Annotated in this window: 43 protein-coding genes and 1 other RNA gene (1 of these 44 running past the window's edge); 17 read left to right on the top strand and 27 right to left on the bottom strand. The window is 55.3% G+C overall.

Going from position 1 to position 46,428, the window contains the following annotated elements; genetic code table 11:
• Positions 1–99 precede the first annotated feature (99 nt).
• Positions 100–225, top strand: a non-coding RNA gene (locus LZP96_RS17635) — RtT sRNA.
• A gap of 32 nt (positions 226–257) precedes the next feature.
• Here LZP96_RS17635 and LZP96_RS17630 read toward each other — a convergent pair.
• From LZP96_RS17630 to xapA, 3 genes are all read right to left on the bottom strand, one after another.
• Positions 258–1,148 carry a LysR family transcriptional regulator gene (locus LZP96_RS17630; protein ID WP_258926202.1) on the bottom strand — a complete coding sequence of 297 codons (891 nt, stop codon included), beginning with the start codon at positions 1,146–1,148 and terminating at the stop codon, positions 258–260.
• A 67-nt stretch (positions 1,149–1,215) separates the two neighbouring features.
• Positions 1,216–2,472, bottom strand: a complete 1,257-nt coding sequence (locus LZP96_RS17625) for a nucleoside permease (RefSeq protein ID WP_258926201.1) — start codon at positions 2,470–2,472, stop codon at positions 1,216–1,218.
• 50 nt (positions 2,473–2,522) lie between these two features.
• Positions 2,523–3,347 carry a xanthosine phosphorylase gene (gene xapA, locus LZP96_RS17620; RefSeq protein WP_258926200.1) on the bottom strand — a complete coding sequence of 275 codons (825 nt, stop codon included), beginning with the start codon at positions 3,345–3,347 and terminating at the stop codon, positions 2,523–2,525.
• Between the two features lie 203 nt (positions 3,348–3,550).
• On the opposite strand from xapA, the gene LZP96_RS17615 reads away from it, so the two are divergent.
• Complete coding sequence (locus LZP96_RS17615) at positions 3,551–3,889, top strand: FlxA-like family protein (RefSeq protein WP_064326911.1); 339 nt, start codon at positions 3,551–3,553, stop codon at positions 3,887–3,889.
• On the opposite strand, the gene LZP96_RS17610 is transcribed toward LZP96_RS17615, so the two are convergent.
• Positions 3,886–4,821 carry a LysR family transcriptional regulator gene (locus tag LZP96_RS17610; RefSeq protein ID WP_258926199.1) on the bottom strand — a complete coding sequence of 312 codons (936 nt, stop codon included), beginning with the start codon at positions 4,819–4,821 and terminating at the stop codon, positions 3,886–3,888. The two genes, LZP96_RS17615 and LZP96_RS17610, sit on opposite strands and share 4 nt — an antisense overlap.
• 89 nt (positions 4,822–4,910) lie before the next feature.
• Between LZP96_RS17610 and LZP96_RS17605 the strand changes: the two genes are divergently transcribed.
• Positions 4,911–5,906 (top strand): bile acid:sodium symporter family protein, encoded by a 996-nt coding sequence (locus tag LZP96_RS17605; protein ID WP_064326913.1) that lies wholly within the window; start codon positions 4,911–4,913, stop codon positions 5,904–5,906.
• Here the strand turns inward: LZP96_RS17605 and LZP96_RS17600 are convergent.
• The 3 genes from LZP96_RS17600 to zipA form a co-directional block, all read right to left on the bottom strand.
• Positions 5,903–6,118, bottom strand: a complete 216-nt coding sequence (locus tag LZP96_RS17600; protein ID WP_064326914.1) for a DUF3820 family protein — start codon at positions 6,116–6,118, stop codon at positions 5,903–5,905. The two genes, LZP96_RS17605 and LZP96_RS17600, sit on opposite strands and share 4 nt — an antisense overlap.
• Position 6,119: 1 nt before the next feature.
• On the bottom strand, positions 6,120–8,135 hold the full coding sequence (gene ligA / locus LZP96_RS17595; protein ID WP_258926198.1) for an NAD-dependent DNA ligase LigA: 2,016 nt from the start codon (positions 8,133–8,135) through the stop codon (positions 6,120–6,122).
• A gap of 68 nt (positions 8,136–8,203) precedes the next feature.
• Positions 8,204–9,223: a cell division protein ZipA gene (gene zipA, locus LZP96_RS17590; RefSeq protein ID WP_258926197.1), complete on the bottom strand. Its 1,020-nt coding sequence runs from the start codon at positions 9,221–9,223 to the stop codon at positions 8,204–8,206.
• Positions 9,224–9,453: 230 nt separating this feature from the next.
• Here zipA and cysZ point away from each other — a divergent pair, with 230 nt between their 5' ends.
• The 5 genes from cysZ (at position 9,454) to crr (ending at position 14,247) form a co-directional block, all read left to right on the top strand.
• Positions 9,454–10,215: a sulfate transporter CysZ gene (gene cysZ / locus LZP96_RS17585; protein WP_064326917.1), complete on the top strand. Its 762-nt coding sequence runs from the start codon at positions 9,454–9,456 to the stop codon at positions 10,213–10,215.
• Between the two features lie 163 nt (positions 10,216–10,378).
• Positions 10,379–11,350 (top strand): cysteine synthase A, encoded by a 972-nt coding sequence (gene cysK, locus LZP96_RS17580; RefSeq protein ID WP_064326918.1) that lies wholly within the window; start codon positions 10,379–10,381, stop codon positions 11,348–11,350.
• 318 nt (positions 11,351–11,668) lie between these two features.
• Positions 11,669–11,926, top strand: a complete 258-nt coding sequence (gene ptsH / locus LZP96_RS17575) for a phosphocarrier protein Hpr (RefSeq protein ID WP_002913505.1) — start codon at positions 11,669–11,671, stop codon at positions 11,924–11,926.
• A 43-nt stretch (positions 11,927–11,969) separates the two neighbouring features.
• A complete protein-coding gene (gene ptsI / locus LZP96_RS17570; RefSeq protein WP_064326919.1) occupies positions 11,970–13,697 on the top strand; it encodes a phosphoenolpyruvate-protein phosphotransferase PtsI in 1,728 nt (575 codons plus the stop codon).
• A 40-nt stretch (positions 13,698–13,737) separates the two neighbouring features.
• Positions 13,738–14,247, top strand: a complete 510-nt coding sequence (gene crr, locus LZP96_RS17565) for a PTS glucose transporter subunit IIA (protein ID WP_049841435.1) — start codon at positions 13,738–13,740, stop codon at positions 14,245–14,247.
• Between the two features lie 44 nt (positions 14,248–14,291).
• Here crr and pdxK read toward each other — a convergent pair whose 3' ends face one another.
• From pdxK to LZP96_RS17515, 10 genes are all read right to left on the bottom strand, one after another.
• Positions 14,292–15,128: a pyridoxine/pyridoxal/pyridoxamine kinase gene (pdxK, locus tag LZP96_RS17560; RefSeq protein WP_258926196.1), complete on the bottom strand. Its 837-nt coding sequence runs from the start codon at positions 15,126–15,128 to the stop codon at positions 14,292–14,294.
• A gap of 4 nt (positions 15,129–15,132) precedes the next feature.
• Positions 15,133–16,044: a cysteine synthase CysM gene (gene cysM, locus LZP96_RS17555; protein ID WP_258926195.1), complete on the bottom strand. Its 912-nt coding sequence runs from the start codon at positions 16,042–16,044 to the stop codon at positions 15,133–15,135.
• Between the two features lie 118 nt (positions 16,045–16,162).
• Positions 16,163–17,257: a sulfate/thiosulfate ABC transporter ATP-binding protein CysA gene (gene cysA / locus LZP96_RS17550; RefSeq protein ID WP_258926194.1), complete on the bottom strand. Its 1,095-nt coding sequence runs from the start codon at positions 17,255–17,257 to the stop codon at positions 16,163–16,165.
• Entirely contained in the window at positions 17,247–18,122 is an 876-nt protein-coding gene (gene cysW, locus LZP96_RS17545) for a sulfate/thiosulfate ABC transporter permease CysW (protein WP_064326923.1), read from the bottom strand. Before cysW ends, cysA begins: the two co-directional genes overlap by 11 nt.
• Positions 18,122–18,955: a sulfate/thiosulfate ABC transporter permease CysT gene (gene cysT / locus LZP96_RS17540; protein WP_064326924.1), complete on the bottom strand. Its 834-nt coding sequence runs from the start codon at positions 18,953–18,955 to the stop codon at positions 18,122–18,124. The genes cysW and cysT overlap by 1 nt, the downstream gene beginning before the upstream one ends.
• A complete protein-coding gene (locus LZP96_RS17535) occupies positions 18,955–19,968 on the bottom strand; it encodes a sulfate ABC transporter substrate-binding protein (protein WP_064326925.1) in 1,014 nt (337 codons plus the stop codon). The genes cysT and LZP96_RS17535 overlap by 1 nt, the downstream gene beginning before the upstream one ends.
• A gap of 171 nt (positions 19,969–20,139) precedes the next feature.
• A complete protein-coding gene (locus LZP96_RS17530) occupies positions 20,140–21,039 on the bottom strand; it encodes a Dyp-type peroxidase (RefSeq protein ID WP_258926193.1) in 900 nt (299 codons plus the stop codon).
• A gap of 92 nt (positions 21,040–21,131) precedes the next feature.
• Positions 21,132–21,716, bottom strand: coding sequence for an RpoE-regulated lipoprotein (locus LZP96_RS17525; protein WP_064326927.1), 585 nt, complete (start codon positions 21,714–21,716; stop codon positions 21,132–21,134).
• Between the two features lie 60 nt (positions 21,717–21,776).
• Positions 21,777–22,226 carry a DUF2919 domain-containing protein gene (locus LZP96_RS17520; RefSeq protein ID WP_258926192.1) on the bottom strand — a complete coding sequence of 150 codons (450 nt, stop codon included), beginning with the start codon at positions 22,224–22,226 and terminating at the stop codon, positions 21,777–21,779.
• Positions 22,213–22,638 carry a GNAT family acetyltransferase gene (locus LZP96_RS17515; protein WP_064326929.1) on the bottom strand — a complete coding sequence of 142 codons (426 nt, stop codon included), beginning with the start codon at positions 22,636–22,638 and terminating at the stop codon, positions 22,213–22,215. The genes LZP96_RS17520 and LZP96_RS17515 overlap by 14 nt, the downstream gene beginning before the upstream one ends.
• 212 nt (positions 22,639–22,850) lie before the next feature.
• Here LZP96_RS17515 and amiA point away from each other — a divergent pair, with 212 nt between their 5' ends.
• Both amiA and hemF read left to right on the top strand, forming a co-directional pair.
• Positions 22,851–23,726, top strand: coding sequence for an N-acetylmuramoyl-L-alanine amidase AmiA (amiA, locus tag LZP96_RS17510; protein WP_258926191.1), 876 nt, complete (start codon positions 22,851–22,853; stop codon positions 23,724–23,726).
• Positions 23,723–24,622 (top strand): oxygen-dependent coproporphyrinogen oxidase, encoded by a 900-nt coding sequence (gene hemF, locus LZP96_RS17505; protein WP_064326931.1) that lies wholly within the window; start codon positions 23,723–23,725, stop codon positions 24,620–24,622. Before amiA ends, hemF begins: the two co-directional genes overlap by 4 nt.
• Positions 24,623–24,701: 79 nt before the next feature.
• On the opposite strand, the gene maeB is transcribed toward hemF, so the two are convergent.
• Complete coding sequence (gene maeB / locus LZP96_RS17500) at positions 24,702–26,981, bottom strand: NADP-dependent oxaloacetate-decarboxylating malate dehydrogenase (RefSeq protein WP_064326932.1); 2,280 nt, start codon at positions 26,979–26,981, stop codon at positions 24,702–24,704.
• Between the two features lie 291 nt (positions 26,982–27,272).
• On the opposite strand from maeB, the gene tal reads away from it, so the two are divergent.
• The gene (tal, locus tag LZP96_RS17495; RefSeq protein ID WP_064326933.1) at positions 27,273–28,223 is read left to right on the top strand and encodes a transaldolase; all 951 of its coding nucleotides are present in this window, start codon (positions 27,273–27,275) and stop codon (positions 28,221–28,223) included.
• 19 nt (positions 28,224–28,242) lie between these two features.
• Positions 28,243–30,231: a transketolase gene (tkt, locus tag LZP96_RS17490; RefSeq protein WP_258926189.1), complete on the top strand. Its 1,989-nt coding sequence runs from the start codon at positions 28,243–28,245 to the stop codon at positions 30,229–30,231.
• Here the strand turns inward: tkt and LZP96_RS17485 are convergent.
• The 3 genes from LZP96_RS17485 to aegA all read right to left on the bottom strand — a co-directional run bounded on the left by LZP96_RS17485 (position 30,228) and on the right by aegA (position 34,027).
• Complete coding sequence (locus LZP96_RS17485) at positions 30,228–31,271, bottom strand: DUF1176 domain-containing protein (RefSeq protein WP_064326935.1); 1,044 nt, start codon at positions 31,269–31,271, stop codon at positions 30,228–30,230. The two genes, tkt and LZP96_RS17485, sit on opposite strands and share 4 nt — an antisense overlap.
• A gap of 132 nt (positions 31,272–31,403) precedes the next feature.
• Positions 31,404–31,979, bottom strand: coding sequence for a GDP-mannose pyrophosphatase NudK (gene nudK / locus LZP96_RS17480; protein WP_064326936.1), 576 nt, complete (start codon positions 31,977–31,979; stop codon positions 31,404–31,406).
• A gap of 65 nt (positions 31,980–32,044) precedes the next feature.
• Complete coding sequence (aegA, locus tag LZP96_RS17475) at positions 32,045–34,027, bottom strand: formate-dependent uric acid utilization protein AegA (protein WP_064326937.1); 1,983 nt, start codon at positions 34,025–34,027, stop codon at positions 32,045–32,047.
• Positions 34,028–34,210: 183 nt separating this feature from the next.
• Here aegA and narQ point away from each other — a divergent pair, with 183 nt between their 5' ends.
• Together narQ and acrD are read left to right on the top strand one after the other, a co-directional pair.
• Positions 34,211–35,905 carry a nitrate/nitrite two-component system sensor histidine kinase NarQ gene (gene narQ, locus LZP96_RS17470; protein ID WP_064326938.1) on the top strand — a complete coding sequence of 565 codons (1,695 nt, stop codon included), beginning with the start codon at positions 34,211–34,213 and terminating at the stop codon, positions 35,903–35,905.
• A gap of 188 nt (positions 35,906–36,093) precedes the next feature.
• Positions 36,094–39,207, top strand: coding sequence for a multidrug efflux RND transporter permease AcrD (acrD, locus tag LZP96_RS17465; RefSeq protein ID WP_258926188.1), 3,114 nt, complete (start codon positions 36,094–36,096; stop codon positions 39,205–39,207).
• A gap of 107 nt (positions 39,208–39,314) precedes the next feature.
• Here the strand turns inward: acrD and ypfM are convergent, their stop codons facing one another.
• Positions 39,315–39,374 (bottom strand): protein YpfM, encoded by a 60-nt coding sequence (ypfM, locus tag LZP96_RS17460; protein ID WP_087867655.1) that lies wholly within the window; start codon positions 39,372–39,374, stop codon positions 39,315–39,317.
• A 388-nt stretch (positions 39,375–39,762) separates the two neighbouring features.
• Between ypfM and LZP96_RS17455 the strand changes: the two genes are divergently transcribed.
• Genes LZP96_RS17455 through LZP96_RS17445 form a run of 3 tightly spaced genes read left to right on the top strand, consistent with a single transcriptional unit; the run spans position 39,763 to position 41,471 of the window.
• Positions 39,763–40,110, top strand: a complete 348-nt coding sequence (locus tag LZP96_RS17455) for an ArsC family reductase (protein ID WP_064326940.1) — start codon at positions 39,763–39,765, stop codon at positions 40,108–40,110.
• Positions 40,111–40,120: 10 nt separating this feature from the next.
• Complete coding sequence (gene dapE / locus LZP96_RS17450; RefSeq protein WP_064326941.1) at positions 40,121–41,248, top strand: succinyl-diaminopimelate desuccinylase; 1,128 nt, start codon at positions 40,121–40,123, stop codon at positions 41,246–41,248.
• Positions 41,249–41,273: 25 nt separating this feature from the next.
• Complete coding sequence (locus tag LZP96_RS17445; protein WP_064326942.1) at positions 41,274–41,471, top strand: YpfN family protein; 198 nt, start codon at positions 41,274–41,276, stop codon at positions 41,469–41,471.
• Between the two features lie 48 nt (positions 41,472–41,519).
• Here LZP96_RS17445 and ypfH read toward each other — a convergent pair whose 3' ends face one another.
• From ypfH to bamC, 5 genes are all read right to left on the bottom strand, one after another.
• Positions 41,520–42,215 carry an esterase gene (gene ypfH, locus LZP96_RS17440; RefSeq protein ID WP_064326943.1) on the bottom strand — a complete coding sequence of 232 codons (696 nt, stop codon included), beginning with the start codon at positions 42,213–42,215 and terminating at the stop codon, positions 41,520–41,522.
• 73 nt (positions 42,216–42,288) lie between these two features.
• Positions 42,289–44,292, bottom strand: coding sequence for a tRNA(Met) cytidine acetyltransferase TmcA (locus LZP96_RS17435; protein WP_064326944.1), 2,004 nt, complete (start codon positions 44,290–44,292; stop codon positions 42,289–42,291).
• A 23-nt stretch (positions 44,293–44,315) separates the two neighbouring features.
• On the bottom strand, positions 44,316–45,179 hold the full coding sequence (gene ypfJ / locus LZP96_RS17430) for a KPN_02809 family neutral zinc metallopeptidase (protein ID WP_064326945.1): 864 nt from the start codon (positions 45,177–45,179) through the stop codon (positions 44,316–44,318).
• 121 nt (positions 45,180–45,300) lie between these two features.
• Positions 45,301–46,014 carry a phosphoribosylaminoimidazolesuccinocarboxamide synthase gene (gene purC / locus LZP96_RS17425; protein WP_064326946.1) on the bottom strand — a complete coding sequence of 238 codons (714 nt, stop codon included), beginning with the start codon at positions 46,012–46,014 and terminating at the stop codon, positions 45,301–45,303.
• A 109-nt stretch (positions 46,015–46,123) separates the two neighbouring features.
• On the bottom strand, positions 46,124–46,428 hold the end of the coding sequence (gene bamC, locus LZP96_RS17420; protein ID WP_064326947.1) for an outer membrane protein assembly factor BamC. It continues 730 nt past the right edge of the window; 305 of the gene's 1,035 nt are visible here — the last part of the coding sequence; its start codon lies off the right edge, out of view — the gene reads right to left on this strand; the stop codon is at positions 46,124–46,126.

The raw sequence follows: 46,428 nt of genomic DNA, 5'->3' as shown, positions 1-46,428 counted from the left end.
GAGGCACCGGAGCCGCCTGCGGCGACGGCCCGAAGGGCGAGCGAAGCGAGTCATCCTGCACGACCCACCAATGTAAAAAAGCGCCCTAAAGGCGCTTTTTTGCTATCTGCGATTTGAACGATTCGAACCTGCAGCAGGTTCGAGCCGAACGCAGTGAGGCACCGGAGCCGCCTGCGGCGACGGCCCGAAGGGCGAGCGAAGCGAGTCATCCTGCACGACCCACCAATGTAAAAAAGCGCCCTAAAGGCGCCTTTTTGCTATCTGCGATTTGCCAGTGCCTTAATCAACTGCGTCACCGCAGGGGTCGCCTGCTTCTCGTCATACACTACGTATAAATCTGCCGGAATACGTTCCTGTAGCGGGCGAAATACCACGCCGGGCCACTGCATTTGGGCATAGCTGTCCGCAGCCAGGGTTATCCCCATCCCCATGCTGATCATTGCCAGAACCGTTTGAAGCTCAACAGCTTCGCGCACAATCATGGGCGTGAAGCCTGCCTGCTGGCAGACGCGGTGCAAAAATGCCCAGTCTGAATGAGCAGAGGGCATCGTGACGAAATATTCATTTTGCAGATCGGAAAGCGCGATGGCGGGCTGGCTGACAAAAGGGTGATCCTCCGGCATAGCCACCAGAAACGACGCGTTCCCTAAGCAAAGACCGGTAAAACCGGCCGTCGGGTCGGTGGCCATACGCCAGATCCCCACGTCCAGCTCACGCCGCTCCAGCAGGGCCATCTGCATGACCGGCGATTTTTCGCGGAAAACAACGTCAACATTCGGGTAATCTTTTAAGAACGTACGCATCACCGAACGCACCTCACTCCACATGGCCGTGCCCACAATGCCCATCTCAATGCGCCCTGCTTCCCCCCGCCCAATCTTTTCGACCCGGGCAAGGGCCTGGCTGGCGCTGGCAAGCAGACGCCGCGACTCTTCCATCAGCACTTTGCCTGCATGCGTCAGGGCAACGCTGCGTGAATGACGAATAAAAAGCAGCGTCCCCAGTTGGCTCTCAAGCTCTTTAATATGCAGACTCAAAGGGGGTTGCGACATATTGAGACGGGCCGCAGCCCGCCCAAAATGCAGCTCTTCTGCCACGGCAAGAAAATAGCGCAACAGTTTAAGATCGGTACGGTAAACGCGTTCCATCACACTCCATCCCGGCGAAAACACTCAACACCCCACCTTAGATCGTTTCGCCGTTTACGGGCAGATTTTAATGTGTAACTGTGCTCAACCCGCTGTTTTTAGGCGAGTGGCGGTAGTTGAAACAGAAGTAAAAGACGACCGTCAGAACCAGTGCATAGGCAGCAAAAACGAGCCAGATGGTCTGCCAGTCCTTCACGCCCTCTACGGAGAAGTAATCCACCGCCATCCCGCTAAGAATCGCCCCTACGTAAGCGCCAACACCGTTGACCATCGTCATAAATAAGCCCTGCGCACTGGCACGAATATCGGCACTCACCTCCTGTTCGACAAAAACGGAGCCGGAGATATTAAAGAAATCAAAAGCGCATCCATAGACAATCATTGACATCATCAACAGGACAACCCCCGTCGCCGACGGATCGCCGAAGGCAAACAGACCAAATCGCAACATCCAGGCCAGCATGCTCATCAGCATGACCGTTTTGATGCCGAAGCGTTGCAGGAAATAGGGGATGGTCAAAATGAAAAACACCTCAGACATCTGCGATACGGAGAGCAGGATGGAGGGGTAATTAACGATAAAACTGTTGGCGTACGCTGGGTTGCGGGCAAAGTCATGCAGGAAGGGGCTTCCAAAGGTATTGGTTATTTGCAGCACCGCCCCCAAAAGCATGGCAAACAGAAAAAATACTGCCATGCGCGGTTGGCGGAATAAGACAAAGGCATTCAGGCCCAGCTTGCTGGCAAGGGTCTGAGAGGCTTTTTTCCTGGCGACAGGAATGGAAGGCAGCGTCAGTGCATAGAGCGCTAATGCCAGTGAAGACCCGGCGGCGATATACAGCTGGATATTGCTCAGCTCTAAGCCCATCAGGCTAATGGTCCACATGGCGATGATAAACCCCAGGGTGCCATAAACGCGCACAGGGGGAAAATGGGTCACCGTATCCAGCCCCGCCTGTTCAAGGCAGGAATAGGAGATGGTGTTCGATAACGCGATAGTGGGCATAAATGCCATTGCATTGACCAGCATTACCCAGAACATCAGGCCAGGCTCATTGACCTGGGCGGCATAGCATAACGCTGCGGCGCAAATAAGATGACAGAGCAGATAGGCTCTTTCTGCGCGCAGCCATTTATCGGCAATAATGCCCACCAGCGAAGGCATGATTATCGCCGCCAGCCCCTTAGAACTGTAAACCATGCCCACGTCGGAACCGGTAAAATGAAGGGTGTTAATCATCCAGGAACCCAGGGTCACCAGCCAGCTTCCCCAGATAAAATATTGCATAAAGGACATCATCTTTAAACGCGTCGTGATGTTCATAACCGTTCCTTTTGCACGCTGTGGCCCCGGTGGGCCACAGGTGAGTTGACTCAGGCCAGTTTGCGCAGAAAACCGCAGATGAGATTGATGAACTTTTGCCGGGACAGTTCTGCCGCAGCCAGCGTCTGTGCGTGCGAAAGGGTTATCTCGCCCAGCCCTTCCGCCAGGTTAGTGATGGCGGACACCGCAACCACTTTTAGTCCGCAGTGGCGCGCGGAAATCACCTCTGGCACCACGGACATCCCCACCACGTCACCGCCCATGATTTGCATCATGCGAATCTCTGCCGCCGTTTCAAAGTTGGGGCCGGGATACGAGACGAAGACCCCTTCCTTGAGCGGAAAGCCCTCTTCTTTTGCCACAGCCTGTAAAACGCTGCGATAGTCCGCGTCATAGGCATTGGCCAGTGAGAAGAAACGCTCGCCAAAGCGATCGTCGTTCAGGCCGACCATGGGGGTGCCTGGCAGGGTATTAATATGATCGGTAAGCGCGACAAGGCTGCCCGGCTTGACCTCCGGGCGCAGCGACCCTGCGGCATTGGTGCTGAACAGCAGCTCGCAGCCCAGCAACTTAAAGGTACGAATCGCATCGGTCATGACGCTCATTCCGCGACCTTCATAAAAATGCCCGCGTCCTTTCATACAGGCGACGGGCACGCCGGCAAGATGGCCCAGCACCAGTTCTCCCGCATGACCGTGGACGGTGCTCACCGGGAAGCCCGGTAACGCCTCGTAGGGTATCGCCACGGCATCATCGATCCGATCGGCAAGCGCGCCCAGGCCTGAACCCAGGATAAAAGCAACGCGTGGAGTGAAAGTCGGTTTCGCGGCCCGAATGATATCGGCGCAATGCCAGGGCGTATTCGAGTGGGTCATAGCAGCTCCTTCAGGGTAAAAAGCGATAGTGGCTATCGCATGACACCTGACTTATAGCCGGAGCAGCTGGGTTATCACCAATACACTTTCCGCTTCCCATTGATAGGATTTCAGTATCAATGCGCGACCTGCCAGAGATGGCAGGGGGACTCAAGCTCGTCCCCGCGGTGCCGATACTTCTTTTTTAGGCACAAGGAGAGCATATGACCACGATCCAGGCATCAACGTCCCCCATTAAAACCAGCGGCAGCGGCAGCGGTTCAACTGACAACAGCATCGCGGCTCAAATTAGCCGAATTACCGCGAAAATCACTAAACTGACGCAGCAGTTAAAGGAGCTTGCTTTTGGGAGCGGGAGTACGGAAGAAAAGAAAAAACAGCAGGAGCTGATTCAGCAGCAGCTTGAAATGCTGCAAACCCAGCTGGAGCAGCTCATGCGTCGGCAGGCTGAAGAGGCGCAGCAAAAACAGGAGCAAAAGCAGTCGACGGCGAAAGGGGTTGTCATCCCGTCAAACGACCATCAGGTGGATATCTACATCTAATCCTCCCCGGCGTGAAACAAAGGATCGCGCGTGCGGGTCTCGATCAACCGTTGAGCCTGCATGCGCACCACCTCCCAACAGGCCTGCGCCGCGCCGGAAAGCGAACGATTCTTGCGACGAGCCAGCATCAGTTGTCGCTCAATACAGGGGGTAAAGCGACGCACCGTTAATTGACTTCCCTGGGGTAACGGTAAGGCCAGCGCCGGTAAAACGCTTATCCCGATCCCCGCTTCTACCATCGGAAACAGCGTGGCCGGGTGCCCGATCTCCTGCACGATAGTCGCCTCTACCTGCTGCTGCGCCAGCGCTGCATCAATCAGTGGTCGACTGCCCGAGGCGTAATCCTGTAAGACCAGATTGGCCCCCTGGAGCGCCTGCCACGAAACCTGCGGCAGTGACGCCAGCGGATCGTCGGCGCGGCATAGCAGCAAAAAGGGTTCGGATAACACCCTTTCGCACGCCAGGTCCGTTACCGGCCCCGGATCGATGACGATGCCAAAATCCACGTCGCCCTGGCGAATGCTCTCCAGTACCCACTGTTGCGGTCGGTCGTGAAGGACAAAATTGATGTCGGGATAGCGGTGATTACTTTCGGCAATGCACTGGGGGATCAGATGTGCGGAGATAGTCTGGCTCGCCGCAACGCGGACCGTGCCGGAAAGTTGCTGCCCCACCCGCCCGACATCCCGCATCGTACTGTTCAGTTCATCCAGTACCCTTTCCAGACGCGCTGCCAGCTGCTGTCCCGCCTCGGTGAGCACGACTTCGCGCGTGGTGCGGTCGAGCAAACGCACGCCGGTTTGCTGCTCCAGCTCTTTCACGCTATGGCTCACGGCCGACTGACTCAACCCGATGATTTCTCCGGCGCGACTAAAGCTTCTGGCCTGAGCCACGGTGACAAACACGCGAAGTTGACGTAAGGAGTAATTCATTTATTTAATTCATCAATGGATGCAATAAATCAATTTTATTTCTCAAACGGATAAAAGCACAATAGCGCAATCTGCTTTCAGGAGTGTTTATGAAACTATTTCGCATTCTCGACCCCTTTACCCTTACGCTGATCGTGACGGTTCTGCTGGCTTCCTTTTTCCCGGCGCGTGGCGAATTTGTCCCCTTCGTCGAAGGCCTGACCACCGCCGCGATTGCCCTGCTGTTTTTCATGCACGGCGCCAAACTCTCGCGTGAGGCAATCATAGCGGGCGGTAGCCACTGGCGGCTGCATCTGTGGGTGATGTGCAGTACCTTTATCCTTTTCCCGGTCCTCGGCGTGCTGTTTGCCTGGTGGGCACCGGTAAACGTCGATCCTGCGCTGTACACCGGTTTTCTCTATTTGTGCATACTGCCTGCGACCGTACAGTCGGCGATTGCGTTCACCTCGCTTGCAGGGGGCAACGTTGCCGCCGCCGTGTGCTCTGCTTCCGCATCCAGCCTGCTGGGGATTTTTGTCTCCCCGCTTCTGGTCGGCCTCTTGATGAACATGCACGGTGCGGAAGGTAACCTTGAGCAAGTGGGCAAAATCTGTCTTCAACTGCTGCTGCCATTTGTGCTGGGGCATCTCTCCCGTCCGTGGACAGGTGATTTTGTCGCGAGAAATAAAAAGTGGATCGGTAAGACCGACCAGCTCTCTATTTTGTTAGTGGTTTATTCCGCGTTCGGCGAGGCCGTCGTTAATGGCATCTGGCATAAAGTGGGCATTGGGTCATTGCTGTTTATCGCCCTCGTGAGCTGTGTTTTGCTGGCGATTGTTATTGCGGTAAACATCTTTGTTGCCCGTAAATGTGGGTTTAACAAAGCTGATGAAATTACCATTGTGTTCTGCGGCTCGAAAAAGAGTCTGGCCAATGGGATCCCGATGGCAAACATCCTGTTCCCGACGGCGATGATTGGAATGATGGTGCTGCCGCTGATGATTTTCCATCAAATCCAGCTGATGGTCTGCGCTGTGCTGGCGCGTCGCTATAAGCGTCAGGCAGAAAAGCGGGCGCAGGAAGAGACCCGCGCCGCGAAGGCTTAAGGTTTTTTCAGGGGCTGAACCAGATGGCTCAGCCCCTCAGTTTTAATGAGTAAGGTAATGGCCATCAGTTCGCCGAGCCGGCCTGCCGGGAATTCGTCCTTACGGGCAAACCACAGCAAATACTCCTCCGGGACGTCGATCAGTCGACGTCCTTTGTATTTCCCGAACGGCATCTCGGTATTCGCGATGTCGAAAAGCTGCTCTTTTTCCACGTCACTCTCCTAACAGGCGGAGCATTTCGGCTTCGTCGATAACGTCGATTCCCAGCTCCTGCGCTTTCGCCAGTTTTGAGCCTGCGGCCTCGCCTGCAATCACCAGATCGGTTTTCTTCGACACGCTGCCTGCCACTTTCGCCCCCAGGGCGACCAGCCGCGCCTTAGCATCATCACGAGAAAGCTGGCTCAGGCTACCGGTTAATACCACGGTTTTTCCGGCAAACGGGCTGTCGATCTCTTCCGCATTAACGACAATCGGCGCTGGCCAGTGGATCCCCTCGGCGAGTAGCTGACCAATCACGTCGCGGTTACTCTCTTCGGCAAAGAAATTGAAGACATGCGTAGCGACGACAATACCAACATCCTGCACTTTTTGTAGATCGTCGATAGTCGCACTCTCCAGCGCATCGAGGCTCCCAAAGTGGGCCGCTAATCCCGCCGCCGTTGCCTCGCCGACTTCGCGGATGCCCAGCGCATACAGGAAGCGTGCGAAGGTCGTCTCTTTGGATTTTTCGAGTGCATTCACCACGTTCTGTGCAGACTTTGGTCCCATTCGATCCAGCCCGGTCAGCTTCCCGGCGGTCAGACGGAAGAGATCGGCAGGGGTATGGACATACTCTTTTTCGACAAGCTGGTCGATAATTTTGTCGCCCATCCCGTCAACGTCCAGCGCCCGACGCGACACGAAATGCTTAAGCGCCTCTTTACGCTGCGCGCCGCAGATTAAGCCGCCCGTACAGCGTGTCACCACTTCCCCTTCAACGCGTTCCACATCCGAGCCGCACACGGGACAATGCGTCGGGAAGACGATTGCGCGGGTCTCTTCGGGGCGTTCTGAATCCACTACGTTCACCACCTGCGGGATCACGTCTCCCGCACGGCGAATGACGACCTTATCGCCAATGCGCAAGCCCAGGCGGGCAATCTCATCCGCGTTATGCAGCGTGGCATTACTGACCAGTACACCCGCGACCTGCACAGGCTCCAGGCGGGCAACGGGCGTAATGGCACCGGTACGGCCTACCTGGAACTCGACATCACGGACGAACGTCATCTGCTCCTGGGCCGGGAATTTAAAGGCCACCGCCCAGCGCGGCGCACGGGCAACGAAGCCTAACTGCTCCTGAAGTGCCAGCGAGTTAACCTTAATCACCACGCCGTCGATATCAAATCCGAGCGTGGGCCGATCTTCTTCAACCTTGTGATAAAACGCCAGAACCGCTTCCGGCGAGTCACAAAGCTGCACGCGGTTGCTTACCGGCAAGCCCCATTCTTTAAACTGCAGCAGGCGACCCAGATGGGTGTCAGGCAGCTCACCCCCTTCAAGGATGCCGACGCCATAACAGAAAAAGTTCAGCGGGCGTTTTGCCGTAATGCGCGGATCGAGCTGACGCAAGGAACCGGCCGCCGCATTACGCGGGTTAGCAAACACCTTGCCCCCGGTGCGACGCGCTTCGTCGTTAATTTTTTCAAAGCCGGCCTGCGGTAAAAAGACTTCGCCGCGCACTTCAAGGCGTGCAGGAATGTTATCGCCACGCAGCGTAAGCGGGATGGCGCGGATGGTACGCACGTTGGTGGTGATATCTTCACCGGTGGTGCCATCACCACGCGTGGCGGCGCGGGTCAGAACGCCGTTTTCGTACAAAATGCTCACTGCCAGACCGTCGAGTTTAAGCTCGCAGCACCAGGTCAGGGAATCTGTGCTTTTAAGACGGTCCTGGACGCGCTTGTTGAAGGCCAGAAAGCTCTCTTCATCAAACACGTTATCCAGAGAAAGCATCGGCACTTCGTGACGTACCTGGCTAAAGGACGCCAGCGGAGACGCCCCCACGCGTTGGGTAGGCGAATCTGGGGTAATAAGTTCCGGATGCTGTGATTCAAGCTCGCGCAGTTCACGCATCAGGCGGTCATATTCCGCGTCCGGGACTTCCGGGGCATCCATCACGTGATACAGGTATTCATGATGGCGAAGCGTGGTTCGCAGCTGCGTTAATTGTTGTTCGATAGAGTCCATATCACACCATCAATGAGAAAAACCCCCGACAGGCGGGGGTTGAGGAGGAGTTGAGGTTATCGCCTGAGTTAAGCGTTAGCGTCCTTCACTTCACGGATGCGGTCCTGATACTCACGCATTTTTTGCGGGGTCATCATACGACGCTGATCGTCGAGAACCACACCACCCACTTCGTCAGCGATGTGCTGAGCAGACTGAAGCATCAGCTTAAAGTTTTGCAATTCATCGCCGTAGGACGGAACCTGCATAAAGATAGTGATACCTGGCGTGGTGAAATCACCCGTCATTTCCGGATCAAAGGTGCCCGGGTTAACCATGTTGGCCAGGCTGAACAGCGAAGGTCCGCTTCCGTCCGGGCTTAAGTGACGATGGAAGATATTCATATCGCCAAACTTGAAACCGGCCTGCTGGATGCTGTTAAGCAGCACGTCACCGTTAAGCTGAGAACCATGATGGGCCGCCACGTTCATGATGATGACCGTCTCTTTACGCTGCGGCTTTTCGGCCACAGGCGCAGGGGCCTCTTCGACAAGAGGTTCAGGCTCAAACTGCGGCGCTGGCGCAGGCTGTTCGACCGCTGCCGGGGCCGGCTGAACCGGCGCGTGCTGAGGAGCGGCAGGTTGCTGCATCGGTTGAGGCTGTTGAACCGGCTGCGGCTGGTGTACAGGTTGAGGCTGGTGAACAGGCTGCGGTTGTGCAACGGGCTGCTGCACGGGCTGCGTTGGCTGTCGCACCGGCTCTTCAACAGGAGCAGGCTGCGGCGCAGGCTGGCGCGGCTGAGCGGAAGCATACGGCGGCTGATACTGATGCTGCGAAGGCTGACGAGGCGCTTCATGCTCCCCCTGGCCGGCGCCAGGCGCAGGAGTATTGACGCGATGCACGCGGACTTCACCCACGCCTTCATCGTCGTTTTCTTCAAAGCCGTCATCGCCATCATCATCATGACGACTGGACTTCATACGCTTGAGTGGGCGATCGCGAAACATCGAGGAGCGCTCTTTACGGCTGGTCCAGAAACCATGTACCAGTAAAGCGAATATGGCGATCGCGCCAACAATGATTAATATCAGACGCAAATCCTGCATCATTATATTCTCTGTTGTTCTAACACCTTGCCACCACGGCAAACATTTACTCACTAAGAGTATTTGGCGAACTCGTCAAGTGCAAGTGTGTGCAGAGCATTCGCTGCATAAAGATGGACTAAATCGTGCTTTTTGCTGTTTTTTCGAACATTTCCGAACTGGTCATTCATCCATAACGGGATAATATAGGCGGGCAATTCCACTGGTTGTGTAAAAAGGAGTACAGCCTGTTTATGGTTTCATCAACTTCATCGCCTCTGCGTAGCGGCATCGGGTATTTTATCCAGGGGTGGAAACTGGTCTCCCTGCCGGGGATCCGTCGCTTTGTCATCCTTCCCCTCTTAATTAACATTTTGCTGATGGGCGGTGCGTTCTGGTGGCTTTTTACCAAACTTGAAACCTGGGTCCCGGCCTTAATGAGCTATGTTCCTGATTGGTTACAGTGGCTGAGCTATCTTCTGTGGCCGGTCATGGTGATCTCGGTGCTGCTGGTGTTTGGTTACTTCTTCTCGACGGTTGCCAACTGGATAGCCGCCCCGTTCAATGGGCTGCTGGCAGAACAGCTTGAGGCGAGACTCACCGGCGCCACGCCGCCGGATACCGGGGTCCTGGGCATCATGAAAGATTTGCCGCGGATTATGAAACGCGAGTGGCAAAAATTTGCCTGGTACCTGCCCCGGGCGGTCATCCTGCTGATCCTCTATTTTATTCCTGGTATCGGGCAGACCGTCGCGCCGGTTCTATGGTTCCTCTTTAGCGCGTGGATGCTGGCTATTCAGTATTGCGACTATCCCTTCGACAACCATAAAGTGCCGTTTAAAGAGATGCGCACGGCGCTACGTTCACAAAAAGTCATCAACATGCAGTTTGGGGCGTTAACCAGCCTGTTTACCCTCGTCCCGTTCCTGAATCTGTTCATTATGCCCGTTGCCGTATGCGGTGCGACGGCAATGTGGGTGGATTGCTACCGTGCTAAGCACGCGTTATGGAAGTAATGCAAAAATGTGTAAATTGGGGGTAGCTTATGCTATCCCTTATTCCATACTGATCCCCATTATTTCTCAGTAGCATATAGATATGCGAATTCCTTACTTCCCCATACTTTTCCAACAGGTATGCTGGAACGGTATCCCCATTTCATACAGTTAAGGACAGGCCATGAGTAAGATTTATGAAGACAACTCGCTGACTATCGGTCATACGCCCCTGGTTCGACTGAACCGCATCGGTAATGGACGCATCCTTGCGAAGGTAGAATCTCGTAACCCAAGCTTCAGCGTCAAATGCCGTATCGGTGCCAACATGATTTGGGATGCGGAAAAACGCGGCGTGCTGAAACCGGGTATCGAGTTAGTCGAGCCAACCAGCGGGAACACCGGCATCGCGCTGGCTTACGTGGCGGCCGCACGGGGTTACAAACTGACGCTTACGATGCCTGAAACCATGAGCGTTGAACGCCGCAAACTGCTGAAAGCGCTGGGCGCAAACCTGGTGCTGACCGAAGGTGCGAAAGGCATGAAAGGGGCCATTCAGAAAGCCGAAGAGATCGTTGCCAGCAATCCGGAAAAATTCCTGCTCCTTCAGCAGTTCAGTAACCCGGCCAACCCTGAGATTCACGAAAAAACCACCGGCCCGGAAATCTGGGAAGATACCGACGGCCAGGTCGATGTCTTTATTTCTGGCGTTGGCACCGGCGGAACCTTAACGGGCGTGGCGCGTTATATTAAAGGCACAAAAGGCAAAAAAGAGCTGATTACCGTGGCCGTGGAGCCAACCGACTCGCCGGTTATCGCTCAGGCGCTGGCAGGTGAAGAGCTTAAACCGGGTCCACACAAAATTCAGGGCATCGGCGCCGGTTTCATTCCGGGCAACCTTGACCTTAAGCTGATTGACAAGGTTGTGGCGATCACCAATGAAGAAGCGATCTCCACCGCCCGTCGTCTGATGGAAGAGGAAGGTATTCTTGCCGGTATCTCTTCTGGCGCCGCGGTGGCCGCTGCGTTAAAATTGCAGGAAGACGAAGCCTTTACCAACAAGAATATTGTGGTTATCCTTCCGTCCTCGGGTGAGCGTTACTTGAGCACTGCGTTGTTCGCCGATCTCTTCACTGAGAAAGAGCTGCAACAGTAGGGCCAGCATGTTAAAAACGCGTAAAAAAGCACCTTTTTAGGTGCTTTTTTGTGGCCTGCATCAAACTTTTACCCCCTCTGGCATTGATTCACCCCGTCGGGTCTGGTATTTAACCTGACAATTATTTTGAAGCGCGAAATTAATCATTCTGAGAAATTCCGACTGCTGAATCGATTTTATGATTTGGTTCAAGTCTTGCTTTCACTGCATAATGTTTAATGACGATCGAAACGTCAGCGCTAACTATACAGGCTAAAGTTGAGCCGCCAGGCTAGACTTTAGTTCCACAACACAAAACCTATAAGTTGGGGAAATACAATGTTCCAGCAAGAAGTTACCATTACCGCTCCAAACGGTCTGCATACCCGCCCTGCTGCTCAGTTTGTTAAAGAAGCGAAAGGCTTCACTTCTGAGATCACTGTGACTTCCAACGGCAAAAGCGCTAGCGCAAAAAGCCTGTTTAAACTGCAAACTCTGGGCCTGACTCAGGGTACCGTTGTGACCCTGTCCGCGGAAGGCGAAGACGAGCAGAAAGCAGTTGAGCATCTGGTAAAACTGATGGCTGAGCTCGAGTAAGTAACGGGTTCTTTTTAATATCAGTCACAAGTAAGGTAGGGTTATGATTTCAGGCATTTTAGCATCCCCGGGTATCGCTTTCGGCAAGGCACTTCTGCTGAAAGAAGACGAGATCGTCATCGACCGGAAAAAAATTTCTGCCGATAAGGTCAATCAGGAAGTTGAGCGTTTTCTGAGCGGTCGTGCCAAGGCATCAGCGCAACTGGAAGCGATCAAAACTAAAGCTGGCGAAACTTTCGGTGAAGAAAAAGAAGCCATCTTCGAAGGGCACATCATGCTGCTCGAAGATGAGGAGCTGGAGCAGGAAATCATAGCCCTGATTAAAGATAAAGGCATGACGGCCGATGCGGCTGCGCATGAAGTTATCGAAGGCCAGGCGACTGCCCTGGAAGAGCTGGATGATGAATACCTGAAAGAACGTGCGGCTGACGTACGCGACATCGGTAAGCGCCTGCTGCGCAACATCCTGGGTCTGGCAATCATCGACCTGAGCTCCATTCAGGACGAAGTGATTCTGGTTGCTGCTGACCTCACCCCGTCTGAAACCGCACAGCTGAACCTGAACAAGGTGCTGGGTTTCATCACCGATGCCGGTGGACGTACCTCCCACACCTCAATCATGGCGCGTTCGCTTGAACTGCCTGCCATCGTGGGTACCGGTAGCGTGACCGCTCAGGTGAAAAACGACGATTATCTGATTCTGGATGCCGTAAACAACGTGGTTTACGTCAACCCAACGAACGAAGAGATCGAGCAACTCCGCGCCGTACAGGAGCAGGTTGCCACCGAGAAAGCAGAACTCGCGAAACTGAAAGACCTGCCAGCAATTACGCTGGACGGCCATCAGGTTGAAGTGTGCGCTAACATCGGTACCGTACGTGACGTTGATGGCGCTGAGCGCAACGGCGCGGAAGGCGTAGGTCTGTATCGTACTGAATTCCTGTTCATGGACCGCGACGCGCTGCCTACTGAAGAAGAGCAGTTTGCGGCATACAAAGCTGTCGCTGAAGCCTGTGGCTCTCAGGCAGTGATCGTGCGTACCATGGATATCGGCGGCGACAAAGAGCTGCCGTACATGAACTTCCCGAAAGAAGAGAACCCGTTCCTGGGCTGGCGTGCCGTGCGTATCGCCATGGATCGTAAAGAGATCCTGCGTGACCAGGTTCGCGCCATTCTGCGTGCCTCTGCGTTCGGTAAATTGCGCATCATGTTCCCGATGATCATCTCTGTTGAAGAAGTGCGTGCACTGAAAAAAGAGATCGAAATCTACAAACAGGAACTGCGTGACGAAGGCAAAGCCTTTGACGAGTCAATCGAAGTGGGCGTGATGGTGGAAACACCTGCCGCCGCAACCATTGCGCGTCATCTGGCCAAAGAAGTTGACTTCTTTAGTATCGGAACCAATGATTTAACACAGTACACTCTGGCAGTTGACCGTGGTAATGATATGATCTCGCATCTCTACCAGCCAATGTCACCGTCCGTGCTGACGCTTATTAAGCAAGTTATTGATGCTTCTCATGCGGAAGGTAAATGGACTGGCATGTGTGGTGAGCTTGCAGGCGACGAACGTGCTACACTTCTGTTGCTGGGTATGGGTCTGGACGAGTTCTCTATGAGTGCCATTTCCATCCCGCGCATTAAGAAGATTATCCGTAACACGAACTTCGAAGATGCGAAGGTGTTAGCAGAGCAGGCTCTTGCTCAACCGACAACGGACGAGTTAATGACGCTGGTTAACAAGTTCATTGAAGAAAAAACAATCTGCTAATCCACGAGATGCGGCCCAAATTACTGCTTAGGAGAAGATCATGGGTTTGTTCGATAAACTGAAATCTCTGGTTTCTGATGATAAGAAAGACACCGGAACTATTGAGATTATTGCTCCGCTGTCTGGCGAAATCGTTAATATCGAAGACGTGCCGGATGTAGTATTTGCCGAAAAAATCGTTGGCGATGGTATTGCTATCAAACCAACGGGCAACAAAATGGTTGCTCCAGTTGATGGCACCATCGGTAAAATTTTTGAAACCAACCATGCGTTCTCTATCGAATCTGATAGCGGTATCGAACTGTTTGTTCACTTCGGTATCGACACCGTTGAACTGAAAGGCGAAGGCTTTAAGCGTATCGCTGAAGAAGGTCAGCGCGTGAAAGTTGGCGATCCGGTTATTGAATTCGACCTCGCCCTGCTGGAAGAGAAAGCCAAGTCTACCCTGACGCCGGTTGTTATCTCCAACATGGACGAAATCAAAGAACTGATCAAACTGTCTGGCAGTGTGACCGTGGGTGAAACCCCGGTGATTCGCATCAAGAAGTAATTCTTGCCGCACAGAAAAATGGCGCCTTCGGGTGCCATTGTTATTTATGCCGGCAGGATGAGCTCGTCATAGCCTTTAGATAACGTATACGCCATAATCTCCGTCACCCGGTCTCCCGCACGACGAATCGCCTCTGTCACCTTCTCGCCCTGCACCATTGCGCTGACCAGTTCTGAACAGAACAGATCGCCTGTGCCTTTTAAATCCGTTGCCACGCGCGGATGCGCCGTGATTGTCACCCCATTTTCGCTCACCAGTACCACATGAATCGTGTCTGGCTCTGCCTTGACGGGTGCGCTGGTGATAGCAACCCATTTCAGGGTGTCCGACAACAGACCTTGTGCGGCCTCAACGGCGCTTTCCGGGGTGCGGCAAGGGTGACCGCTCAGGACTTCCAGCTCGAAAACGTTGGGGGTAATCCCCTGCGCCAGCGGCAGTAAATGCTGGCGGTATGCCTCCGGGATTTCGGGATTCACATAGATTCCGCTATCGATATCGCCCATCACCGGATCGACCAGGACCAGTAGCTCAGGATGCTGCGCTTTAATTTTCTTAAGCCATTCGGCCAGCAGCCCGATCTGGCTGGCGCTTCCCATATACCCTGTGGTAACCGCTTTTAGCTCGCGTAAAATATCACGCTCTTCCAGCGCTTTCAGATAGCCGCTGAACCACTCATCCGGGATCACACCGCCGTAGAAGCTGTCGTAATGCGGCGTGTTGCTAAACAGCACCGTCGGCACAGCAGTCACGTTTAAATGATGCTGACGGATATTCGGCACTGCAATACTGTTGCCTACGCTGCCATAGACGACCTGTGACTGCACGGCCACAATATCCGTTTGCTGTGCCCGTGTTTTATCGCGAAATAAGATCATCTCCATGATGTTAGATCCCTGCCCCCTGCGAGTAACTCTCTTCACCAAAAACGCCGGTGGAGAGATAACGATCGCCGCGATCGCAAATAATCGCCACCACCACGGCCCCCGGGTGCGACTGCGCCACGCGAATTGCGCCCGCTACCGCGCCCCCTGAACTGACGCCGCAGAATATGCCTTCGCGTACCGCCAGCTCTCGCATGGTATTTTCTGCCTCGCGCTGATGAATATCCAGCACCTGGTCTACAAGCTGGGCATTAAAGATGCCGGGCATATACTCCGCTGGCCAGCGACGGATCCCGGGGATACTGCTCCCCTCTTCCGGCTGCAGACCCACAATCGTCACCTGTTTTTCCTGCTCGCGCAGAAAACGCGAAACGCCGGTAATGGTGCCCGTAGTGCCCATGCTGGAGACGAAATGGGTGATTTTCCCCTGCGTTTGCTGCCAGATTTCCGGGCCGGTGGTGGTGTAGTGAGCGTAGGGGTTATCGGGATTATTAAACTGATCGAGCAGGGTTCCTTCGCCGCGCTCCGCCATCGCAAGTGCCAAATCGCGCGCGCCTTCCATTCCCTGCTCTTTCGTCACCAGAATCAGCTCAGCACCGTAGGCGCGCATCGCCGCCCTGCGCTCCTGGCTCATGTTGTCAGGCATCAGCAGTTTCATGCGGTAGCCTTTCAGCGCAGCAATCATGGCCAGTGCAATTCCGGTATTACCGCTCGTCGCCTCGATCAATACATCGCCGGGCTTAATCTCACCGCGTTTCTCTGCCTGGACAATCATAGAGAGCGCCGCTCTGTCCTTAACGGATCCGGCCGGATTATTGCCTTCCAGTTTGACCCAGATTTCACTGCCATTGTCTGGCCCCAGACGCTGGAGCTTAACCAGAGGAGTATTGCCGATGGTGTGTTCGAGTGTATTCACGATTGTTACTCAATAAAAAAGCCGGGGGCGCGCAGCGATCCCGGCCTGCATGACACAGTGATAACGGTAGGCCCGATAAGCAGTGCGTCAACGGGCGATAAACAGTCTCAATAAAGTATCAGGCTGACTCCGCCAGAGCAATATTCTCACGCGTCTCAATGCGCTCGGTGCCGTGATAGATGCGGGCGTGCTGTAGCCCGACATACAGACGTTCACCGCGGTACGGCGGGGCATCATCGCGCATCACCACGGTTAAAGGTTCGGTGTACCAGCCCAACGGCTGTACTACCAGGTGGGTGTAGTGCCCCTTCGGACTCGCTTCCAGCACCTGTACCGGCAGCGGTGAATCGAGGCTGGTTCGGCGGCTCACGTCAACTTCCCAGGGGCGCAGGAACAGATCGACCTCTCCCTGATGGGCTGGGGTGTAGCCGAGCGGCCAGCGGTGTGCGCCCACATGGAACTGTCCACCGCGCAGGGTGCCCTTCAGACGATTCACTTCGCCCATAAACTCCAGCACAAAGCGGGTTGCCGGTTCACGCCAGAGCTGCTCGGGTTCATCCACCTGTTCAATATTTCCCTGACTCATCACCACCACGCGATCGGCGACCTCCATTGCCTCTTCCTGATCGTGGGTCACAAACACGCTGGTGAATTTCAGCTCTTCATGCAGCTGACGCAGCCAGCGCCGCAGCTCTTTACGCACCTGGGCATCCAGCGCGCCAAAGGGTTCATCCAGCAGCAGGATTTGCGGCTCAACGGCCAGGGCGCGCGCCAGGGCGACACGCTGCTTTTGTCCACCTGAAAGCTGGGCCGGGAAACGGTCGGCCAGGTGCGCAAGCTGCACCATCTCCAGCAGTCTGGTTACTTTCGCTTTGATCGTCGCTGCATTCGGGCGTTCGCGGCGCGGCAGCACGGTCAGGCCAAACGCGATGTTATCGAACACGTTCATGTGGCGGAACAGCGCGTAGTGCTGGAACACGAAGCCGACTTTGCGGTCGCGGGCGTGCAGGCGGCTGACATCGGTGCCGTGGAAACGGATATGCCCGCTGGTCTGATGCTCAAGCCCGGCGATGATGCGCAGCAGTGTCGTTTTACCGGAACCTGACGGCCCCAGCAGCGCCACCATCTGTCCGGAAGGGATATCCAGTGAGATATCATTCAGCACCTGGGTGCGACCAAAAGACTTCTTAATATTGGCAATCTCAATGCTCATGATTTCCCTCCTGCTGCAGACGTTTTTCCTGATTCTCTAAACGCCACTGCACCATGCTCTTCAAAAACAGGGTCAAAATAGCCATCAGCGTTAATAACGCTGCGGCAGTAAAGGAACCGACGGTGTTGTAGTCCTGTTCCAGTAATTCAATCTGTAACGGCAGCGACAGCGTCTCGCCGCGAATCGAGCCGGAGACGACCGACACCGCGCCAAACTCACCGATCGCACGGGCGTTGGTCAGCACCACGCCGTAGAGCAGCGCCCAGCGAATGTTGGGTAGCGTTACCCGGCGGAACATCTGCCAGCCAGATGCCCCCAGTAAAATCGCCGCTTCGTCCTCATGACTGCCCTGGCTTAACATCACAGGCACCAGTTCGCGCACCACAAACGGACAGGTCACGAAAATGGTCACCAGCACCATGCCGGGCCAGGCGAACATAATTTGCAGGTTGTGCTCGTCCAGCCAGCCGCCCAGCGGACCGTTCGATCCGTAAAACAGCAGATAGACTAAACCTGCCACAACCGGAGAGACGGCAAACGGGATATCCAGCAGCGTCAGCAGCAGCTGGCGGCCTGGAAAGTTAAATCGCGTCACCAGCCAGGCCAGCAAAATGCCGAAGACCAGATTTATCGGTACGGTAATAAGGGCAATCATCACCGTCAGCCAGATGGCGTGCAGCATGTCCGGGTCGGCCAGGTTTTGCAGCGCAGGCATTATTCCTTTGCTGAACGCCTGCACGAAGATGTAGATCATCGGCACAACCAGAATAAAGGCGGAGACCAGCACGCCCGTTCCGATCAGAAACCATTTACCCCAGTTCACGCGGGGCGCGTCATAGCGCTTCAATTGGGTAACTTCCGCCATCAGTGACCTACCACGCGTCGACCAAAGCGACTTTGCAGAGTGTTAATCGAAAACAGCAGCAGCAGCGACGCCGCCAGGATCACCGAGGCGATTGCGCTCGCCGCGGGATAATCAAACTCCTGTAAGCGAACAAAAATCATCAGCGAGGTCACTTCGGTTTTCCACGCGATGTTCCCGGCAATGAAGATCACCGCACCAAACTCACCCAGACTGCGGGTAAAGGAGAGCGCCACGCCAGCAAGCAGCGCCGGGGAAAGCTCCGGCAGCACCACTTTGCGAAAGCTTTGGATACGCGTTGCACCGAGCGTCTCTGCGGCCTCTTCGTATTCCGGCCCAAGCTCTTCCAGCACCGGCTGCACGGTACGCACCACGAAAGGGATGCTGGTAAAAGCCATCGCCACCGCGATACCCAGCCAGGTATAGGTCACCTTGATATCGAACTTCGCCAGCCATTCGCCATAAAAGCCATTCACCGAGAACAGCGAGGCCAGGGTTAAGCCCGCAACCGCTGTCGGCAGGGCAAACGGCAGATCCATTAACGCGTCGAGCAGCGTACGTCCCGGGAAGCGATAGCGCGTTAAGATCCACGCCATCAGCAGCCCAAAGACGCCATTGAAAATAGAGGCAACAAACGCCGAAAGCAGCGTGACCTTATAAGCGGCGACCACCTGTGGATTGGTGATGACTTCCCAGTATTGCGCCCAGCTCATCTGCGCCAGCTGCATCACCAGCGCACTTAACGGCAACAATAAAATCAGGCAGACGAACAGCAGGCTGGTCCCAAGGCTTAACGTAAAGCCCGGCAGCACGCGTCTGGATGAAACGGCAAACATTACTTACGCCCCGCCGCCAGCAATTTGTCTAACTCACCGCCGGTGGTGAAGTGCGTTTTCATCACTTCAGGCCATGAACCAAACTGGTCTTCCACGCGGAACAAGTCGGTCTGCGGGAACTTATCGTTGAGCTTGTTCATCACCTCAGGATTGTTCACGCGATAGTAATAGTTCGTAATAATGGTCTGCGCCTGCGGGCTATAGAGATAGTTCAGATACGCTTTCGCCGCCTTCTCGGTACCGTTCGCTTTCACGTTTTTATCGACCCAGGCGACCGGAAACTCAGCCAGAATATTCGTCTTAGGGATAACGACCTCAAAGCCCTGCGCTTCATACTGTTTGCGGATGTTATTCACTTCCGACTCAAAGCTAATCAACACATCGCCCAGGCCACGTTCTGCAAAGGTCGTGGTCGCCCCGCGACCGCCGGTATCAAACACTTCGACGTTTTTCAGGAACTGGGTCATAAACTGCTCGGTTTTCGCTTTATCGCCCCCGTCCGCTTTATCCGCCGCGCCCCATGCCGCCAGATAGGTATAGCGGGCATTACCCGAGGTTTTCGGGTTAGGGAAAATCAGCTTGACGTCGGAACGCACCAGATCGTTCCAGTCGTGAATATTTTTGGGGTTGCCCTTACGGACCAGGAAACCCATGGTGGAGTAGAACGGTGAGCTGTTATTCGGCAAACGGCTCTGCCAGTCCGCCGGAATCAACTTGCCTTTGTCATGCAGGATTTGCACATCGGTAATCTGGTTGTAGGTCACCACATCCGCTTTCAGGCCCTGCAAAATCGCCAGCGCCTGCTTGGACGACCCGGCATGCGACTGCTTAATGGTGAGCTTGTCGCCGTTATTGTCTTTGGCCCACTGCTGTTCAAACGGGGGATTGAGGGCGGCAAACAGTTCGCGTGAGACGTCATAGGAGCTGTTCAGTAACTCGGTTGCCTGCGCCTGTGCCATCAGCAGTAATCCCGCCAGCGTCAGAGTGCCTTTTTTCAGTACGGTAACGACCATTGCGCGCCCTTATTAATTTGATGACTATCTTATGGTCATAATATTTATAACGCGTACGAAAGGAGTAACGGTTTTATATACCGTTTGGTGATTTAGAAGCAGAAAAGAGAATAAGGGTGCGGCCTGATGGCCTCACCCTGCCCCTCTCGTGGGGGAGAGGGTGGAGAGCCGTTACAGCGCCAGCAGACGCTCAACAGACGGGGCGAAGTAATAACCGCCTGTCACCGGTCTGGTGAAGCGCAGCATGGCGTCGCGTTTGCCGTCGGTGTCACCGAACATGCTCAGCAGCTGCTGCTCAATGTTGTACAGACGTGCACAGTAGGCGCAAAAATAGAGGCCATGCGTACCGCTTGCCGTGCCGTACGGCAGGCTTTGACGAACAATCTTCAGCCCTTTGCCCTCTTCTTTGAGGTCCACGCGGCTGAGATGAGAGGTGACCGGACGCTCGTCGCCATCGATCTCTTCATTGGCCTCTTTGGTCCGTCCAATCATCATCTCCTGATCGGGCACGCTCATGCGGTTCAGCTGCTTGAGGTTATGCTCCCAGCGCTGGACGAAGACATAGCTGCCGCCCGCGTCGACGCCATCTTTGATGACCGCCACCTCGCGACGCGTCTCTTCTCCCGCCGGGTTTTCGGTCCCGTCGACAAAGCCGCTCAGATCCCTCTCTTCCACCCAGCGGAAACCGTGAACTTCTTCCTGCACGTCGATGCTGTCGCCAAAGGCCTCCATCGCCGCCTGCGCAACGGAAAAGTTCAGGTCATGACGCAGGGAAAGAATATGGATCAGCAGGTCGTACTGGGTCGCTGGCGCCAGGCCTTTGCCATAGGGGATGAAATCTTTCAGCTCTTCAGCCCCTTCGCCGCCGCTCAGCTGGCGCCAGACCGTATTGCCAAACCCGACAACCGCTCCGAGATGCGCCTCCGGGAATTTAGCCTGAAAGGTGGCCAGTTTATCGATAAATACTTTGCTGCCCGCACGCAGGGCATCCGCATCCCCTTTCACATTGGCTTCAATCCAAATCGCCGCGCGGCAATGTTCTGGCAAAATGCCACTCTGAACCTGAGACATCGCTCCTCCTGAAAAAAAGATGCCACGAAGTCGTGGCATTGATGGCGGCATTATACCTGGATTTTCAGCGAGGCGGTTTGTTCAGGCGCAAATTACTGCTTCCAGATAATTTTGCTCACCGTCCAGTTTTTCAGCGTATCGTCCGACGGCATTAAGCCTTCCGGGCCGCTCCACTCACCTGTAAAGAGGTAGCTAATGTGCTGGCTGCCTTCTGCCTTACACGCCACGGCGACGTTGTCATCGGACGGCGCACTGGTACAGTTGCCGTAGGCCTTTTGATAAAGCTCGCTAAACGGCGTGCCGACTTTAACGCCGCTGGCCGTCGGGATCGCTTTATCCATGACCGAAATATGATTCACGGTGCCTTTATCGCCATTGATCACCAGCGCCAGTTGGTCATCTTTCAGCGCTTCAAAATAGCGCACGATAGTACCATTTTCCGTTTTCATCCCGCTACGCAGCCGATAATCACTGCCTAACGCCGACTCAATCGCCTCTTGATTAAGGGCAGTCGAGGCCGTGATCTGACCCACACCCTGCTCGGTGACCTCAAGTGACGATCCAAACCAGTTCCAGGGATAAGCTGCCGACCAGTTAATTGACGAAACAGACGACAACGTTGAACAGCCGGTTAATACCAGCGGCAGAGCGCATAAAAGCAGACGCAGCGATTTCATTGAAAGTCCTTTCTTGTTAATTCAACGCTTGTTGGAGTGCAGCATCGTAAAAAAGTGCCGTTATTCTTTCTCATAGGCAAATGCCGCACGCAGGCGCGGGTTGGTCAACAGCCAGGTCAGGGCCATAACATCAGCAATCACCAGCGCAATCCCGACGCCGCTCAACGGCTCACCGTTCAGCCAGAGAAGCGGCTGCCAGCACAATAAAACGCCCTGAGCCAGAACCAGCAGCCAGCGAAAGCTTCGCCACAGGCGCGGGACATGCTGGCGACGTCCGCTCAGCAAAAAAGCGAGCGCGGCGGGGAGACCGGGTAATAACCCGAGCCAGAAGCTATCGTGATCGGGATAGAATAAATTGAGCAGGGTGATACCCTGGTCGCGGGACGCCCCTGCGGCCACAAACAGCACCCAGGTGCGGGCCTGAAGCAGCAGCACGCACCAGAATAAAAAGGGTAATCTGACGCGCCCGTGATCGTCATAATCACCGGGATGGAACTCAATACTCTTCATCTTCTATCAGGCGCTTACCGAGGTTCATGACATCCGCATGTTCATATCCCAGGCGTTCATACATGCCCAGTACGACGTCGTTATCTTCCCGAACCATGATCTGAATTTTTGGGCAGCCGCGGGCAATAAGTTTCTTTTCCAGACGATTCAGCAGCGCATTGGCAATACCGCGACCACGGTATTCAGGGTGTACGCCCAGATAATAGGCTGACCCGCGATGTCCGTCGTAGCCGCCCATCACCGTGCCCACCACTTCACCGTTCACTTCTGCCACCAGAAAAAGACTGACGTCGTGATTCACCTTACGCTCAATGTCCATTTCCGGATCGTTCCACGGACGCAGCAGATCGCAGCGCTCCCAAAGGGTGATCACCTCTTCGAAATCTTCCTGACGAAAAACGCGTATCTCCATGGTCTTAACCGCCTTTTTGGATTGAAAACAGTGATTATGGCGTCAAAGAGGCGTTAAGCCAATAAGCGGGGAAAATCTCGCCTGAATTTGGCATAATGGCACTTTGTCACGTATTGAAATGAAAAGTAAAACAATTCTCATCAAGGACTGTCGTAACGGGAAACGCGATACGATATAACACCCGGACCCATTTTTTTGACAATTCAGGCCGCATGAGCACATTCAAACCCTTAAAAACACTCACATCGCGTCGTCAGGTTCTCAAAGCGGGGCTGGCGGCCTTAACGTTAACAGGCATCGCTCAGGCGCAGGCTAAAGAAGAGAGCACGCTTAAAACCAGCAATGGCCACAGCAAACCAAAGACCAAAAAAGCGGGTGCGAAACGCCTCGTCATGCTCGATCCCGGTCACGGCGGGATTGATACGGGCGCAATTGGTCATAACGGCTCTAAAGAAAAACACGTGGTGCTGGCGATTGCAAAAAATGTGCGGGCGATTTTACGCAGCAACGGTATTGACGCACGCCTGACCCGCACTGGCGATACCTTTATCCCGCTGTACGATCGCGTGGAGATCGCCCACAAGCACGGCGCGGATCTCTTCATGTCCATTCATGCTGACGGCTTCACCAATCCCAGCGCGGCAGGCGCGTCGGTCTTTGCGTTATCCAACCGGGGCGCGAGTAGCGCCATGGCGAAATACCTCTCCGATCGTGAAAACCGGGCGGATGAAGTGGCGGGTAAAAAAGCCACCGATAAAGATCATCTTCTTCAGCAGGTGTTGTTCGATCTGGTGCAGACGGACACCATTAAAAACAGCCTGACGCTCGGCTCGCATATTCTCAAGCGAATTAAACCCGTGCATCGCCTGCACAGCAGAAGCACCGAGCAGGCCGCCTTTGTGGTGTTAAAATCGCCTTCCATTCCGTCAGTGCTGGTTGAGACGTCGTTTATCACCAACCCGGAAGAAGAGCGCCTGCTGGGAACCACCGCCTTTCGCCAGAAGATCGCCAACGCGATCGCGTCCGGCATCATCAGTTACTTTAACTGGTTTGATAATCAAAAAGCTCATTCGACGAGACGTAAATGAAACCCAACGCTGAGCGTGTAAAAGCGTTTCTGCTTCAGCTGCAGGACGCTATTTGTCAGAAACTGACGGCCATTGATGGTGGCGACTTTAACGAAGATAACTGGCAGCGTGAAGCCGGCGGCGGCGGACGCAGTCGCGTCCTGCGTAATGGCGGTATCTTTGAACAGGCGGGGGTGAATTTTTCCCATGTTCAGGGCGACGCTATGCCGGCATCCGCGACGGCGCACCGTCCTGAACTGGCCGGACGCAGCTTTGAAGCGATGGGCGTTTCGCTTGTCGTGCATCCCCACAACCCGTTTGTCCCCACCAGCCACGCGAACGTGCGCTTTTTCATCGCTGAAAAACCCGGCGCTGACCCGGTCTGGTGGTTTGGCGGTGGTTTTGACCTAACGCCCTACTACGGGTTTGAAGAGGATGCCGTTCACTGGCACACCACCGCGCGCGACCTCTGCTTGCCGTTTGGCGAAGACATATATCCAAAATATAAAAAGTGGTGCGATGACTACTTCTGTCTTAAGCATCGTGACGAGCAGCGCGGCATTGGCGGGCTCTTCTTTGACGATCTCAATACGCCTGATTTTGATACCGCGTTCAGCTTTATGCAGGCCGTCGGCGAAGGCTATACCGAGGCGTATCTGCCGATTGTTGAGCGACGCAAACATACCGACTACGGCGTACGTGAACGCGAGTTCCAGCTCTATCGCCGCGGACGCTATGTGGAGTTCAACCTGGTCTGGGATCGCGGCACGCTGTTTGGTTTGCAAACCGGCGGGCGTACGGAGTCGATTCTGATGTCGATGCCGCCCCTGGTGCGCTGGGAGTATAACTACGTGCCAAAAGAAGGCAGCCCGGAGGCTGCCTTGAAGGAATTTATCCAGGTTCGGGACTGGGTGTAGCCCTTATCCCTTACCCCGCCCCTCTCCTACAGAGAGAGGGAGTCGACATCCCCCTTCTCTGTGTGAGAGGGGGGTAAAACTACAGCGGCTGCGTCTGCGCTTCTACCACTGCCAGCGCCACCATGTTGACGATACGACGCACGGAGGCAATCGGCGTCAATACATGCACCGGTTTCGCCACGCCCATCAGCACCGGCCCCACGGTCACCCCTTCAGAGCTTGAGACACGCAGCAGGTTGTAGCTGATACGCGCCGCCTCGACGTTTGGCATAATCAGCACGTTGGCAGACCCTTTCAGCGGGCTGTCCGGCATACGTTCGTTACGAATGCTTTCCACCAGCGCCGCATCGCCGTGCATCTCGCCATCTATCATCAGCTCCGGCGCACGTTGACGCACCAGCTCCAGCGTTTCACGCATTTTGTAGGCTGCCGGTGATTTGGACGAACCGAAATTAGAGTGCGACAGCAGCGCCACTTTTGGCTCAATGCCGAAACGGCGTACGGTTTCCGCCGCCATCACGGTGATCTCCGCTAACTGCTCTGGCGTCGGATCGTCATTCACATAGGTATCGGCGATAAAGGTGTTACCGCTTGGCAGCAACAGGGCGTTCATTGCGCCCGCCGCATGGACCCCTTCACGATAGCCAAAGATCTCCTGCACCACGCTGAAATGCTCGTGGTAGTCGCCAATGGTGCCGCAGATCAGCGCGTCGGCTTCGCCACGATGAACCATGATCGCCCCAATCACGGTGGTATTGCTAATAACCGCTCGCTGCGCCTGTTCCTGAGTGATCCCGCGACGTTTCATGATCGCGTAGTATTCGTTCCAGTACTCTTTGAAACGCGGATCCGATTCATTGTTGACGATCTCAAAGTCCACGCCCGGTTTGATCTGTAAACCGAGTTTCTGAATACGCATCTCAATCACGCTCGGACGACCAATCAGAATAGGCTTCGCCAGACCCAGGCTAATCAACTCCTGCGTCGCGTGCAGCACTCTCGCCTCTTCCCCTTCCGCCAGCACCACGCGTTTTGCATCCGCGCGGGCCTGAGAGAAGATCGGCTTCATAAACAGGTTAGTTTTATAGACGAATTCGGTGAGCTTATCGATATACGCATCGAAATCTTCAATCGGACGCGTCGCCACGCCGGAGTCCATCGCCGCTTTCGCCACGGCAGGGGCGATCTTCACGATCAGACGCGGGTCGAAGGGTTTAGGAATAATGTAATCCGGGCCGAAGCTCAAATCCTGATCGCCGTATGCGGAGGCCACCACTTCACTCTGTTCGGCATGGGCCAGCTCGGCGATGGCGTGCACGGCGGCAAGCTTCATCTCTTCGTTGATTGCCGTCGCGCCAACGTCCAGCGCCCCGCGGAAGATGAACGGGAAGCAGAGTACGTTATTCACCTGGTTCGGATAGTCTGAACGTCCGGTACAGATAATCGCATCTTCGCGCACCGCTTTTGCCAGCGGCGGCAGAATTTCCGGCTCCGGGTTAGCCAGGGCCAGAATCATCGGCGCACGCGCCATTTTCTGCACCATCTCAGGGGTGAGCACTTTCGGGCCGGAGCAGCCAAGGAAGATATCCGCTCCCTCAATGACATCATCCAGCGTGCGTTTGCCGTCGTCATCCACCGCGTACGCCGCTTTGGTTTCCGCCATATTCGGTTCACGATCCTTGTAGATCACGCCCTTCGAGTCACAGACCACGATGTTGTGTTTCTGCATCCCCAGCGCCACCAGCAGGTTCATACAGGCGATGGCGGCAGCACCCGCGCCGGACACGACCATGCGTACGTCGGAGAGATTTTTCTCCACCACGCGCAGGCCGTTCAGAATGGCGGCGGTACTGATAATCGCCGTGCCGTGCTGATCGTCATGGAACACGGGAATGTTCATACGCTCGCGCAGCTTCTGCTCGATATAAAAACATTCCGGCGCTTTAATGTCTTCCAGGTTGATGCCGCCAAAGGTTGGCTCCAGCGCAGCCACCACGTTGATAAATTTGTCCGGATCGAGCTCATCCACTTCGATATCAAACACGTCGATACCGGCAAACTTCTTAAACAGAACGCCCTTCCCTTCCATGACGGGTTTACCCGCCAGCGCACCAATGTTGCCCAGACCCAGTACTGCCGTGCCGTTCGACACAACGGCCACCAGGTTACCGCGCGCGGTGTATTTATAGGCGGCTAGCGGATCTTTTTCGATTTCCAGACACGGGGCGGCAACGCCTGGCGAGTAAGCCAACGCCAGATCGCGCTGCGTCGCCAGCGGCTTGGTAGGGGAAACCTGGATTTTGCCCGGTACAGGGAATTGATGAAAATCGAGGGCACTCTGTTTTAACTGATCATCCATCTTATTGTTCCTTTCACGTATCGATCAAAAAGGGCGGCGTTTTACGTTCCTGATGCTCGCCCTGGAATGGCGGATAGTATCGCCCCGGAAGCCAGCATAAACTTTGAAGGCTGCCAAACTCTCACTATCGCAAATCAAAAATTGTTATCAATTTATAGCAACCATGTTACCCACTGCCAAAACCAATGCCTCCCCGTCTGCTATGCTTTTTTGTTAAGTACGTCATGTATTTCGCAGAAGTGTGAACAAACGCACTCCACACATTCTTTTATTTCGAAGGAGTCATTGTTTATGAATCAGTTAGACGGCATCAAGCAATTCACCACCGTAGTGGCCGACAGCGGCGATATCGAATCCATACGCCATTACCAGCCGGAAGATGCAACCACTAACCCTTCACTGCTACTGAAAGCAGCGGGTCTGGCGCATTTCAGTCATTTGATTGATGACGCGATCGCCTACGGCAAACAGCGCGGAAAAACGCAGGAACAGCAGGTCGCTGAGGCCAGCGACAAACTGGCCGTTAATATTGGTGCGGAAATTCTGAAAAGCATCCCGGGCCGCGTCTCGACAGAGGTGGACGCCCGCCTGTCCTTTGACAAAGAGAAAAGCATCGCCAAAGCGCGTCGACTGGTCGAACTTTACCAGGAGCAGGACATTGATAAATCACGGATCCTGATCAAGCTTGCCTCCACCTGGGAGGGGATACAGGCCGCGGAAGTGCTGGAGAAAGAGGGCATCAACTGTAACCTGACGCTCCTGTTCTCCTTTGCCCAGGCCCGCGCCTGCGCCGAAGCGGGGGTGTTTTTGATCTCCCCGTTTGTGGGGCGTATTTACGACTGGTATCAGGCGAAACAGAAGATGGACCCGTACGTGGTCGAACAGGATCCGGGCGTGAAATCAGTGCGTAATATTTACGACTATTTCAAACAGCATCGCTATAACACCATCGTGATGGGGGCGAGCTTCCGCCGCACGGAACAGATTCTGGCGCTGGCAGGCTGCGACCGCCTGACCATCTCCCCTGACCTGCTTAAACAGCTGCAGGAAAGTGAAGAAACCGTCATGCGCAAGCTGATCCCAACCTCCACCGTTCTGCCAAAACCGAAACCGCTGACCGAAGCGGAGTTCCGCTGGGAACATAATCAGGACCCAATGGCCGTGGAAAAGCTGGCGGATGGCATTCGCCAGTTCGCCGTTGACCAGCGCAAGCTGGAAGACCTTCTCGCCGCCAAACTTTAATTTCGCCATGGAGTGAACTATGTCCCGTAAAGAACTCGCCAATGCCATTCGCGCCCTCAGTATGGATGCCGTGCAAAAAGCTAACTCCGGCCACCCGGGCGCACCCATGGGCATGGCCGATATTGCCGAAGTGTTATGGAATGATTTTCTGAAACACAACCCTAACGACCCAACGTGGTATGACCGCGACCGCTTTATTCTCTCTAACGGTCATGCGTCAATGCTGCTCTATAGCCTGCTGCATCTGTCCGGCTACGATCTGCCGCTGTCAGAAATCAAAAACTTCCGTCAGCTTCACTCCAAAACGCCCGGTCACCCGGAGCTTGGCTATACGCCCGGGGTGGAAACGACCACCGGCCCGCTGGGCCAGGGCCTGGCTAACGCAGTCGGCCTGGCGATTGCCGAGCGCACGCTGGCAGCCCAGTTTAACCAGCCTGACCATGAGATCGTCGATCACTTCACCTATGTTTTCATGGGTGATGGCTGTCTGATGGAGGGGATTTCGCATGAGGTTTGCTCGCTGGCGGGCACCTTAGGGCTGGGCAAGCTGATTGGGTTCTACGATCACAACGGTATCTCCATCGATGGTGAAACCACGGGCTGGTTTACCGACGACACGGCAAAACGCTTCGAGGCCTATCACTGGCACGTGGTCCATGAAATTGACGGGCACGATCCGCAGGCCGTCAAACAGGCCATTGAAGAAGCACAGCGTGTGACCGATAAACCGTCGCTGATCATCTGCCGCACAACCATCGGGTTTGGTTCACCGAACAAAGCGGGCAAAGAAGAGTCTCACGGCGCGGCGCTGGGCGAAGAGGAAGTGGCGTTAACCCGTCAGAAACTGGGCTGGAAATACCCGGCGTTCGAGATCCCCAAAGAGATTTACCACGCCTGTGATGCTCGCGAAGCGGGTGAAAAAGCCCAGCACGACTGGAATGCAAAATTTGCCGCCTACAAAGAGGCACATCCGGAACTCGCCGCTGAATTTTCCCGCCGCATGAGCGGAGAACTGCCCGCCGACTGGGAAGCGAAAACGCAGGAACTGATTGAAAACCTGCAGGCTAATCCGGCTAAAATCGCCACCCGTAAGGCCTCGCAAAATACCCTGAACGTCATCGGTCCTCTTCTGCCCGAACTGCTGGGCGGTTCCGCGGATTTGGCCCCCAGTAACCTCACCATCTGGTCGGGCTCGACGTCGCTGAAAGAAGATATTGCCGGCAACTATATTCACTACGGCGTACGCGAATTTGGCATGACCGCGATTGCCAACGGCATCGCCCACCACGGCGGATTTGTCCCTTATACCGCCACTTTCCTGATGTTTGTCGAATATGCCCGTAACGCGGCGCGTATGGCGGCGCTGATGAAAGCACGTCAAATTATGGTTTACACCCACGACTCCATCGGTCTGGGGGAAGATGGGCCAACGCACCAGGCGGTGGAACAACTCGCCAGCTTACGTCTGACGCCGAACTTCAGCACCTGGAGACCATGCGATCAGGTGGAAGCCGCGGTAGGCTGGAAACTGGCCGTTGAACGGCACAACGGCCCTACGGCGCTGATCTTGTCCCGACAAAACTTGCTGCAAATTGAGCGTAGCCCGGAGCAGGTGAAAAACATCGCCCGTGGGGGATACATTCTTAAAGACAGCGGCGGTAAGCCGGATGTGATTTTAATCGCCACAGGGTCTGAAATCGAAATTACGGTAAAAGCGGCAGAAAAACTTACCGCTGAAGGGCATGCCGTGCGCGTCGTCTCGCTGCCTTCCACCGATATTTTTGATGCCCAGGATGAGGCGTACCGCGAATCGGTTCTGCCTTCCAGCGTCGCCGCTCGCGTGGCGGTGGAAGCCGGGATCGCCGACTACTGGTACAAATACGTTGGGCTGAAAGGCGCCATCGTGGGGATGACCGGCTACGGCGAATCCGCCCCGGCCGATAAATTGTTCCCGTACTTTGGCTTTACCGTGGAAAACGTGGTTGAAAAAGCGCTAAGCGTCATTTAGCGCGTGATCCACAGAGTGGGCCAGGCATCTGGCCCATGCCAGTTATCGCAGGTAGGTTCTTCTGCATAACGCACCAGACGAAAGCGCTGGCCGTCAAAACGCCAGCGTGTCTGGATACCGCAATCGCCCAGTCCTCGTCCTAATGCCAGCGTGGTCAATTCACGATTTTTTTCATCGAAACCGGCATTCATTAACTCCATTTCTCCTCCCTCGCTCGAGGGGGTAAACGGCAGACGCAAGCGTACTGGACGGGCAGCGAACGGTTTTTTACGCGATACCAGCCAGGCCAGATCGACGGTGTTATAGGCACCCGCTTCACAGCTAATGATTAATAGCGCTTTGTCATCGGTTAAGGCCGTCACGCGCACTTCGCGCCGATTCGGGTCGAGGGAGCACTGGCTGTTGTTCATGCGCCAGGTGCCATAATCCAGAAGATCGTTAAGCTCATCATGCATCAGCGGCGTAGGCGTGGGATTGACGACGGCCACCTTTTTTAATGCCGGTGCCGGGGGCACGCTGAGCGGCGGATCGTCTCCTTTTTTTATCCACGCGGTTTCGCTGCCGACACGCTTTTGCTGAGCATCGATAAAGAGCATCGCCGCCTTCAGACCATCCAGGGACGCGCGCTGCGTCCCGCCGCTCAGGGCGAGCGTCTGGCCTTCCTGAATCGTTTTCAGAAAAGCGTTGATCGTGGCCGTATCGTCGGTCGCCAGACGCCACGGCGTCAGCTGCCAGTGAGCTGCTTTGAGGGTGAGAGGGGCATTATCCAGGCGCAGGCGTGGCGCAATCGGCGGCTCAGTGGGTGCGGGGCTCGCTAACCCTCCCAGCTCAATGCGTAAGGTCGCATCCGTTTTTGCTCCCGCACTGCGGCTCAGCGTCATGACCAGCCCTCCCTGCTCAGCGGTATTTCGCGCGATGCAGAAATTCTGGTTATTGCAGGTGACCTGCCAGTCAGTAAAGGATTGCTGTGCAGGCGCCGCCTGAACCGCAGAGGCGGAAAGTACGCTGAGCAACAGAGTAAGGAGAACGCAGTGGCGCATGGAAGAGACTATCCCGGGAACAGAAGCTGACAAACTGGCTGTATCTTCATGTTCTGTTCCGGGGAGAACAATCAGAATCGTCGGATAGATTCATCTGAAATGCAATTTATTGACATAGCGTCGTGATGGCACTCAGTTCATCAGCCCTGAGGTCTGGAGATACTGCAGTAAAATTACCGTCTTTCCGTCCTGTATTTCTCCCGTTTTCACCATCGCCAGTGCCTGGGTAAAGGGGATTTCCAGAACCTCAATATCCTCGTCTTCCACGCCGCCGCCTGCCTGCGTGCGCTGGGCATCGGTATATTCACCAATGTAGAAGTGAATAAGTTCCGTCACGCCACCCGGCGACATATACAGCTCAAAGACCTTTTTCACCTCACCGACGACAAAACCAGTCTCTTCGATGGCTTCTTTGCGCGCGCAGACTTCTGGCTCATCGGCATCCAGCAAGCCGGCGCAGGTTTCGATAAGCCGACCATCCGGGTTACCGTTTACCCAGGTCGCCATACGGAACTGACGGACCAACACCACCGTTTGTTTTACCGGGCTGTAAAGCAAAATAGTCGCGCCATTGCCTCTGTCGTACACTTCGCGTTTATGGCGGATCACTTCGCCATTGTTTCGCACCAGATCGTAGGTGATATTGCGCAAAATAAAGTAATTGTCAGAAAGAATTTTGTCTTTGATAACGTCGATTTTCAGGGTCATACCGGCTCCGCAGCGTAATAAGCTGACTATATTACGCCGCGAAAACCGCTTTGTCGCCCGCGAGGCTAATGCATTTTTAGCCCACTGCTGATGCCCAGCCAATCCAGCATACCCTGTGCCGCATGGCGCCCTTCCGCCATCGCGGTCACGACCAGATCCGCGCCCCGCACCACGTCGCCACCGGCAAATATTTGCGGATTGCTGGTCTGATACCGGTAGCGGCTTTCCACACTGGCCACAATGCGCCCCCATTCGTCCACCGCCACGCCCTGGGCCTGCAGCCAGGGCATGGCGTGAGGATGGAAGCCGAACGCCATGATGACCGCATCAGCAGGCATGATAAATTCACTCCCCTCTATGGGCACAGGCCGACGACGACCCTGCGCATCGGGCTCACCCAGCTGAGTACGCCGCAGGCGAATACCGTTTACCCGGCCTGCGTCATTGCGCATGAGTTCCACGGGCTGCACGTTAAACTCAAAGCGAGCCCCCTCTTCCCGGGCATTTTTCACCTCTTTTATCGAACCGGGCATGTTGGCTTCGTCACGACGATAAGCACAGGTGACCTCCGTTGCCCCCTGGCGCAGAGCGGTGCGCACGCAGTCCATGGCCGTATCCCCGCCGCCCAGCACCACAACCTTTACTCCTTCCGTACTGATATACGGCTCTTCGGCGGATGCCGCGATGCCCATCAGCTGGCGGGTATTCGCCGCCAGGAACGGCAGGGCGTCGTAAACGCCCGGCGCATCCTCGTTCGGAATCCCTGCTTTCATGGAGCGGTAGGTGCCCACGCCAACAAACACCGCATCGTAGTCGTGGAGAAGCTGCGACAGCGGTATGTCCTTGCCAATGTCACAGTTCAGTTCAAAGCGGATACCCATCGCGGAAAATATTTCCCGACGCCGGGCCAGCAGCGATTTATCAAGCTTAAAGGCCGGAATACCGAAGGTCAGCAAACCGCCGATTTCCGGGTGCCGGTCAAAGACGGTCACGTTCACGCCGTGACGAATAAGACGATCGGCACAAGCAAGGCCGGCCGGACCCGCGCCAATGACGGCAATGCGCTTATTGACCGGGACCACGGCCGACATATCCGGTCGCCAGCCTTGTGCCAGCGCCCGATCGGAAATGTAGCGTTCAATCTGGCCGATGGTCACTGAACCGGCGGTATCGCGTACCGTACACGCGCCTTCGCACAGGCGGTCCTGCGGGCAGACGCGACCGGTGATTTCCGGCAGGCAGTTCGTCTGATGCGAAAGCGCTACCGCCGAGTGGATATCACCCGCGTTGACCCGCTCAATCCACTGAGGAATCGTGTTATGCAGCGGGCAGTTCCATTCACAAATCGAATGCTCGCCGCATTTCAGGCACCGCGCGGCTTCTCGCTTCGCCTGCGCTGTGCGAAACGGCAGATAGAGTTCGTTGAAGTTGCCTGCGCGTTCGGCCGGACTGAGCTTGTCCGGCTCCCCACGGGGAATAAGGGTGCGCATGCGCTGATGAAGCGTGCCTGGCGCTTTTTCACGGTCCGCCGCGCCGGTGTGCCATGGCTCTGCCTCCTGGCGGGCAGTGCGTTCGCGGCGTGTTTTCGCCAGACGATTCAGCAGGGCGGGAGTGGCCAGGGTCAGGGCTTTTGCAGGACAGCTTTCTACACAGGCCGGTCCTTGTGGCCTGTCGCGGCAGAGGTCGCATTTATGCGCTGTGGTATGGGTTCGCCCGTCCGCGAGCGGGACGACGACCATATCCATGGTGCCAAACGGGCACGCCACCATGCAGGCCTTACAGCCAATGCATCGCTGCGCGTTAACCTGCACGCTATGCTCGTCTTTTGTTATGGCCCTGTTTGGGCAACTTTGCGCGCAGGGCGCATTTTCACAGTGGTGACAGGTCACTGCGCCATGACGCTCCCCCCGTTTAAGCACCGTGATGCGTGGTATAAACTGGCGTTGAGTCAGAACATGCTGCTCGTTATTATGCCCCATCACGCACGCCACTTCACAAGCGTGACAGCCAATACAGCGTTCATTGTCAGCCATAATAAAACGATTCATAAAAGCACCCGTTCTGTTAGCATTAACCCTTATTTTTATAAGAATATTGTATTTACCGATCCAGCGGCGTTGAGGCAATGTTCAATTGCCCAAAATCTGGCGTTATTGACAACTATCCTGTAGTAGATCAATTAATTTCACCTTCCGTGAAATTGTGTTTCATTTTGTTCGGGAAGCGATAAAGTGATTGTTAAACGTCCTGTCTCAGGAAGCCTGGCCCGGGCTTTTCTGTCGATTATTTTGCTCTCCATCCTCACCAGCGGTATTGCACTCATGACGCTTGCCAGCAGCCTGCGGGATGCTGAAGCCATTAATATTGCCGGCTCACTTCGCATGCAGAGCTACCGCCTGGGCTACGATCTTGAGCGCAACAACGTGAGCATTGCTGAACATCGTCTTCACTGGCAGAAGACCCTCAACACGCCGGTCCTTCAGGAGCTGGATCGCTGGTATGTACCGGAATCGGTCAAACAGGGCTATCAGCAACTGCAGGTCGCCTGGCAGGAGATGGACAGCCACCTCGAGGCGAAGGATAAAGCCTGGTATCAGGCGCACATTCAGCAGTATGTCCAACGCATTGACGCGTTTGTGCTGGCGCTCCAGCACTATGCCGAGCATAAAATGCAGCTGGTGGTAGCCCTTTCACTGGCCGGTGGGCTGGGTATTTTACTGTTAGCGGTGATCACCCTGCGTCAGATCCGACGTCAGGTGGTGGCCCCGCTGAATCATCTGGTTGCCGCAAGCCTGCAAATGGAACAGGGTGATTTCAATATTCATGCGCCCGGCGCGAGCCTGCCTAATGAAATCGGCCTGCTGTCCCGCACGTTTAACCATATGTCGTCCGAACTGGATAAGCACTATCGCTTACTGGAAACCACGGTCGAAGAAAAAACGCACCATCTGAACGAAGCCCATCAGCAGCTTGAACTGCTGTTCACCTGCTCTCAGGCGCTGAATACCAGTCAGATCGATACGCACTGTTTCCGTCATATCCTGCAAATCGTGCAGGCTTACACCGGTATGAACTATCTGGAATTACAATCGAGTGACAACTGGAGGCTTTGCGAAGGCGTAAAGCAAGCCGACCGCGAGCTTATCGCCCTGCCCGTCATCATGCAGGATACCCGGTTTGGCGAGCTACGCTGGCAGCATGAAAATGTCGATGTTTCTTTACCTCTGATGAAAAGCGTCGCCACCATGCTGGGGCGCGGTCTGTATTTCAATCAGGCGCAGAAGCATTATCAGCAGCTGTTATTGATGGAAGAACGCGCCACGATTGCGCGTGAGTTACACGATTCGCTGGCGCAAGTGTTGTCCTATTTGCGCATTCAGCTGGCGCTGCTCAAGCGCGCTGTGCCGCAGGATAACGTACCGGCGCAGGCCATCATTGCTGATTTCTCGCGAGAGCTGAACAACGCCTGGCGTCAGCTGCGGGAACTTCTGACGACCTTCCGTCTGACACTCAATCACTCCAACCTTCCGGCGGCCTTGCAGGAGGCGCTGGATGGACTGCAAAGCCAGACGAGCGCCGCGCTTCATCTCGACTGCCGTCTCTCCTCTCTGGCGCTGGATGCACAAAAACAGGTGCATCTGCTGCAGATCGTGCGCGAAGCGGTGCTCAACGCCATTAAACATGCGCAGGCGACTGAGATCATCGTCAGTTGCGTTACCGCGCCCGACGGCGAGCACACGGTTTCTGTTCGGGATAATGGCGTGGGTATCGGGGATGCCAGCGAGCCGCCGGGCCATTACGGTCTGAATATCATGCGCGAACGCGCGGGACGCCTGGGCGGAACGTTGACCTTTTCTCAGCCGCAAAACGGCGGTACTCAGGTCTCCGTTCGCTTCCGTTCTTCGACGTCAAGTGACGGTAAATAAGGGTAAATTAAAGAAGCGTGCTCTTTGTTCACTGCCTAATCGGGCCATACTCCCGGGTACAGCGTGAAGGAAACGAATGATAATTTACATTATCTTCTTAATTTCTCCACGTTTGGCATCCGCCTAACCGCTAGAGTGTTGCGGGCAATGTACAATAACGATGCGCAGCAAAACGAGGTCCATTTTTCATGGCGAATTTCTTCATCGATCGCCCCATTTTTGCCTGGGTGTTGGCAATTATTTTATGTCTGACAGGCACACTTGCCATTTTGTCACTTCCCGTTGAGCAATATCCCGATCTGGCCCCGCCGAATGTGCGGATCACCGCCAACTACCCTGGCGCGTCGGCTCAGACGCTTGAGAACACCGTCACCCAGGTTATTGAGCAGAATATGACCGGGCTCGATAACCTGATGTACATGTCGTCACAGAGCAGCGCAACCGGACAGGCGACCGTAACCTTGAGCTTTAGTGCCGGTGCCGACCCGGACGAGGCGGTGCAACAGGTGCAAAATCAGCTGCAATCGGCCATGCGTAAATTGCCGCAAGCGGTACAGAATCAGGGCGTGACCGTCCGTAAAACGGGCGACTCCAATATCCTTACCATCGCCTTCGTCTCTACCGACGGCTCGATGGATAAGCAGGATATTGCGGACTACGTCGCCAGTAATATTCAGGACCCCCTGAGCCGAATTAACGGCGTCGGTGATATTGACGCCTATGGTTCGCAATATTCGATGCGTATCTGGCTCGACCCGGCAAAACTTAACAGCGTGCAGATGACCGCAACGGACGTCACGGATGCCATTAAATCCCAGAATGCGCAAATTGCCGTGGGTCAGCTGGGCGGTACCCCTTCCGTGGATAAGCAGGCGCTGAACGCCACGATCAACTCGCAGTCGCTGTTACAGACCCCGCAGCAGTTCCGCGATATCACCCTGCGCGTCAATCAGGATGGTTCCGAAGTGCGTCTGGGCGATGTGGCGACCGTGGAGATGGGGGCCGAGAAATATGACTATCTCAGCCGCTTTAACGGGAAACAGGCTTCCGGACTGGGGGTAAAGCTTGCTTCGGGCGCAAACGAAATGGCGACGGCGAAGCTGGTCCTCGATCGACTGGATGAGCTGTCGCACTATTTTCCGCACGGGCTGGAATATAAAGTCGCTTATGAAACCACCTCCTTTGTGAAGGCTTCGATTGAGGATGTGGTTAAAACTCTGCTCGAAGCGATCGCGCTGGTGTTCCTGGTGATGTACCTCTTCCTGCAAAATTTCCGGGCGACACTTATCCCGACAATCGCGGTTCCGGTGGTTTTGCTGGGGACCTTTGCCGTGCTGTATGCCTTTGGCTACAGCATCAACACCCTTACCATGTTTGCCATGGTGCTGGCGATTGGTCTGCTGGTGGACGATGCCATTGTGGTGGTGGAAAACGTCGAGCGCATCATGACCGAGGAGGGTCTCTCGCCGCGAGAGGCCACCCGTAAGTCGATGGGCCAGATTCAGGGTGCTCTGGTCGGTATCGCGATGGTGCTGTCGGCGGTCTTTGTCCCTATGGCGTTCTTCGGCGGTACCACCGGAGCCATCTACCGCCAGTTCTCCATCACCATCGTGTCGGCAATGGTGTTGTCCGTACTGGTGGCGATGATTCTGACGCCTGCACTGTGCTCGACGCTACTCAAACCGCTGCACAAAGGTGAACAGCACGGGCAGACAGGCTTCTTTGGCTGGTTTAACCGGATGTTCAACCGAAATGCCGCACGCTACGAGGCAGGCGTGGCGAAGATTTTACACCGTAGCCTGCGCTGGATAGTTATCTACATCCTGCTGCTCGGGGGCATGGTCTTTTTATTCCTGCGTCTGCCCACCTCCTTCCTGCCGCTGGAAGACCGGGGTATGTTCATCACGTCCGTTCAGCTTCCGAGTGGAGCAACCCAGCAGCAGACCCTGAAAGTGGTCGAAAAGGTTGAGTCGTACTATTTCAACCAGGAAAAAGACAACATTGTGTCGGTGTTTTCCACGGTAGGCTCCGGGCCTGGCGGCAACGGGCAGAACGTAGCGCGAATGTTTGTTCGCCTGAAAGACTGGAAAGACAGGGACAGCACGGCAGGCTCCTCGTTTGCCATTATTGAACGGGCCACCAAAGCCTTCAGCCGCATTAAGGAAGCACGCGTCTTTGCCAGCAGTCCGGCCGCCATCAGCGGGCTTGGCAGCTCCGCAGGTTTCGATATGGAACTGCAGGATCACGCCGGGGCCGGTCACGATGCGCTGATGGCGGCCCGCGATCGGCTGCTTGAACTGGCGGGCAAAGATCCGTCCCTGACCCGCGTCCGACACAATGGTCTTGATGACAGCCCACAGCTACAGATTGATATCGATCAGCGAAAAGCGCAGGCGCTCGGGGTTTCTATTGATGACATAAATGACACCCTGCAAACCGCCTGGGGCTCAAGCTACGTGAATGACTTTATGGACCGGGGCCGCGTGAAGAAGGTCTATGTTCAGGCTGCCGCCCCTTATCGCATGCTGCCTGACGATATTAACCTGTGGTATGTGCGGAATAATGCCGGGGGCATGGTGCCGTTTTCCGCCTTTGCCACGTCGCACTGGGAGAGCGGTTCTCCGCGCCTCGAACGCTATAACGGCTACTCCGCGCTGGAAATCGTCGGGGAAGCCGCGCCTGGCGTCAGTACCGGTACGGCCATGGACGTCATGGAGAAACTGGTACAGCAGCTGCCGACGGGCTTTGGTCTGGAATGGACGGCGATGTCCTATCAGGAAAGGTTATCCGGGGCACAGGCCCCTGCCCTCTATGCGCTCTCGCTGCTGGTTGTCTTCCTGTGTCTGGCCGCGCTGTATGAAAGCTGGTCCGTACCGTTCTCGGTGATGCTGGTGGTTCCGCTTGGGGTCATTGGCGCGCTGTTAGCCACCTGGATGCGCGGGCTGGAGAATGACGTCTATTTCCAGGTCGGGCTGTTAACGGTGATTGGCCTGTCGGCGAAAAACGCCATTTTGATTGTCGAATTTGCCAATGAGATGAACGCGAAAGGCCATGATTTGTTGTCTTCCACGCTGCATGCGTGCCGTCAGCGGTTGCGACCTATTTTGATGACGTCGCTGGCGTTTGTGTTTGGCGTCCTGCCGATGGCAACCAGTTCCGGCGCGGGTTCAAGCAGTCAGCATGCGGTCGGTACGGGCGTAATGGGCGGGATGATTTCAGCCACCGTTTTGGCTATCTATTTTGTGCCGTTATTCTTTGTGCTGGTACGCCGCCGCTTCCCGCTGAAGGAGCGGCCTGAGTAACGGGCAGAAATAAAAAAGGCGGCTGTGAGGGCCGCCTTTTACTGCGTGATTATATTCACGCTATCGTTTTTTTGCTTAATACGTGCTCTTGCAATTCTTCCAGAATGTCATTTACGAAGCATATCTTCGATAAAGTCTTTCCAGTTCCCCAGTTCATGTTCAATCATAACAACCTCGTTTCTTATTATGCGTATTCTACGAAAATCTGACTTCTTTGTGAAGAACGTTTAATCAATTGCTGCGATTGTTTACCCCGCCCTGTTTGTATTTACGCTAAATATGAACGTATCACCGTAAACTTTATGTGACCAATAGCAATATTTTGAAATAACCATTCATTCGGGTGAGAGCGGCTCTTACCCACTGTTTCTGGCGGAATATATCTCAACTGGACAACTATGCGAAAAAGATGAAAGAATATTCGGCGTACACATGTAGCGCGAATAAAGCCTTATATTAAAAATAACTGATAATGCGAATGTGTTATATTTCCCAACATTACACAACATCTAAAATATTGAACATTTACTGCAAATTAAAACAAAAGGATTCACCATGATTGTGATGTACGGCATTAAAAATTGTGACACCATCAAAAAAGCGCGCCGTTATCTGGAGGCGAACAACGTTGACTACCGTTTTCATGATTACCGCGTCGATGGCCTTGATGCCGATTTTTTGCATAGCGCAATCGCCGAACTCGGATGGGAAGCCCTGCTGAATACCCGTGGCACCACCTGGCGTAAACTGGACGAAAATGTACGCAATAGCATCAAGGACGCCGACAGCGCCGCAAAATTAATGCTTGAAATGCCTGCGATAATCAAACGCCCATTGCTCTGCGCGCCCGGGCAGCCTATGCTGCTTGGCTTTAGTGAATCCAGTTACCAGACTTATATTTGAGGTGCAGTCTATGTCTTGCCCGGTCATTGAGCTGACTCAGCAGCTTATTCGCCGTCCTTCCCTTAGCCCGGATGACGCAGGTTGTCAGGCGTTAATGATTGAACGCCTGCGTGCGATAGGTTTTACCATCGAGCGTATGGACAGTGGCGACACCCAGAATTTCTGGGCCTGGCGCGGTCAGGGCGAAACGCTGGCATTTGCCGGGCATACCGATGTGGTTCCGGCCGGCGACGCAGACCGCTGGATCAACCCGCCGTTTGAACCCACTATCCGTGACGGCATGCTTTTTGGGCGCGGCGCGGCCGACATGAAAGGTTCGCTGGCGGCGATGGTTGTGGCGGCGGAACGCTTTGTGGCCCAGCACCCTCAGCATAAAAACCGTCTTGCGTTTTTGATCACCTCTGATGAAGAAGCCAGTGCTAAAAACGGCACCGTGAAGGTTGTCGAAGCGCTGATGGCGCGTCAGGAACGCCTGGATTATTGCCTTGTCGGGGAACCGTCCAGTACCGAAGTGGTGGGTGATGTCGTGAAAAACGGTCGTCGCGGGTCACTGACCTGCAATCTGACGATTCACGGCGTGCAGGGGCATGTTGCCTATCCGCATCTGGCGGATAATCCGGTTCATCGTGCCGCACCCATGCTCAACGAGCTGGTGGGAATCGAGTGGGACCAGGGGAATGAATTCTTCCCGCCAACCAGTATGCAAATTGCTAACGTGCAGGCCGGAACGGGCAGCAATAACGTCATTCCAGGCGATCTGTTTGTGCAGTTCAATTTCCGTTTCAGTACGGAACTGACTGATGAAATGATCAAAGCCCGGGTTCACGCCCTGCTGGAAAAACACGCTCTGCGTTACACCGTCGACTGGTGGCTCTCCGGTCAGCCATTCCTGACGCAGCGCGGTAAGCTGGTCGATGCGGTGGTAAATGCCATCGCGCACTATAATGAAATAAAGCCACAACTGCTGACGACCGGGGGGACATCTGACGGGCGCTTTATTGCTCGTATGGGTGCACAGGTTGTCGAACTGGGACCAGTAAACGCCACCATTCATAAAATTAACGAATGCGTGAACGCGGCTGATTTACAGCTACTGGCAAGAATGTATCAACGTATCATGGAGCAGCTCGTCGCCTGACGACTGCTCTGAGAAGGAATAGCGAATGGACTGGCTGGCAAAATACTGGTGGATTTTGGTGTTGGTGTTCCTGGTCGGCGTGCTGCTGAACGTGATCAAAGATCTCAAGCGTGTCGATCACAAGAAGTTCCTCGCCAACAAACCTGAGCTCCCGCCTCATCGTGACTTTAACGATAAGTGGGACGACGACGACAAGTGGCCGGATAAAGACCAGAAGAAGTAAACCGTTCTGCGTTGACCGCCCTCTCCTGCCGGGAAGGGCGGTTAAGTCTTACATAAACTCAACGATATCATCATCGTTTGGTTTACCGCCGCTCAGCGCCTCGTCAAAGTAGTGCTTCGGCACGGTATAACGCAGATGATCCAGCGCAAACTGCATGCTGCGATCGTCAATGGCATGTCCCAGCTCATCGACGATATCCAGCGTCACATCTCCCCCAGCCCGGATCAAGGCTTCCTGCGCTGCAACCGCATGAGAAAGCTCAATAACCCTGTCCTCACCGCCGTGGATCAAATGGATCGTCGTTAAGGTCGATGAGGTTTCCGGCAAGGTCGCAAAACGTCCGTTGAAAGCAATCACGCGTGAGGCAAGCCCCGGTTGCGCCTTCACGCTTTCAAGGGACATGATAGCCCCCTGGGAGAAGCCAATCAGTGCCGTAGCCGCAGCGTTGACGCCGCTTTGCTGCTGCCAGTGGCGTACCGTTTCGATAAACGTCGGCATAATGGCATCGATGCGTGCCTGGCGATTCTCTTCGCTGACATCCTGCACGGAAAACCACTGACGTCCGTCAGGGCCGCAGGCTTCCACACCGCCAATGCTGATAATCAGAGCATCAGGAAAAACGGGCGCAAACCAGCTTCCGATTTGTCCCATATTGACCGGATTATCCCCGACCCCATGGAACAAAAGTAATAATTGCTGCGCGGGTTTATCGGGGCTTTGAACAATAAAATGGTCATGTTTCATGGCAGTCTCCTGAATCGATAAGCGGGATTCTACGCCTTTGCGGGGTGATGACCATGCCACTTTACTGAAGAAGTCAGTGAAAAAATTGCCATTGCATAATGGCCGTTTTCAGCTGCTCGCAGCGGGTGGGATCCAGTGCTGACAACGCCTGCGCCGTCTCAGCGCGCTGTGCGACGAGCAGCGCTTTGCGCCCCGGAAGTGCAAGGGTTGACCCCAGTGCGGCATCGTCCAGACCCCGCTCAATTTTGCCCCGCAATGCCTGAAGAGGCCGTTCGCTTTCCATCAGCAGCCGCGTCAGCGCAGCCACTGAGGCAGAGAAAGGCCGGTGGGCAAAGGCAAAGCCGGCCAGCTCCAGCCAGTCGTCACTGTTAAGGGTAGACGCCCAGCCATCGACGACAGGGATCTTTTCGCCATTCCAGCGTTCAATGACGCGCGCATCGCGACAAAGCCTGCGGTGCTCCCCTTCGCATAACGCCCTGCCCGCTTCCGTAAGCGGCAAGAGCGCCATCGCGGTGTAACACCCGCTACTGGCCTCCCGATGGCTCCCCATGCGCACCAGCACAAAGCCGCAACGCTGCCAGAAGCGCCACAGTTCGTCGGTATAGCCGAAGCTGACGGAAAGGTAGTCCAGGTTTTCCGCCCGGCTGACGGCGTGAATCAGCGCCTGCCCCGTGCCCGCTCGCTGACGAGCAGGATGCACCGCGACGCGAGAGATGCGCCGCCCCGTCAAGGTCGCGGCTAGTGGCGCACCGCCGTGTGCGGCCAGCGACTGCGCCACCAGATTACCACGTGGCCGACGGTAGCCCGCCCAGACGGCCTGACTTAGCGCCGGGCTTAACCCGCCCTCATCCACCAGCCACAGCGCGCCGGTGAGCGTGTCTGCCACCTGCGCCACGGCAAAATGCTGCCCCGGCGCATCCATCATGCGTCTCAGGTCGAGGGGCGAAGTACGGTAATGCGCCGAGCACAGCAGCGCATAGATACGGGCAGCAAGCTCAGGCTGATGTTCCCAGACCTGCGGCTCCACGGGGGTAATGAACGTTTCTCCCGTCAGGGGCGCGGGGCCGGGTTCATCATCAAACAGCAATGCACTGGCAATGACCCGCTCAAGGGGACAGCCTGGCGCCCAGCGGACGGGCTCTGAAAGTGAATAATGATGCAGATGGCTGAAGCGGGCGCAGAATTTCAGTAAAAATCCCCGGCCCGTTCCTTCATAGCCTTGCACGGTGGTGGTCAGCAGGACGCGTGAAAAGCGAGAGACCAGCTTCCCGAGCAGAGGGCCGGGAATGGCGGCCGCTTCATCAACCACCAGCCAGTCCGCGTCTTCCGTGCAGGCTAACAACGCATCTGGTGCCATAAAGTGGTATTTGTCACCGGCAAACTGCGCAATAACCTCGGTTGCCCCTTTAGCCGGGGCCGTCACAAGCGCGCGACCCTTTATCCGCTGCAACAGCATGCCAGCAAGCGCCGACTTCCCGCGTCCACGGGGGGCGGTCACCACGGCAACGCCGGATGCCATTGATTCCAGCGCGGTCAAAATCTTCGCCTGTTCGTTCAGCGGTTCCCCGCTGGCAGGAAGCCACTCCGGCGCGAAAGGCAGGGGGGCGACAGGTAGCGGGTCATGCTGCTGCCAGACAATGACCGCCGGGTCCTGAGTGATAACCCGACAAAAATGGCGAACAAAACGAGGAGTGGATACAGGATTGGGACTGTCGCTCCAGCGCACGGAGTCCTGGTCGACCTGCTCTGGCCAGCGGGTGAGCGCTGGCAGCAACAAGACCAGCAGGCTGCCGGCACGCAGCGTGCCGCTGAGTGCCGCAAAAGCGGAAACATCGAACCCGCAGCGGGCATCGAAGATAGCATGGGTGAACTCGCGCCCCAGCAGCCTGCTGAGCGCCTTGGGCGCACAGCCTGGCTCAACGGACGCGTCATCCCCTACCCATAGCCAGTCTCCGGGAAGTTGCTCACGTAATGCCTGCGAGCGGGCCTGTGTCCAGCTTACATCGCCGCTCAGCACAACCAGGCGGCGGTGCCCTTCTCGCGCTAACTGCGCCACGATTGACGCGAAAGGCGCCACCGTTTCCTCCCTGACGAGCAAAACTACAGCTCTTTACCGAAGGTATTGCACTGCGCCGGGTCGCCGCTGGTGAAGCCCCGTTTGAACCAGCTGTAACGCTGTTCAGAGGTCCCGTGCGTGAAGCTGTCTGGCACGACGCGCCCCTGGCTTTGCTGCTGAAGCCGATCGTCGCCTATGGCCTGAGCGGCATTCAGCGCCTCTTCAAGATCGCCCGTCTCCAGCACGCCCTGCTGCTGCATACTGTTGCCCCAGACGCCTGCAAAGCAGTCTGCCTGCAGCTCCATACGCACCGACAGACGATTCACTTCCGCCTGGCTGGCATTTTGCTGAAGCTGACGTACTTTGGGTTCGATACCGAGTAATTTTTGCACATGATGACCGACCTCATGCGCGATAACGTAGCCCTGGGCGAAATCGCCGTCGGCACCTAGCTTGCGCTTCATGTCGTCATAGAAAGAGAGGTCAATATATACCGTGCCGTCGGCTGGGCAGTAGAACGGCCCCATCACCGATTGACCGGTCCCGCAGCCGGTGCGCGTTGCACCGCGATACATCACCAGCTTAGGTTGCTGGTAGGTACGGCCCATTTTTTCGAACTGCTGGCTCCAGGAGTCTTCGGTGGTAGCCAGAATGACCGAGGTGAATTTCGCGGCCTCATCTTCATCGGGGCTGATGGAACGCTGGGAGGTTTGCTGTTGTTGAATCGGCTCGCCCGTCATTAAACCGGTGAGATCGACCCCGTAATACCCTGCCACCAGAACAATGACCAGAAGAACGATACCGCCTTTCCCGGTGGGTAAGCGAAAACCGCCCCCGCCCATTGACGGCCCGCCACTACTGCGTCTGTCTTCTACATTGTCACTTTCACGACGCCCTTGCCAGCGCATAAACACCTCGAATCAATCCCAACAGTCATAGAGTGATCGTAGGCGGTTAGTGGCAGGATTACCATAGTAAACAAGCGTAAGAGGCCAAAGGATGCGCACATCCTTTGGCAACGGAGGAAAATCAGTCGAGTTTAACGCCCAGACGATGCGCGACGGCTTCATAGGCTTCAATCAGGCCACCCAGGCTCTGACGGAAACGGTCTTTATCCATTTTATCGAGGGTTTCTTTATCCCACAGGCGGCTGCCGTCCGGCGAGAACTCATCACCCAGCACGACTTCGCCTTTGTAGAGCCCGAACTCCAGCTTGAAGTCGACAAGGATCAGACCCGCATCGTCAAACAGCTTTTTCAGCACGTCGTTCGCTTTATAGGTCAGTTCCTGCATCCGTGCCAGGTTCTCTTTACTCACCCAGCCAAAGGTTTCGCAGTAGGATTCGTTGACCATCGGGTCGTGCATTTCATCGTTTTTGAGGAACAGATCAAACAGCGGCGGGTTAAGCTCGATGCCCTCTTCGATACCCAGGCGCTTCACCAGTGAGCCTGCGGCGCGGTTACGAATGACACACTCAACCGGCACCATATCCAGTTTTTTAACCAGACATTCCGTGTCGGACAGCAACGCTTCCATCTGGGTAGGAATACCCGCTTCAGCCAGCTTGCTCATAATGAAATGGTTGAACTTGTTGTTCACCATGCCCTTACGATCGAACTGCTCAATGCGTGCGCCATCCCCTGCTGACGTATCATTGCGGAACTCGAGCACCAACAGATCCGGGTTTTCGGTGCTGTATACGGTCTTCGCTTTGCCACGATACAACTCAGCTTGCTTCTGCATCTTCATTACTCCTGGTGTGATGATATGTATTCAAAACTGGGAATATTATGCCACGCACACGTTTGCGTAGCACGAAAATAAAAAGGGCTGGATTAACCAGCCCTCAATTTTACTTGCTGAATGCGGCCTGGAAGACGGCCACCAGCGCATCGTTCTGCGACTGGGTCAGCGTGTGACCTTTCGGGTCGATAAACTGCAAGCTGCTGCGGTTATCAAGGTCGCCGACCTGGATTTTGTAATCGCCCGACGCCAGTTCTGGATCGCGTGCACCCAGCTCCTGCCATGCGCTGTCCGACAACGGCTTGTAGGTTGCCGTGATGCTGCCCGTTGAACGGGTGCTGTCGGTCACTTTCATGCCCACTTTTTCAAGCGTGGCAGGCAGACGTTGCCAGGTCTGGTTAAACGGCGCACGAA

This window comes from Huaxiibacter chinensis (assembly GCF_022171985.1).
Lineage (GTDB): Bacteria > Pseudomonadota > Gammaproteobacteria > Enterobacterales > Enterobacteriaceae > Enterobacter > Enterobacter chinensis_A.
Note: the sequence above shows the minus strand (reverse complement) of the source record. Positions and strands in the feature narration are given on the sequence as shown.

Bases quoted from the DNA above. Each gene is read 5' to 3' on its own strand.
- LZP96_RS17630 (WP_258926202.1), bottom strand. From the start codon at position 1,148: ATGGAACGCGTTTACCGTACCGATCTTAAACTGTTGCGCTATTTTCTT.
- LZP96_RS17625 (WP_258926201.1), bottom strand. From the start codon at position 2,472: ATGAACATCACGACGCGTTTAAAGATGATGTCCTTTATGCAATATTTT.
- xapA (WP_258926200.1), bottom strand. From the start codon at position 3,347: ATGACCCACTCGAATACGCCCTGGCATTGCGCCGATATCATTCGGGCC.
- LZP96_RS17615 (WP_064326911.1), top strand. From the start codon at position 3,551: ATGACCACGATCCAGGCATCAACGTCCCCCATTAAAACCAGCGGCAGC.
- LZP96_RS17610 (WP_258926199.1), bottom strand. From the start codon at position 4,821: ATGAATTACTCCTTACGTCAACTTCGCGTGTTTGTCACCGTGGCTCAG.
- LZP96_RS17605 (WP_064326913.1), top strand. From the start codon at position 4,911: ATGAAACTATTTCGCATTCTCGACCCCTTTACCCTTACGCTGATCGTG.
- ligA (WP_258926198.1), bottom strand. From the start codon at position 8,135: ATGGACTCTATCGAACAACAATTAACGCAGCTGCGAACCACGCTTCGC.
- zipA (WP_258926197.1), bottom strand. From the start codon at position 9,223: ATGATGCAGGATTTGCGTCTGATATTAATCATTGTTGGCGCGATCGCC.
- cysZ (WP_064326917.1), top strand. From the start codon at position 9,454: ATGGTTTCATCAACTTCATCGCCTCTGCGTAGCGGCATCGGGTATTTT.
- cysK (WP_064326918.1), top strand. From the start codon at position 10,379: ATGAGTAAGATTTATGAAGACAACTCGCTGACTATCGGTCATACGCCC.
- ptsH (WP_002913505.1), top strand. From the start codon at position 11,669: ATGTTCCAGCAAGAAGTTACCATTACCGCTCCAAACGGTCTGCATACC.
- ptsI (WP_064326919.1), top strand. From the start codon at position 11,970: ATGATTTCAGGCATTTTAGCATCCCCGGGTATCGCTTTCGGCAAGGCA.
- crr (WP_049841435.1), top strand. From the start codon at position 13,738: ATGGGTTTGTTCGATAAACTGAAATCTCTGGTTTCTGATGATAAGAAA.
- pdxK (WP_258926196.1), bottom strand. From the start codon at position 15,128: ATGGAGATGATCTTATTTCGCGATAAAACACGGGCACAGCAAACGGAT.
- cysA (WP_258926194.1), bottom strand. From the start codon at position 17,257: ATGAGCATTGAGATTGCCAATATTAAGAAGTCTTTTGGTCGCACCCAG.
- cysW (WP_064326923.1), bottom strand. From the start codon at position 18,122: ATGGCGGAAGTTACCCAATTGAAGCGCTATGACGCGCCCCGCGTGAAC.
- cysT (WP_064326924.1), bottom strand. From the start codon at position 18,955: ATGTTTGCCGTTTCATCCAGACGCGTGCTGCCGGGCTTTACGTTAAGC.
- LZP96_RS17535 (WP_064326925.1), bottom strand. From the start codon at position 19,968: ATGGTCGTTACCGTACTGAAAAAAGGCACTCTGACGCTGGCGGGATTA.
- LZP96_RS17530 (WP_258926193.1), bottom strand. From the start codon at position 21,039: ATGTCTCAGGTTCAGAGTGGCATTTTGCCAGAACATTGCCGCGCGGCG.
- LZP96_RS17525 (WP_064326927.1), bottom strand. From the start codon at position 21,716: ATGAAATCGCTGCGTCTGCTTTTATGCGCTCTGCCGCTGGTATTAACC.
- LZP96_RS17520 (WP_258926192.1), bottom strand. From the start codon at position 22,226: ATGAAGAGTATTGAGTTCCATCCCGGTGATTATGACGATCACGGGCGC.
- LZP96_RS17515 (WP_064326929.1), bottom strand. From the start codon at position 22,638: ATGGAGATACGCGTTTTTCGTCAGGAAGATTTCGAAGAGGTGATCACC.
- amiA (WP_258926191.1), top strand. From the start codon at position 22,851: ATGAGCACATTCAAACCCTTAAAAACACTCACATCGCGTCGTCAGGTT.
- hemF (WP_064326931.1), top strand. From the start codon at position 23,723: ATGAAACCCAACGCTGAGCGTGTAAAAGCGTTTCTGCTTCAGCTGCAG.
- maeB (WP_064326932.1), bottom strand. From the start codon at position 26,981: ATGGATGATCAGTTAAAACAGAGTGCCCTCGATTTTCATCAATTCCCT.
- tal (WP_064326933.1), top strand. From the start codon at position 27,273: ATGAATCAGTTAGACGGCATCAAGCAATTCACCACCGTAGTGGCCGAC.
- tkt (WP_258926189.1), top strand. From the start codon at position 28,243: ATGTCCCGTAAAGAACTCGCCAATGCCATTCGCGCCCTCAGTATGGAT.
- LZP96_RS17485 (WP_064326935.1), bottom strand. From the start codon at position 31,271: ATGCGCCACTGCGTTCTCCTTACTCTGTTGCTCAGCGTACTTTCCGCC.
- nudK (WP_064326936.1), bottom strand. From the start codon at position 31,979: ATGACCCTGAAAATCGACGTTATCAAAGACAAAATTCTTTCTGACAAT.
- aegA (WP_064326937.1), bottom strand. From the start codon at position 34,027: ATGAATCGTTTTATTATGGCTGACAATGAACGCTGTATTGGCTGTCAC.
- acrD (WP_258926188.1), top strand. From the start codon at position 36,094: ATGGCGAATTTCTTCATCGATCGCCCCATTTTTGCCTGGGTGTTGGCA.
- LZP96_RS17455 (WP_064326940.1), top strand. From the start codon at position 39,763: ATGATTGTGATGTACGGCATTAAAAATTGTGACACCATCAAAAAAGCG.
- dapE (WP_064326941.1), top strand. From the start codon at position 40,121: ATGTCTTGCCCGGTCATTGAGCTGACTCAGCAGCTTATTCGCCGTCCT.
- LZP96_RS17445 (WP_064326942.1), top strand. From the start codon at position 41,274: ATGGACTGGCTGGCAAAATACTGGTGGATTTTGGTGTTGGTGTTCCTG.
- ypfH (WP_064326943.1), bottom strand. From the start codon at position 42,215: ATGAAACATGACCATTTTATTGTTCAAAGCCCCGATAAACCCGCGCAG.
- ypfJ (WP_064326945.1), bottom strand. From the start codon at position 45,179: ATGCGCTGGCAAGGGCGTCGTGAAAGTGACAATGTAGAAGACAGACGC.
- purC (WP_064326946.1), bottom strand. From the start codon at position 46,014: ATGCAGAAGCAAGCTGAGTTGTATCGTGGCAAAGCGAAGACCGTATAC.